We start from the raw sequence: 57,671 nt of genomic DNA, 5'->3' as shown, positions 1-57,671 counted from the left end.
CCTCGATCTGGTTGTAGGCGATGAAGAGCTCCTGCGCATCCCGCACCCCTCGCCGCCGGGTGGAATCGGGATCCAGGGTATAGATCTGTACCTGACCGGGAAAGAGCTGCCGCAAGCCCTTGACGGTGCTGGCGTGTTTGTCTTCGCTGGCCGCCTCCCAGCCGTACTCGGAGTGCATGTCAAAGATCAAGTTCACCGCTGCCCGTTTGCGGATGATGCCGGCCAGGATCAGGCGGGCTAGAAAGGACTTGCCGGTGCCCGATTTGCCGAAAATGCCGTTGCTGCGCTCCACCCAGCGATCCAAGTCCAAACAGATGGGCACAGCCATGTCGAGGGGCTGGCCGATAGCAAAGTTGCGCCGCTCCGGGTCGTCTTCCCAGCCGAAGACGGTGCGAAAGTCCAGTTCCCGTGCCTCATACACTTGCGAAAAATGGGCGGGCACTGTTTTCACGGGCAGCAGCTCCATGGCGCCAGCGGAAGGGGGTTCTTGGCCGAGGGGAGCTGCCAACGCTTCTGGCCGTTCGGGATTGACCAGGGGATACAGCCTTTCCCCTTCCGTTTGCCGCGGCACCAACATCAGCATCGGGGTGAGGGCAATAATGCCGTAGGTGCCGGTACCTGCCAGCACCTCCTGCAGCAAGGTCTCTTCCGGGCGGGGGGGATTGACCAGAATTTGGGAGTTGCTGGTTTCTAGGGTAACGTCAGTAAGCAGGCCAAAGAAGCGGTTGCGCTGCCCCTGGATCACCACGAATTTGCCCACCCGCAAGTCTTCTACCGAGACACCGGGATTGAGGCGAGCTTCCAGCCCTCGACTCAGGGATCCCTGAATCACGGTGGCCAAAGGTTGAGGAGGGGTCATGGCAGTGGGGGTTGGGTTCCAGATGCCTTATTCAGTTGCCCATCTGTAAGCGGGCGCTGGTGCGGGGGGCGCCATCCTGCACAATCCAGGTGCGGACGATCTCCACTTCCTCCGGCGTCCAAAAGCCCAGACGGGACAGGGGCAGCCCGCGGGCCTGAATGTAGGCAATCTCAGGAGATCCGCCGCGAGCTTGGGGGCGGTTGGGGTTAATGGCGTTGAGGATGTAGGCGTGGCGGCTCGTCCACCGGGGATTGATCAACTCGCTATTGGGATCCCCGGGCCTGACATAGGCCATCGTGGCCTCATAACTGTCCAGCAACTGGGTGCGCTGCCGTCCTGCCGGCTGATGGCAACCCACACAACTGGCTTCTAGCAGCGGTTTGACATCCCGTTCGTAGGTAAATTGCGGTTCGGTGCGAAAACTCAGCTGAATGGCCTGCTCGAGGGGCAGCCCCTCTTGGGGAGAAAGCGTGAGGGTGTAACGGGTGCTAAAGCGCAAGGGATCCCGAGGCTTAAGCAACAACTCGTCTCCCTGCACATCAAAAATAACCGCTGCCGGCGGATCCAACTGAACCGCCAGACGTTGTAGATTGGGATCCAGTGGCCGATTGAATTGCAGCCGAATGACTCCATCCACAAAAACATCCTGCTGTTCGGGGGTAGGCTGGGAAGACACCCACTCCAAAAATGCCTGACTTTGAGAAGCATTCGACTGAGGCCAAACTTGCCGATGAGACTCGATGACAAAGAACGCTGCTGCCAACAACAACAGCCCCGCCCAAGTTCGCCACCGCCGCCAATGGCGAAAGACATTTTGTACGGTCGGAGTGTTCATTGCCGCAGACCCAATTTAACTGTTGTCAGAATAGCGAACTTACCCACACTTCAGCCATTGATGAGGTACAAACTGCCAGGGATCCCCAGCGGATCATGAGGATCCCTTGTTCTGAAAAGTAGAAAGACAATGAGCACTGGAGCGAAGGGAAGAGGTCGCTGCTCCCAAGCCCCTAGAGGCCGAAAGGAATACCAAAGGCTTTACCCAAGCTGAGATGAACTCACCAGCAGGGAAAAGCATCCAGGGAGACAGCAAATCAGTTGACCCGCTCCAGCTTGATGTTATGGTGGCCCAGCTTGATCTCGAACTCATCTCCGGGCTTGAGGCCCATCTTCTTGGTGTAGGCAGCTCCAATCAGGAGGTTGCCATTCTTATGAACCGAAACCCGGAAGGTAGGAGCGCGGCCACGGGATCCATTTTCGTCACTAGCGCCGAGATCCACGCCAACGGCCTTCAACAGGGCGTTGTTAAACTGCATCAGATTCACTCGCTCCTGACCATTCTTGGTGTAGGTGACATAACCACAGGCGCGAGCTTTTTCCTTGCGATCCGCATTTCCCATTGAAGTTACCTTGTCGAGGAGCTCTTGGCCAGTGAGTGGTTTTGGTTTACTGGTTGTAGCCATATCGAGATGGTTTTAGGGACAACTGTTAGTGTAGCCAGAAACAAACAGCGATTGCAATAGAGTTTGATCCAACTCTTCTTAATTAGAGGGAATGAGTGCGCGACTGCAATGGGATCTGAGGGCTGGTTGCGCAAAACAGCAGTGGGGAATTCCCTCTGAAGGCCAGAACCTATGGGGGAGACTTTGGCTGAAATGGGGAATGATAGGCTCTCAGGCCCTATTCTCGACAGGGTCAAAAGTATCTTTGGGCGAGGGATCCCCGCTTTGCCGCCGGAATTGAGCAAAAGCAGGGAAACTGGAAACAAGGCTGTTTGCGTGTCACTCAATATGGATCCCTTTTGGTCAGGGCGGCGTCTCCTCATTGGGGTGAGTGGGGGGATTGCTGCCTACAAAACGGCAGCTTTGGTGTCTGCTCTGGCGCAGCAGGGAGCAGAGATCAAGGTGGTTTTGACAAAAGCTGCGGAACATTTTATTTCTCCTTTGGCTTTTGCCACCTTGTCTCGCCAACCGGCTTTCACCGATGCCGCCTTTTGGCAAGCAACACGAGGACGACCGCTGCACATCGAGTTGGGGGAATGGGCGGAGGCTCTCCTCATTGCACCCTTGTCGGCCAACACCTTGGGCAAGTTGGCTCATGGGCTGGCGGATAACTTGCTCACCAATGTGGTTTTGGCTTCCCGGTGTCCGGTGGCGGTGGCACCGGCTATGAATACGCAGATGTGGAAGGCAGAGAAGGTAGCCGAGAATTGGCAGCGGCTACACCAGGATCCCCGTTTTTGGGCCTTGCCGACGGCCAGTGGCCGCCTGGCCTGTGATGCGGTGGGGGAAGGGCGCATGTTGGAGCCGGAGGCGCTGCAGGAGTATGTGCGGGCTTTGCTCTGGACAGCGGGGAAAAAAGATTGGCAAGGCAAGCGGGTGTTGGTGACGGCGGGGGGGACACGGGAGCCCATCGACGCGGTGCGTTTTATCGGCAACCCGGCCAGTGGTCGGATGGGAGTGGCGCTGGCGGTGGCGGCAGCCTGCCGGGGGGCGACAGTGACGCTGGTCCATGGGCCGTTGGGGATCCCCTTTGATCCAGCGCCCTTCGCCATTCGGGCCATTCCGGTGGAGACGGCAGCCCAACTGGAGGCGGCTTTGCAGGCGGAATTTCCCCAGGCGGATCTCTTGTGGATGGCTGCTGCTGTGGGGGATGTGCGCCCCTCTCAGGTTTACGCGGGGAAGCTGCCCAAAGCCGATCTACCCCAGATGTTGCCGTTGGAGCCGATCCCTGACCTGCTGGCAGCTCTGGCCCGCCACAAACGCCCTGGCCAACGCCTCATCGGCTTTGCCGCCCAAAGTGGGGATCCCTTGCCACCGGCCAGAGAGAAGCTCCGCCAGAAGGGCCTGGATGCTATTGTGGCCAACCCCATCGACCAACCGGATAGCGGCTTTGGCAGCAGCCACAACCAAGGCTATTGGATCCCCCAGCAGGGAAACCCAGAACGGATCCCATTGGCGACCAAGTCAACCCTGGCCCACCGACTGCTGGATCTGGCCCTGCACTTGGAGTTGGGCTGACTTCGACACCAAGACTAACGATCTTGCCAAAGATCAGGTACCTTTGAGGCTAAGCGCAGAGGGATCCCATGGCGATCATCGTCCTGAAAGCCTGGTATTTGGATTCGGTGTTGTCTGCTTCTCAAGTCCAACAGAGGGCCCCCGACCTGCGCCTAAGCCGTACCGGCCTCTTGAAAACGGCGATGCGGGCCGACTTTCTCGACGATGTGGAGCAGGTGAAGGCTTCCGTATGGTGGCAGCGCTACCTGGAAGGAGAGCTGGTGGAGTTTTACATCGAAGGCAGCGGCGCCTACAGCATCTCCAACCTCGATTTAATTAGCCGCGAGATCTACTTTAATAAGCGGGCCACTCTGAACATGACCGAGCCCGTCATCTACTTCTGCGGCCAATCGGATTACCCCAACTCCAGCGCCACTCTGTACCGGGCATTGCAAGCCGTGGTGGAGGCTCTCAATCGCGACCACAGACCGGTCGTGCCCCTGCAGCTGCAGGGATCCCTTCCCGCTGAGGCTGAGACCCCGCTCATCGATGCGGCCTTGATTCGCAAGCTCAAGCACGCGCTGCTGGTGGTGGCCGATGTAACCCCTGTGCAGGTGAATGGCCGGGGGCGTCCCCTACCCAGCCCTCAGGTCTGTCTGGAGTTGGGCTATGCCCTGCAATCGAAGCGCCCCGAACAATTGCTGCTGGTACAACTCCCCCGCGACGGCATCGAGGGATCCTTTCCCTTTGAGGTAGAGGGCAGCAGTTTTTTGAAAATCGCCGATCCCCAGCATCTGTCCGATCAATTGGGAGCCGAGATCGCCCGGCAGTTGCAGCGCAACCGGGTTATCTCCCTCTAGCCAGCAGCACCTATCCAACCTCCCCTCGCAGCCGTTAGACTTTTGGAGATGGTCACTCCTGGCCATGGGGGATCTGGCTCCCCGAAACCCAAACAGCCTCCATCGTCGCTACCTTTTCTCCCCTTGTGAACCATGACCCTGGTTAACGCAAATCCTTTGGTTTCGCCGGATCGCTCTGCGGCAGGTTGGCAGAGAGGTCTGAACAGCATAATGTTCCTGCTGCTGTTGGGGGTTCCCCTATCTTGGGTGGGGCACTTCCGGGGCTGGGATCCCAACCTGGTTTTCCTCTGTGCGGCTTTGGCGGTGGTGGCCTTGGCGAAGTTTATGGGTCAGGCCACGGAAGAGATCGCGGCCTTGACAGGGCCGACAGTCGGGGGGCTGATCAACGCCACCTTTGGCAATGCAGCGGAGTTGATCATCGGCTTGGTGGCACTGCGGGCGGGGTTGGTGGATGTGGTGAAAGCCTCCATCACCGGCGCGATCATCAGTAACCTGCTCCTGGTGGCCGGCTTGGCCATGTTTTTGGGCGGGATCAAGTTTCGGGAGCAGAGCTTTCGACCCGAGGTGGCCCGCATGAATGCCTCGGTGATGAACCTGGCGGTGGTGGCCTTGATCTTGCCCAGCGTGGTCACCTATGCCGATGCCAACTTGGGGGAGATCTCCATCCAAGAGCTATCCACGGCGGTAGCCCTGGTGCTGATCGGGGTTTACGGTCTTACTTTGCTGTTTTCCCTCAAAACCCACAGCTACCTCTACACCCTTCACGAAGCGGAAGCCGCAGAAGATGAGGCGGCCAGTCGCCTGGCCCTCAATCCGGTTTTGCAGGCGGAGGGATCCATTCCCCAAGTGCTGACGGCTCCACCTGAGCGGGCCGGTTTGGGGTTTTGGGTGCTGATCCTCTTGGGGTTGACGGTGCTGGTGGCGCTGGAGTCGGAACTGTTGGTGAGCACTCTAGAGGATACGCTGGAACACTTTCACATGACGCCGCTGTTTATGGGGGTGATTTTGTTGCCGATCATCGGCAACGCGGCAGAGCATGCGACGGCGATCACGGTGGCCATGAAAGACAAGATGGATCTCTCCTTCTCGGTGGCGCTGGGCTCGACGATGCAAATTGCCCTGTTTGTGGCACCTCTGCTGGTGCTGGCCGGGGATGTGCTGCATCAGCCCATGAACTTCAACTTCGGCATGGTAGAGTTGGTGGCCATTGCCGTCTCGGTGCTGCTGATCAATTCCGTTAGCAGCGATGGGCGATCCAACTGGCTGGAAGGGCTACTGCTCTTGGCCACCTACGCCATCCTTGGGATTGCCTTCTTCTTTCTGGAGTGAGGTTGTTCAAGTGCTTCGCACCGCTGACGCGAACGGCTCATGCTGCACAAACTGCGATCGGTAGACAAGCCGAAGCCGGGGAAAACGGGATCCCTGTTTTGGCCTCTCCTTTTCAGTGCATCTCTTGCCCTATCCCCCATAAGCGGGCCCGCATGGGGGCAGGAAACTGCTGAAAACAACGGCACCGCCCCCAACCTGCCTTTGCTCAACCGTTTGGATGCCCTAGAAGAGCTGCGGCAAGCGCTTAGCCTCCCCACCTCTTCTATCCAGGCGGAGGCCGTGACGCTGGATGGGCGGCGTTTGTTCGTGGTTACCGCACCGCAGGGGGATCCCGGCAGCCTGCCTCCGGTGTCGCAGCGGGTGCGCTCCATTGAACAAACCCTGCACCAGTTGGCCAGCGCCGGATTCGATCCAGAGGCGCTGCAGGTTGAAGTCACCCTGGACGGCCAGACCAACCAGCCTGTTATCCGGGTGAATGGGCGACATTTGCTAACCATCACCTCCCTCGATGCTCAATTCCAGGGCGCCCAACCCATGGACTGGGCTGAGCAGGTAGCCGGCATTGTTGAGGAAGCGCTGCGCACTTCGCAACGGGAGCGGCAGCCTCAATTTTTGCGCCGCCAAGCGGTGATTGCCCTCGGCATCCTGGCTGTGGTAGGGAGCCTGAGCCAGCTCTGCCAGCGAAAACGGCGACGGCTGCAGCAAAAACGCGATGCCCTGCAGACGGAATACCAGGCCATCCAAGCAGAGATTCAGGAGCGCCTAGCGGGGGAAGAGCAGCCGGGCGTGGATCCCGTCTTGGTCGAACAACAGGCCGGACGCAAACGGCAGGAATCCTACTTGGAGCTGCAAATTCGCCTGCTACGCCTGGTGCAAATTAGCCTGTGGGTGGGCGGAGTCGGGGTGAGCTTGGGCCTTTTCCCGCAAACGCGACCCCTGCAAAGGTTTTTCCTGGTTTCCCTGCGCGGCCCTCTGTTGCGGTTGGTAGGGGTGGGTCTGGCCACCTATGGCAGTGTCTGGCTGAGTGGACTGGTACTGGATAACCTCTTTGCTGCCCTGCGCCAAGAGCAAAATGCCCCCACCTATCGCCTCAGCAAACGCCTCAGCACCTTTGCCAGCGTCTCTAAAGGAGCTGCAGCCACTACCCTGGTTTTGCTTGGATCCCTGGCTGGCCTGGCCTCGGTGGGGGTCAATATTGGCCCCTTAGTGGCCAGCCTAGGCTTTATTGGGCTGGGGATTTCCCTGGCTGCTCAGGATCTGATTAAGGACGTGATCAATGGGCTGTTGATTTTGATCGAAGATCAATTTGCCGAAGGGGATGTGATCGTGGTGGACGGGCGGGGCGGCCTTGTGGAACACATGGATCTGCGGCTAACCCAGTTGCGCAACACCGAAGGCAGCTTGATCTCTATCCCCAACAGTGCCATCCGGGTGGTGGAGAACCTCTCCAACGGCTGGTCACGGGTGGATCTGGGGATTGTGATCGCCTATGAAAACGATCTGGAACAGGCAATACGCATCACCGAGCAGGTGGCTCTGCAGATGTACCGGGAGCCAGCTTGGCGGGAAAAAATCCTCGAGCCCCCCGAAATGCACGGTGTCGATGATCTGGGGGAGCGGGGGATCACGCTGCGCATTTGGATCAAGGTGCAGCCTCTGCAGCAGTGGAGGGTGGCGCGGGAATACCGCCGTCGCCTCAAGCACGCCTTCGACCAAGCAGGGATCCAGATTCCTTTCCCGCAGCAGACCCTCTGGTTCCACAGCCCCTTGGAGATGCGCATCCAGGGTCTCAGCCCAGAGGAGACCCACCGCTTGCTGCACCTGATGGAATCGCGGCTCGAGGCTCGCCTGCGGGAAAGGGATCCCGTTGCAAACGACTTGACAAATTGACAAAATAGGCGGCTGCCGAAAGCTTCTACCCTTAGCCGCTCAGCCGGCTAGCAGTTTCAACAGGGCGGTCGCGCCAGCAGGCCGCAAGTCTAGTGACTACTCATCGCCGATGATTTCCGGCTCAGTCAGTTCATCCGACATTTCGATGACAGCGCGGCGGATTGGCTTCATCCAGCCATCTTCTATATCATCCGGATCCTCGTAGCGGCGGCGCTTGGCGCGGTTGGCCACCTGTACCGTGATGCGATAGCGATTTTTGGAAGCGTTGATCAGAGCCTCTACCCGACGCATCAGCTCGTCATTGTCAATAGCCAGTTGATTCTTGCGGGAAGCCATAATCGCAGTCTTAAATCTTGATATCTTGTTGCCACCAGGATCCCAACGAGACTCCGTCCCGCTAACGCGAAAGGACTCCGTCCCGCTACCGCGATCGTAGCAGAGAACCTTCCAGTTCTTGCATTCCTGTAGCGTTGCATGGCAATAGGGTGGGACTTTTGCCAAGAACTCATTTGTCAAGATTTGTCAAGAACTCATTTGTAGAGCAGCTTGCTCTGCTCTTGTACAACTCACAGGGGCTGCTAATCCAGCAAAAACTGTACCCACTTCGGCGGGGGTGGCAGCGGGCAACGAAAGTGCTCCATCACCAGGGCGGCCGCCAAATGCACCGTGAATACGTAGATGAGGGAATTGAAGGCAATAAATCCCACCACCACCACCTGAACCATCCAGGGTTCTGCCACCCAGTAGACGCCCCATCGGCTGAGGGACACATCCAGGAGCCAGTTGGTTAGGCCGGTGAGTTGAATCGTCACGTAGGTCCAGAGGTTTTCCCCCACCAGTAGGGAGGAAAGCACCAACTGAAAGATCAAGCCCAGGGCGCTGAGCACAGCCCCGCTCACCACCGAGACGTACCAGGAAAGACGCTGCTGCCACAGGCGGGCACACCAATAGCCCAGCAGACCATAGGGAATGACATAGAGAATGCTGCGCGTGGGCCCTATCAGCACCGTCAGCAACAGGCCGGAGACTGCCAGGGCCATTGCCCCTGTGCGGGGATCCCAGCGCATCACCGCCAGCGCCACCGGAATGGGGAAAAACAGACGTATAAAGGGGGCCAGCGGCGTGTAGCTCAGGATCCAGATCAAGGCCGCGGTACTGGCCAAAAAAGCCGTTTCCACCACCCTCAAGGCCGGAGAACGGGAAGGGGGGGGAGGCAAGGGAGGAAAGTCATCCTGCACAGAAGGCTGAGGCGGCGGGGGCACATCCAGAAAAGCACAACTTTTCCCAGCTTAGCTTGTCGGGGTGTGGGGGTAGCTAAGCCCCGCACTGTACTCGTAGAGTCAGTGTCGAGATACAGATACCCCCACATGGTGTATGATGGGAGTACTTGCACAAAACGGCTTTTGCCGGAATCTGGTGCAACTACGCGGTAGGGCATTCCGTGTCTGCTCGTGGAGGGTTCTTGCGTAGGCTCCCCGATGAAGCGAGAAGCCCACGCTTTACCCGTAGGGTCAGCGATGGGAGTATGTCACGCCACCGGTTGCCGGGTTGGGCGAATTGTTGCCCAGAGGTGTAGATCTGGACTGCAAATCGGCTACAGGATAGGCCCTGTTGTCGATTGGGGCTGCCTCAGCGGATCCCTTTTGGATTTCAGGACATTCGGCAACATTTCCCAAGGCCAACCGTGAACCGACCCCCATCGGCCAGTCTCTCCTGACCCTACCCATCAACTTGTCTTGAAACGACTAGGGCGTTCTGATAAAGTCGAGGCGGGATTTGCCCTGAGAGAGCGGGATCCCTTCTGGACAAGTCTAGGGTCAATGCTATGGCAGTGCGGGTGGGCATCAACGGTTTTGGCCGCATCGGACGGCTGGTTTTGCGGGCTGCTTGGGGCTGGGAAGAGCTGGAATTCGCCCACATCAACGAGATCAAAGGGGGAGCTGCGACGGCGGCCCACCTGTTGAAGTTTGACTCGGTGCAGGGCCGCTGGGCTATCGACATTGAGGGATCCGATAACCGGCTGCGCATCCAAGAGAAAACCCTCACCTTCAGCGAACACAAATCCCCCGGTGAAGTGCCCTGGGCAGAGTTGGGGATCGAGCTAGTGCTGGAATGCTCGGGCAAATTTGTCAAGGCAGCGGAGCTGGATGCCTACTTCAAAGCGGGGGTGCGCAAGGTGATTGTGGCTGCCCCTGTCAAGGACGAAGAGGCCCTCAACATTGTTATGGGCGTCAACGATCACCTGTACGACCCGGCCCGGCACCATTTGCTCACGGCGGCTTCCTGCACCACCAACTGTCTGGCTCCCTTGGTGAAGGTCATCCACGAGGGAATCGGCATTGTTCACGGGGTGATCACCACCATCCATGACGTCACCAATACCCAAACCATGGTGGATGCCCCCCACAAAGATCTGCGGCGGGCCCGCTCCGCTCTGCTGTCTTTGGTGCCCACCACCACCGGCTCTGCTACGGCCATTGGTCTGATTTACCCCGAACTCAACGGCAAATTAAACGGCATTGCGGTGCGTGTTCCTCTCTTGAACGCTTCCCTAACCGATGCCGTGTTCGAAGTCAGGCGGCCCACCACCGTGGAAGAAGTCAATCACCTCTTAAAAACTGCAGCCGAGGGCGAACTCAAGGGGATCCTCGGCTACGAGGAGCTGCCCCTGGTCTCGGTGGATTTCAAAGGGGATCCCCGTTCCAGCATTGTGGATGCGCCCTCGACGATGGTGGTGGATGGTACCCAGGTGAAGATCCTGGCCTGGTACGACAACGAATGGGGCTACGCCAACCGCATGGCGGAACTGGCCCGCAAAGTGGCCCGCAGTCTATAGAAACATCTCCCTTGGAGACCTGCCCATGACTTCTGTTTCGACAGCTCAAGCCTCTGCGGTTCGCAACTATGCCCTGGTTACAGCCGCCTACTGGGGATTCACCATCACCGATGGCGCCATCCGCATGTTGGTGCTGCTGCACTTCCACAAGTTGGGCTTTACCCCGATCCAAATTGCCATGCTGTTTCTCTTCTACGAGATCTTCGGGGTGATTACCAACTTCCTGGGCGGGTGGATTGGATCCCTGTTTGGCCTGAGGCTGACCCTCTATGGCGGCATTGCCATCCAGATCTTCGGTTTGGTGATGCTGGGCGTGTTGAACATGCAGTGGCCGGTCTGGGGTCAGGTGGCCTACGTGATGACCGCCCAAGCTCTGGCCGGGATCGCCAAAGATCTCACCAAGATGAGCTCCAAAAGCGCCATCCGCCTGGTGGTGCCCAAAGAAGCGGAATCCCGCCTGTTTCGTTGGGTGGCTATGCTCACGGGATCCAAAAACGCCCTCAAGGGGGTGGGGTTCTTTGTGGGAGCGGCCCTGCTGCAGATCTTCACCGAAATCTACGGGGATCCCATGGGCTTCCGCATGGCCAACTTTGTCCAGGCGGGGGCGTTGGCTTTGATCTTCTGTTCGGGGGCGCTGCTGCCGGCAGACATGGGCAAAATCAAGGCCAAGATCCCCTTCAAGCGGCTGTTTTCCAAGAGCAGAGAGATCAACATCCTCTCGGCGGCCCGCTTTTTCCTGTTTGGGTCGCGGGATGTGTGGTTTGTGGTGGCCCTGCCGGTGTTTCTCTACGACGAGCTGGGCTGGACTTTTATGCAGGTGGGCAGTTACATGGCCATCTGGGTGATTGGCTATGGGTTCATTCAGTTTGTAGCGCCGCAACTGCTGGGTGGGGGTCGCCCTGGCCGTGCTCCCAAGGCCCGCACCATCCAGATTTGGACCTTCGTGCTGACGGCGGTGCCGGCGATCATTGCCACAGCCTTCATGGCCGGGCTGGCACCGGAGCTGGTGATCACCGGCGGCTTGATCCTGTTCGGGATCGTCTTTGCCTTCAATTCGGCGGTGCATTCCTACCTGGTGCTGGCCTACACGGAAGACGACGACGTAGCCCTCAATGTGGGCTTTTATTACATGGCTAATTCCGGCGGGCGGCTGTTGGGGACGGTAACTTCTGGCATCCTCTTCCAGTTCTACGGGTTGGAGGGCTGCCTTTGGTTTTCCACCCTTTTGATCTTGGCGGCGGGGCTGTTCTCGTTGAAATTGCCGGATCCCAGCAAAACCCCGGTGGAGTGGGTGGTTAAGCCAGGGGATTGAGGATGGAGGGCTACCAGCGGAGATCGATGCATCCATTCAACCCATCCACAAATGGGTGGAGGGGAAAGAACTCTGCTCAGCACAAACGAGAGGCCCAACGATGAGATAGTAGAGGAGCAAGCAGCTTTTCCGGCAGACTATGAGCCTGCGCATCGTTCCCACGACGCCCTTTCCCGGCCAAAGACCCGGCACTTCTGGCCTGCGCAAGCCGGTGTCCGTGTTTCAGCAGCCCCACTACCTGGAAAACTTCGTCCAATCCATTTTTGATGTCCTAGAGGGATCCGCCGGCCAAACCCTGGTGGTGGGGGGAGATGGCCGCTACTACAACCGCGAGGCCATTCAGATCCTGCTCAAGATGGCGGCGGCCAACGGCATCGGGCGAGTCCTGGTGGGCCAAGGAGGGATCCTCTCCACGCCGGCGGTCTCCTGTCTCATCCGCAAGTACGGCGCCTACGGGGGGATCATCTTCTCTGCCAGCCACAACCCCGGTGGCCCCCAGGGGGATTTTGGCATTAAGTACAACATCGGCAACGGCGGCCCTGCCCCGGAGAAGGTGACTGAGGCCATTTACGCCCGCACCCAGCGGATCCAGGAGTACCGCATCTGGGAAGCTCCCGATGTCGATCTGGATCGCTTGGGCGAGCAACGGCTGGGGTCCCTCACGGTGTCCGTCATCGACCCGGTGGCCGATTACTTGAGCCTGATGCAGCGTCTGTTCGATTTCGAGGCCATCCGCGACTACCTGGCCTCTGGGATCCGCATTGCCTTCGACGCCATGCACGCCGTCACCGGCCCCTATGCCCACGCCATTTTCCAGGGATCCCTGGGAGCGCCAGAGGGCAGTGTGCTCAACGGGCAGCCCCTGCCGGATTTTGGCGGCGGACACCCGGATCCTAACCTGGTGCATGCCCGCTCGTTGGTGGAACTGTTGTTTCGGGAAGATGGGCCGGACTTTGGTGCCGCTTCCGATGGGGATGGGGATCGCAATCTGATCCTGGGCCGCCAATTTTACGTGACCCCCAGCGACAGCTTGGCAGTCTTGGCTGCCAATGCCCACCTGGTACCCGGCTACCGAGAAGGTCTGGCGGGAATTGCCCGCTCCATGCCCACCAGCCAGGCAGCGGATCGGGTGGCGGCCAAGCTGGGGATCCCTTGCTACGAGACCCCCACCGGCTGGAAATTCTTCGGCAACCTGCTGGATGCCGGCAAGGTCACCCTCTGCGGGGAAGAGAGCTTCGGCACCGGATCTCACCACATCCGGGAAAAAGACGGGCTCTGGGCCGTCCTGTTTTGGCTGAACATTTTGGCCGCTCGACGGCAGCCGGTGCGGCAGATCGTGGAAGAACACTGGCGCACTTATGGGCGCAACGTCTACTCCCGTCACGACTACGAGGGACTGCCGGTGGAGGTGGCCGAGGCGCTGATGGAAGACTTGCGACGCTCCCTGCCTGGGTGGGTGGGCCAGCGCTTGGGATCCCACACAGTGGCTTATGCCGATGACTTCAGCTACACCGATCCCGTGGACGGCAGCACCACCAGCCACCAAGGGATCCGCATTGGCTTTGAGGATGGATCCCGCATCATCTACCGGCTTTCGGGAACCGGCACCCACGGAGCCACCCTGCGGGTGTACCTGGAGCGATTGGAGCTGGATCCCGCCCGGCATGGCCTGGATCCCCAAGTGGCCTTGGCCGAACAGATTCAACTGGCCGATCACCTTGCCCAGATTCGCGCCCGCACCGGTCGGCAGCAGCCAGACGTCATCACCTAGCCCGTCGCAACAGTGGACAGGGAGCCTTCCCAGGGAAGCGGGGATCAGGGCCTGAGGCCATCCCAGCCGGTCGCGTCGGCGTCGCGGAGCAAAAAGGTGCCGATAGGAGAGGTGATGGGAGAGGTCAGTTGAAAATCTCCCCGCTCTTGGGTGAGGCCCACCGGGCGACTGGGAAAGGCCACCAGAATCCCTTCCAGGCGCAGCGACTCGGCTACCGGATCGTAGGCCAGGCGCAGCTCAAAATCCCGCAGGTCGCGGCGGACTTCCACGCGGCGGATCCCTTCTTCCGTCAGGCCCAAGCGCAGCCGCCAGTGATTTTGCCATCGCGTGCCGAGGGTGGCATCCAGCTCCAGACCATAGGTAGAGATCTGGCCCAACCGGGGATCGTAAACCGCCTGCAGCGCATAGCTGATCCCTGGTTCATACACCTCCAGGCCGGAGCGTTGATCCCGGTTAAACGTGGTGCTGCTGCGCCCCCAATATTCCAGACGGATCGGTTGCAACTGCCCTTCGTTGAGGTCGTAGGCCGTCTGCAACTGAATGTTGAACAGATCGGGAGCGGTGTTCCAGGTGAAGTTGGCGTTGAGGGTATCCCACTTCTGGGTGATGAAGTCGTAGCCAAGGCTGGTGTCCAGGCGCACCAGGTTTTTCACCTCTGCCTGCAGCTCCTGCAAGTTGCGGGAGGCAATCGCTGCCAAATCCTCCGGGGTATCGTCGGGGAAGGTCAGGGCTATCGGCAGCTCGCCGGGCAGGTCATCTTCAAAGGCAATGTAGCCTGGGGGCACATCGGGTAGGGGATCGCGGGGCGTAAAGAAGCTGATGTTGGCATTGATGCGATCCACATCTTTAGGGCTGGTGGAGAGGGTTTGGAAGGGCACAGAATTGTTGCCGTAGAAGGTGCGGCTGTAGCGCAGGTCGATGGTATTCCAGTCGGCAGGTCTGAGACTGAGGCGAGGGTTGAGGCTGACGGTAGACTCCTGGTCAGGAGTGGAGTAGAGGACTTGGGTGTAATCGATAGAACCCGGCATGAAGGTTATCCAGGGAGCCGGTTGAATATCGTTGAACTGGAGGCTGGAGCGCAGCTCGTAGCGATTGAAAAAGTGGAGACCTGCCCCCACCTCTTGATCCGGCTGTTGCTCTTGAGTCAGGGTGAGGGCGCTGCTGAGGGCAATATCGGGCGTGATGCGAATGAGGTCGGGGTTAAAGGCCAGCTCGAAGTTGCGACGCGGCTCGTTGTCGCCATTGGAACTGCTGTAGGCACGGTAGGCCAGGCGATAGGTACCTCCCCAACCGGGTGGGGTCAGTTGAGTGCCCAGCGTCAACCGCGCATCGGCAAAGTCGGGGCCATCTTTGACGCTCACCCGCTGGTTGTAGTCCAAGCGCAGATCCGATTGCAGCCAGTGCACGCCCCCGTAGCGCTGAGTGTGGCTGAGGGTGAGGGGGAAGCTGTAGATGCCCCGCTCCTGGGATCCGGTGCGGCTGATGTTGAGGGTGGTGGTGGAGAGATCCCCCTGAAAGGTGGCGTTGAGACGCAGATCGGCGTTGTCGTTGCGCCCGCCGGCAGGACGGTAGGTGTTGTCCAGGTTGAGGTTGAGCTGCCCCCGCAGTTGGCCTTCCTGCCCAAAGAGGTTGGCAGCGTAAAAGTCGAAGTTGTGGTCGATGCGGAAACGGCTGGAGAAGCGCTGTTGGTCGGCTTCGGTAACCAAGTAAAACTGGGCTCGCCCGTAGTTGACGCTGTCCGGGATGGGCAGGATGTAGTCATGCAAGAAACCAATGCCCACCCCTTTTTTCTGGATGGCATCCAGCCGCAGGCCGCCGAAGTTGTATTCGTCGAAGCGGTAGGCCCAACTGGATTTGACAAACACCCCCTCTGTCTCGCTGCGCCCCGGCAGCACCCATTGGTGATCTCGCAGGCTGTAGATGAACAGGGGGAAATAGGCGATCTGAAGGCCCGCCCGCAGATCCCCTGCTTCTGTCAGCTCGCCGCCGGCAAACACGCGGGCGTCGTAGACGATCACCCGGTCATCGGGAAACACCTCCACCCGATCCCCTTGCACGTAGTGGGTGATGGGTGGCTCTGGCGAGGTGGTGACGGTGGCTTTCTCGAAAAAGATCTGATCCCCCAAAATGGCGGTGGTCTCTTGGCTGCGCACAAAAACCTTGGTGCCCGGCTCCTCCCCCGGCAGAATGACCAGCGAGCTCTCAAATTGGGCGGTGCGACCGGGGATATCCAGATCCAAATTTCGCCCTTCGATTTGCCGGATCCCGCGCCCTTGGGGGCCAGGGGGCTGCTCCATGCGAAAAGGGCCCTCGCTGCGCAGGCGTCGCTCCCGCCGATAAAACAGCAGCCGGTCGCCGGTGATGCGGGTGCCGTCAGCCAGTTGGATCAAGGCGTTCCCCTCGGCAATGCCCAGGTCTTGTTCGGCGATGTAGCTGAGCACATCCCCACTCACGTTGATTTGATCCGGGTCAAGGGGAATTTGCCGCTGCGCGGTGGCCGAGAGCTGCTGGCGGATTTGGGATCCCTGGCTAACGTTCCCTGTCGCCGAGACGGCATCTGCCCCGGTGCCCAGATCCCGCAAAAGGGGGAACTGCTCCAGCAGTTGAGGAGCCAGGGGTGAGCCCGCAGTGGGGACAAAGGCTTCCCTGCCCCTTTGAGTGGCCATGGGGGATCCCGTCAGCCCCGACCCAGGGGTGGCCTCTGCCAACAGGACACCGCCCAAATCCAAGCTCCCACCGGCTTGGGAGATCAAGGGAGGAACCGTCGAAGCTGGGATCCGATTTAACCTTGCCTCTGAACCGGCTCCACCTTGCAGTTGGGCCATAGCCCGGTTTTCGCCATTGGATTCCGATCGCGTTAGCGGGACGGAGTCCTTGGTGGGGCGCAGCCAGGGTTGCTCTTCCACCTGCAGGGCTTCAGCCTGAGAAGTCATGGGCTGGGAAAGCCGAAGGGAGTTCAGGCTGGGAACTGCCGCGGTGGGCGTCGCCGGTGAAGGGGGTTGGGGAGAAGGTGTTGCCTGGGCCTGCTGCGCCTGTCGCCGAGCATGGGCTGCTGCCCCTTCGGCCAACAGCCGTTGTAGCCGCTGTCGGTTCAGTTCTTCTGGCGTGAGGGGCTTTTCAGGAGAGTTGGCAAGGGGAGGGGATCCAAAGTCTGAAACCGGGGCCGTAGGGGGTGGGGTTGCCGCAGTCAAGGCTGTAGCAGGCAGAGAAGATTGCGCCTCGGCCAAGGTGATGGGCTCCTCATCGGCGGCAGCCATCGGTTCTGGGCTGGAAGCCCGGCGGGCCAGTTGCAGGCGCTGAGCAAGTGTTTGCGCTGACCGAAAGCGCTGGTAGCCCTCCAGAGAGAACTCCGTCCCGCCGACGCCAACAGTGGGCAGGGGGTCCAACTGGGCGAAGACGGCCTCCCCCGTCCCCAACCACAGGGAGCCGCCCCAGCAAAGAGCCAACCACTTTGCCCAAGGGCTGAAGTCAGGGGGGAAGTTGCAGGATTTCACCGTAAAAACCGCCACAGTAAAGAAAGGCCTACCCCACCGAAAATCATATTCGGCAACCAGGCAGCCAGCCAGGGATCGATGTGCTCAACTCGACCCATCGCTCGTCCCAGGCTCATCAGTACATAGTAAATAAACACCAGAACAATCGCTAGCGCCACGCCGCCGTAGCGCCCCGTTTGCCGCACCGTTTGCAGGCCCAAGGGGGCAGCCACCAAGATGGCGAAAAAGCTGGCCAAAGGAATGGCGAACTTGAGGTGGTATTCCGTCAGGCAGCGAGCCACATCGGCAGAAGGACGTTGCTCCGCTCGATATCGCTGGCACTGCTCCCACAGCTCCCCCGCCCGTTGCTCTTGGGGCACTTTTTCCGCGTACACCAGGCCCACCAGTTTGTTGACGATGTTTAACTCCATTTCTTCTACCTGGCCTTCATAGTAGGTGCGCCCCTGCTCGTCATAACGGCGGATCACCACATCTCGCAGTTGCCACGATTGGCCCACCTGCTGCGCGGTTTGAGCGGAGATCACCTGCGGATAGCGCAGGTGGCCGGTCTCAGCTTTGCGATCCAGGATCAACAAATCCTGCATCAAGCCGGTCTTCGGGTCAATCGATCCGACATGAAACCAGAGATCATCATCCACCCGCACGATCTCTTCTGGATTAAACAAAAGAGCATCTTGAGCCAAGATGAGGTTCTTGTTCAGGATTTTCACCTTTTGGTTGGTTTCCGGCACAATCACTTCATTGGTCAACAGCGCCAAGCCGCTGATCAGCAGGCCAATACAGAGCACGGGGATAAACACCTTGCGGTAAGGGATCCCGGCAGCACGCAGGGCGGTGATCTCGCTGTCGGCTCCCATTTTGCCCAGGGTGAGCAAGGTGGCAAAGAGGCCGGCAATGGGAAAGGTGACCACCAAAATGGCGGGCAAATTGAGGAGGAGAATGTGCAAAATGGTCAGGGGAGGGGCGCCCTTTTTCACCAGCAGATCGGCGTAGATAAAGAGCTGGTTGCCCAGCATCAGCACCGTCCCCCCGGCCACTCCCAGAAAGAAGGGGCGAATCATCTCTTTGAAGAGATAAAACTCCAAAAAGGCAGCTCCCAATCTCAGGGATCCCCAAAAGCTGCCCGCTTGAGCAGGGGTTCTGCGCAGTTTGCCCTCGGCGAGTGGAGCCGTCATGACATCACCTCGGATCACAACCTCAGCCAAACCTGGACGATCAAAAACCACAGATGGCTCCCCGAGGGGGGATCCCATCAGAGGGCGTCGGTGATGCGAAACTGAAACATGCCCTGCTGTTGCCCGTCCCCTTCGACGGTGTATTCATCTTGTTTTATGTTCAGGGTGACCAGCTTGCCACTGAGGCGATTGGCGCCCCGGCACATCTGATCCAGCGCGTTGCGGCCCGGCAGAGCTTGGGTGCTCTCCCCGGGAAGGCGGCCGACCTCTCCCCGATCGCAGAGCACCACAGGAGCCTGTTCGGCGCTGATTTTGAAAATTTGTTCTCGGTCAAAGTAATCGGCGCGATCCCCTTCGATGGCGCGGTTGGCCTGCACAATAACCACATTGCCAAAGAAGCGGGCATCGCCGCTGGCTTGGTCGATCTCCACCCGGTCGGCGTAGATCACCGTCGGCTGATCCACATCGGCCTGGGTCTCCGGGTTTTGTAGCCGCCGCGCCAGCCACTCCCCCTCGATCTGCTCGATCACCACCTCTCCCCGCAGCTCCACTTTCTCAGGGGTGATGGTGGCCTGGTTGGCCTTGGCCCTGCGCCCCCGCTGGATGAACTGGACGGCATCGCTAAACTCGGAAGTACCGGTGCGGGAGTTGTAAACCAGGCGGGCAGCCCGCACTTCGGTTTCGGCTTGGCGCAGTTCTTCCGTCAGGGATCCCCCGCCGGGCGTGGGGGTAGAGGCAGCCATCTGCCGGTAAAGGACGTTCTCTTCAAAGAAGAAGATCTTGTCGCGGTGGTTGCCCTCTAGGCGGGCTGAGGTGAGCACCCGTCCGGGCTCTTCCAGGGTGACCCCTCCGGTCAACAAACTTTGGGATTCGCGGCGGCGGTAGGTGCCCTGGGCCGACCGGATGATGGTTTCCCCCTGCTGGATCTCCAGGTTGCCTTCCCCTTGGGCAATTTGCGTGTTGCGGTCGTAGGTGAGGCGGTCGGCAATGATGGTGACTTCTTGATCCTGTTGGTCTGGGGTCGCCTCCGGGCCGGGGGAAGCCTGGGCCAAGCGCAGATCGGCCAACAAGGGATCCCGGCTGCTGTCGCCGGCCACCTCCTGTAACACCACGCCGCCGGAGAGAATGCTTTGGGCCTGTTGCCGCAGGTAGGTGCCCTGGGGAGCGCGAATTTCGATGCCACGTTCGCGAATGCGCAGGTTCCCTTTCCCCTGAGCCACTTGTTGGGTGCGGTCGTAGGTGATCTGGTCGGCGGTGATGGTGATGGAAGCGGGATCCGCTGCAGCACTGGCCACCCACTGGGAAGCGCTGGCGGGATCGGTCGGGGGGGCGGCTGCCGGGCTGTCGGTGCGCAGCACCACCAGCTTGCCCTGCTGAGCGCTGAGAAGGGCAAATTGAAAGTTAAACGAGCCAGAGCGGCCCTGCAACACCATTTCCCGGCCTTTGAGGGTGAACTCCGCGGGCACCTCGATGCGTTCTTCGGGGGTGACTCTCAGGGCGCTGGTCAAGAGCAAGCTGCCATCGTCGCTCCTCACCTCCACCTCGCCATCCAAATACAGCTCGTCGGCGGTGGCATTGTAGCGGGCTCGCTTGGCCCGCCAAGTCATCTGCTCGCTGCTATCAAAAAAGGGATCCGGCACCCCTTCCTGTCGGTCGGCGCTTTCTCCGTAGAAGTAGCCGTGCGCCCCCTGCTCAAATACCTGTTGCCCGGCTGCCAGATCCACCTGCTCGGCAATCAACCGCCAACGCTGATGGCCTCCCCGACGACCCAAGATGTCTACCCTGCGGCTGACCGAGAGGGGCTGATCGGGGGAAGGAGACTCCACCTTCACTTCCTCGATGTCGATCGACAAGGCCCAGCCCACCAAAGCAGCCAAGATGCTGCTCCCCAACAGCGCCACCCCCAGGTTGGAATTGAAGAATCGCCGCATCCTGTTTTCGCTGCCGCCTCACCTCGACCCGAACTGACCACTCCCCTTGGAGCCAACGCTCTGAGCTAGCACTCTAGGCTGTAGCTTATCCCATTTTGCCGGCTGCACCGGAGGGATCCCGCGCACACCTAGCCTTAAGCCGACTTTTCAGCCTTCAGCCATAGCGGCTGAGGATGAACCCTAGCCCCAGAAACAGCCCCAGCCAAAAGTGGAGGCCGACGGCAATGAACTTGGAATGGCTAATCCGCTGCGGCTGGTCATGGTAAGCCCCCAGCAGGCGGGAGAGCCGCACCGCAAACGGGATCCCCGCCAAACTCAGCAGGGTCCAAGCCGGAAAGATCCCCAGCCCCACAAACAGCAGCATCAGGCCAAAAAGGCTGCCGCAGAGCCAGGGGATGAGGCGAGCCGAGCGCAAAGTCCCCAGGCGGGCCACCGGCGAGCGCTTGCCGCAGGCTAGGTCATCCTGCACTTGATGGAAATGGGAACAAAACAAGATCAAGCTGGTCGCCATCCCCACCACCAGTGAGGCTGCCAACCCCGGCAGCGACCAGGCCTGGCTTTGGCTGTAGTGGGCAGCCGAGACCGCCAGCGGCCCAAAGCTGAAAAAGCAGAGGATCTCCCCCAGGCCCTGATAGCCCAGGCGCAGGGGCGGCCCCTGGTAGGCATAGCCCAGCCCACAGGCCACCAGCACCAACAGCAGCACCGTGGGATCCGATTGCCGCCAGCTCAGCCACAGGATCCCCAGCAGACCCAGGGCCAAAAAGGCATTCCCCACCCAAAACACCTGCCCCGGCTTGCCCGTCAGGTTAACCAGGGAGTGGAGTTTGTTTTTGTCCACCCCTGTCTGGGCATCGAACACGTCGTTGCTGATGTTGACCCAGGCCAAGATGCAGATGGCAGCTCCCCAAAACACCCCCAAAACCCCCAAATCCAGTACCCCTGACTGGGCATAGGCAATGGCGGATCCCACCCAGATGGGCATGATCGCCACGCTGTACATGGGGGGCTTAAGGGCAGCCATCCACAATTGCCGGCGAGAGCGGCTGCTCCATGCGGCCTCTGCTGCTGGCTGCACTTGGCTGACATCTGGATGCATGCGAATTCTCCTTGGGGAGCAAGCCTGCTCTGGGGCCTGTCTCTGGATCTGTCTACAACCATCTGCTCTGTAGGGTAGAGCGCCTGAGAAAGCATCCCCCAGGATGCTAAGAAACTTTGCAGTCCGTGAAGAAGCTCCTCAGATCTGGCCCCCAGAAGCTCAGGCTGCCGGCCCTTCTCCTAATCTCTTATCCTAAAGTCATCTTCTGCCGGTCTCCATCGACAGGTGTCCTGTTTTCGGCCAAGGTGGGATCGTCTTCTTTTTCTTGCGCATGACCTCTTCTCTTTCCCCTTGGAATGCCCACGGTACGCTTGAGTGCCTGGAGTGGCCGAGAGCATGGCCGCCGACTCGCACTTCTACCTGGACGGACGAGGCGAGGGATCGGCGCCACTGGGATCCCTTCCTAACCGCCTGCCAACAGATGGCGCGGGCGCGGGGCGTGCCCCAAATCCTCAGCTTGTCCCAGCCCATCCCAGAGCTGGATCCGCTGGCGGTGCTGGCCCAGAAGCTGGGTTCTCTCCCCACGAACCGATTCCCGAGCTACTGTTATTTCTCCCACAAGGCCCGCGGGGAAAGGGTGCGGGTGCTGGGGTGGGGATCCCTGCGGCGGGTCGATCTCTCGGGAGAAGGGGGCTTGCAGGCGGCGCGGATTTTTGTGGAAGAGCTGCAGCCCCATGTCCATACCGCTTGCGTCGGCAGAATGGAGCCCTCTGAGGTGGGGGGATCCCCAGGCAGCCGGCAGGAACGCCCTCTGTGTTTCTGTCGCCTCAGTTTCAGCCCCAGGAGCAAAGGGGGGGCAGCGCTGGTGCTGCCACGTTGGCAACTGTTGCAGGTGCCAGACTCCTGGGGATCCCTGACGGTAGCGCGGCTCAATCTGGAAATTGCTCCCGAAAGTGACCTAGCAGCTTTGGCCGGGCAGATCACCGCCTTTTTTGCCCAAATGGAGCGCCTTTCTCGATCCCCCTTGCCCTTGTGGGAATTGCAAGCTCCCGTGCCGGTGGAGGTGGAGGAAGCTGCCCTCTTGGGGCGCATCCAAAAAGCCCTGCAGGCGATTCGGGCGGGATTCTTAGAAAAGGTGGTGCTGGCAGAGGCTGTGGATCTGCACTTGCCTGCCTCGCCATCGATCCCGCCTCTGCTGGCTTATCTGGAAAAGCATCATCCCGATTGCAGCATCTTTGCCTTCGCCGCTCGCGCTACTCGGACGGAGTCCCTGGGGGCAGACAGGCGGGGGAGTTCGCCGGCCAGTCCTCTCCCTCTGACCCAAGAGGGGATCTCTCCCCAGGTTTTCTTGGGGGCCACTCCGGAGCGCCTGCTCTCTGTGTGGCAAGGTCGGGCACAGATCGATGCCTTAGCCGGCTCTGCAGCCCGTGGAGCCACCAGCCACCAGGATCAGGTGCTGGCCGAGAGGTTGCTTTGCAGCGCCAAAGACCGCCGAGAACATGAGTGGGTGGTGCGCTCGATCCAGGAGGCTCTGGGTCGGTTGGGGATGGATCCCTGCATTTCCCCTCAGCCTCGGCTGCTCCGTTTGGCCAACATCCAGCATCTGCAAACTTTGATCGAGGCCGAGCTCCCCGCCGATGTGCATCTGTTCGACCTGCTGGCCCAGCTCCACCCGACGGCGGCAGTGGGAGGGTATCCCCAGCAGGCGGCGCTGCAGTGGCTGGAGCGGTTGGAACCCTTTGATCGCTCTAGCTATGCTGCTCCTTTGGGCTGGGTAGATTTACAGGGCAATGGCGAGTTTGTGGTGGGGATCCGCTCCGCCCTGATTCGGGGGGATCGAGCCCGTCTGTATGCCGGTGCCGGGATTGTGGCCGACTCCAACCCAGAGCAGGAGCTGGCCGAGATTCGTCTGAAGCTGCGCTCTCTGGTGCAGGCTCTGGCCCTACGCCCTGCGGCTCTCCCGCTCCCAAGCCTCTGAGAGAGGGGATCGAGAGGGTGTTTCTGCCGCCACTGCGCGAGGTTGATACGAACCGCTCCACGAACCGCTACAGTGAGAAAGCTGGTCTTTAGATTGGCCTCGGTGTTCTCTGCGGCATGGCGACCCTAAATCCCACCCATCCCCCTCGTATGGCCGGATCCCGCGCGCAAGTGGGGCTTTGGCCCGGCCTGATCCAGCACTATCGGGAATGGCTCCCCGTCAGCGCTAGCACGCCTGTGGTCACGCTACATGAGGGCAACACGCCCCTGGTGCCTTCCCCGGCTTTGAGCCAACGGCTGGGGCGAGACTGCCAAGTTTACCTGAAGCTGGAGGGCCTCAACCCCACCGGTAGTTTTAAGGATCGGGGTATGACGATGGCGGTGTCCAAGGCCAAAGAGGCCGGAGCAGAGGCCGTGATCTGCGCCAGTACCGGCAACACCTCGGCGGCTGCCGCTGCCTTTGCAGCCAAAGGGGGTCTGCGGGCCTATGTGCTGATCCCAGATGGCTATGTGGCCAAGGGCAAACTGGCCCAAACCCTGATGTATGGGGCGGAGATCATCGCCATTCAGGGCAACTTCGACCAAGCGCTGGCCATGGTGCGGCAACTGGCGGAAACCTACCCAGTGGCTTTGGTGAACTCGGTTAACCGCTTCCGCTTAGAAGGGCAAAAAACCGCCGCCTTCGAGGTGGTGGATGCTTTGGGGGATGCCCCCGATTGGCTCTGTATCCCGGTGGGCAACGCGGGCAACATCACCGCCTACTGGATGGGGTTTTGCCAGTATCGCCAGCAGGGCAAGGCTACCCGTCGCCCTCGTCTCTACGGCTTCGAGGCTGCCGGTGCTGCTCCCATGGTGTTAAACCGGGTGGTGGAACACCCAGAGACGGTGGCCACAGCCATTCGCATCGGCAACCCTGCCAGTTGGGTGAAGGCCAAGGCGGCAGTGCAGGTGAGCGGCGGCCAGGTGGATAGCGTCACCGATGAGGAAATTCTGGCGGCCTATCGTCTCCTGGCCGCAGAGGAAGGGATCTTTTGCGAGCCGGCCAGTGCAGCCTCGGTGGCAGGATTGCTGAAATGGCGAGAGCAGGTGCCTGCCGGGGCACAGGTGGTGTGTGTGCTGACGGGCCATGGCCTCAAGGATCCCGACACGGCTACCCACCAGGGATCCACCCCCATCCACACCGGCGTTGTCCCTGAGCTGTCCGCTGTTGCCCGTCTGATGGGTTTTTAGGAGAGTCGATAAGTCGATACCGGTCAGGCAGCCTGCGACTTCATGGGCTCCGAGCAGGCCAAAATGAACTGGTCGATCTCCAGCAGGATGCGTTCTGCCTCGGCCAGAGAGGCCGGTACGCTTGCCAGCACCTGGGCATCTACTTCCGCAGCCTGCTCCGCTTCTTGCAAGAGGTTCATCGAGTCATGGCCGAGCAGGAGCTCCAGCTCGTTCAGGGTTACCATGGCCAGTTGCTGTTCGGCTTGATGGAGCTTATTTCGTAAAGTCTGAACTTGTTCGGTTTGCGCCTTCAGCCCGACTTCCGCCTGCTCCGCGCGAGACATAGCCAGTTGTGCAGCCTGCTGGGCCTCATCCCGCTGAGCTTTCAAGAAGGCCATCTCTTGCTCCAATTGGGCCAATCGCTCCTGCAGGCTGTAAATGTGCTGATCCCGGTCTCCCAAAGCTCGCTCTAGCTCGCGATTTCGAACTTCCATCTGCTGACGAGCTTCGTTCGCTTGGGCTAGCTGTTCCGCCAAGTTTGCCATTTCCTCTTCCACGTTGGTAAGCCGACTCAAGCGTTCCAAAACCTGAGCATTTTCCGCTTCAAGTTTCTCAATCAGCGCTTGAGCGCTCAACAGTTCTGCTTTGGTGGAGTCCAGCTCGCCACAGACTTGATCGTAGTTGGCGATTAGCTCGCCAAGCCGGGCTTCTTTGGCTTGCAGTTCTTCTCGCAAGGAGTTCATCCAGCGGTCGCTCTGCTCAATCCGCTGTTGCAAGAGCGGCAGTTGAACCAGAGCTTGTTGGGCAGCACTGAAATAGCCAAGGAGTCGTTTGAAGTGGCGCTGTAGGTGGCTGTGGGACTGATCCAATTTGTCGAAGGCTTCGTTGAGAGAGAGATAGGCCTCGCACAGTTTCATGTAGCGCCGAGCCACAGAATCAGGATGATCCATAGGGTTATAGAGTCCAGGTGGGGGTGCCGTGTCTATTTTATGCTGTTCATTCTATTGGCCAAGCCTGGAGAAGGAGGCATTTGATACAACAACTGGGGGCTTAATTTTACTTTAATATCCGGTGCCCCAATCTCTCTTGCGAGCCAAGGCCAAAGATTCTGCCCCAATACAGCTTCAGACGTTACCCACAGGCTACACAGAGACTAAAGCAGCTCCTCAAAAGCAATTGAAATCTTGTCTTGACCACACAACCGGTTCATCTACATATTTAGTGTTCATGAGAAGATGCCCACGAGCTCTAGCGCTAGATGTGCTGCAAAAGTAGGGCTCTTCATGGCTCAAACCGGCTGCGCATTGGGGATCCCTAGCTTCTCCAAATAGGCGGCTGCCCGCAGCAGTTTGGCTTCTTGATAGGGGGCGGCCACCAGTTGTACGCCAAAGGGCAGGGATCCGCTCTCGCGCAACGGCACTGAAAGCACCGGCAGGCCGATAAACGAGAGGGGCTGAGTGTAGAGGCCGAGGTTGGGCCGAGTGAGAACCTCTACCCCATCGATCACCATCTTCTCTTGGCCGAGCAAGGGGGCAAAGCAGGGGGTGGCGGGGGCGATGAACAGATCGATCTCCTGAAAAATGGCCTGCACCTGCTGGCGGTACCAGCGGCGAAAGCGCTGCGCCTGCAAGATCCAACTGGCAGGCAACAGGGCTCCGGCCAAAAAGCGATCCCGGGTGGCCGGATCGAAGTCGTGGGGGCGAGTTCGCAGGTTGGGCAAGTGCAGGTTGGCTCCCTCAGCAGCCGTGATCAGGAAGGCGGCGGCACGGGCGCGCTGGGCTTCCGGGATCCGCACAGTCTGGCCGACCCCCAAGGCTTGGGCCACCTTTTCTACCCCGGCCAAGATGGGGGGCTCTGCCCCTCGGGCAAAGTAATCATCCGCCACCGCGATGCGCAAGCCCTCGATCCCCTGCCCCAACTGCCCAAAGGTGGGATCCACAGGACGCCGGGTACAGACGGGATCTTGGGGATCCGGCCCTTGCATAACATCGAAGCTGAGGGCAATATCGGCCACCGAACGGGCCAAGGGGCCCACGTGGTCGAAGCTGGCGGCAAACAGAGCCACCCCTGCCCGCGACAGACGGCCATAGGTGGGCTTGAGGCCGTAGACGCCACACAAAGAGGCCGGTACCCGAATCGAGCCGTTGGTGTCGCTGCCCAGGGCAAGGGGCACCAAACCTCCTGCCACCGCTGCTGCCGAGCCGCCAGAGGATCCCCCCGCACTGCGGTTGAGATCGTGGGGGTTGTGGGTGGGGCCGTAGTGGCTGTTTTCGGTGACGAAGCCATAGGCATACTCGTCCATATTGAGGGTGCCCACCAAGATCGCCCCTGCCTGCTTGAGACGAGCCACCACTGTTGCATCTTGGATGGCCGGGGGGTTCTCGCGGTTGATTACAGAGCCAGCTAGGGTGGTGAGGCCGGCCACGTCAAACAAGTTCTTGACGGCAAAGGGCACCCCTGCCAGCGGGCCCACCGGGATCCCTTGAGCCACCTGTCGATCCACCTGCTCCGCTGCTTGCAGAGCCGATTCCTCCAGCACGGCTGTGAAGGCATTGAGCTGGGGATCCCGCCGGCGAATCCGCTCCAGACAGGCGGCCACCACCGCTTGGGCACTCACGGATCCCTGGCGGACAGCCCTGGCAATGGAGACCGCGTCGGCGCTGCCGAGAAGATGGGGATCGCCGGTCATACTTGCGAGTCAAAGGTGGGAGCTGGCTCAACCGTCGGCGGCAGTGGGAACTCCAGCACCTGCTGAGCAATGGGCAAAAAGCGGGCAAAGTTTTCGATCACCCCTGCTCGGTGGTCGGGATGCAGGGGCAGTTGCAGCAGTTGGGCCATCTGGTCGACGTAGGTTTCCGGATCCCAGGGTTGCATGGTTCTAGGGTCAGCAGGCCGGTTGCGGCAAAGATACCACAAGCTCGCCTGCGAACACCACCAGGCAGCCTCCAACAACAAGACCGTCGTTGGCTAGGGAGCGGCCATCTGCACAGCGTTGCCCTGCAGCGACCAGAAGCGCTCGTTGGGCAAGACAGGACGGGTTACCGCTTGCCGTTCCAGCTCCTCCAGAGCGACGCGGCGGCTACTTGCAGAGCTATTGGCGGCAGCGCTGGCCTGTAGGCGTTTTCGGAATAGGCGCAACTGCTGCTGCTCCGCGGCGGGAGAGACATGCTGGGCAAAGAGGGGATGCAAGACCTTCTCTTCCTGCTCAAACTGGGCCCGCAGTTTCCGATAGAAGTGAAGGGCAGCAGAGGGATCCACCTGCTGGGGAGTGCGCTCTGATTGGTGCAAAAAGCGCGTCAGCTCCGGGATCTGATCCCGCAGATGTTGCTCCAGCCGCTCAATTTGGTCGCTAAGGTGGGGATCCGCCTGGAGAGCCGACCTGAGCAGGGGGTAGAGAACATGGCGCTCCAGTTGAATGTGGCGGGAGAGGCGCTGTCGCAACCTTTGTACACAGAGGCGTCGCTGCTCCAGATCCAACTCCGGCGCTCGAGACAGGCGAGTCAAAAACTGCAGGATGACGCGGTGCTGTTCAGCACAAAGGGCAACCAGCGTACCGGCAGAGGCTGAAGAGGACATGGCATTCACAGCAGAAAAGTTTCATCCTAGCTTAACTTTGTCAAGAAATGGTGGCTTGCGTAAGGGTACGGGAATAGCGCAGGTGTCTTGGATACACTCGGGCAGCAATCCTGGGAAAAGTTGTCCAGATCTAAACTCCGGCAACGCCACTCTCTAGGCTTGCACAGGCCAGCGGCGTTTCCAAGCAGAAGTGGGCTCCAAAGGGGATCCCTGCTGTTCCCGTTGGCGTTGCAGACGGATTTGCGCTCTATCTCCTTTCAAGGTGGGATCCCGGTAGGGCACGGCAGCGCGAGTTTTCAGGTGCTCCCACTCCATGGGGGAAAGAGGCGGCAGGTGGTCAGGTTGGGGCGAGGCCACTGTCCCCGGCCAAGGACGACCTACCGGGGGAGTAGAGCCGATGAAAAGCCCTGCTTCCAACAGAGCCGCTCGCACCGCCGCTGCACAGGAATAGGTGGCCAAAATGCCGGTTGGTCGCATCCGTTCAGCCACGGCCCGCAGGAAATCCACCGTCCACAGCTCTGGGCAAACAGAAGGCGAGAAGGGATCCAAAAACACCGCATCTGCCCACCCCAGCGGCACCTGCAACACCGTTTGCCGGGCATCGCCCCACAGCAGCGTTCCGCGCCAGCGCTCCGATTGCCAGGATCCCTGTTCAATCCAGTGTTGCCATTCTTGCCCAAAGCTCCAGGTGGATCCCACCCCCGCCTGCCAAGCCTGGCGAGGCACTTCCGGGGATCGCTCTAGGCCGATTACTTCTACAGAACAGTGGGGCCGGATTTGCCAAATGGTTTCTAGGGCAAGGCCGGAGTTGTAGCCCAAGCCAAAGCAAATATCCAAAAGGCGAATGGGCTGGGCGGGATCCCGCTCCAAAGGCAGCCGATCCAGCCGGCAAGGGCGGACAAACTTCTCCAGAGCCTCCTGAGCGGCACCACTGACGTTGTGAAAAGCCTGTCCAAACTCTTCCGAGAAAAAGGTCAGGGATCCATCCCCTGTGGTCAGCACCTGCCACCGAGTCTCCATTGCCTGCTGTTGTCTCTATTTTCAGTTGGGCGATTCTTTGATAGCTTGAGAACGTTGAGATGTGTTTCGCAGCTCACCGGCAGGGCTCTCGACATCCCTGAGTAGGGAGGATATTTCAACAGCTATGTCTCTACTGGATTGGTTTGCGGAACGGCGCAGACAAACCTCTCTAAACCTGACAGGTAGCAGCCCCTTCGACAAAGAGCGTCAGGTGAGAGAAATTGCCGATGGCCTCTGGCAAAAGTGTCCTGCCTGTGACACCCTGACCTACACCAAGGATCTGCAGCAAAACTGGCAAGTTTGCCCCAGCTGTGGGCATCACCACCGCATTACAGCCCCAGAGCGTCTGGAACAGCTTTTGGATCCCGGATCCTGGCAGCCCCTGGACGAACACCTGGCTCCCACGGATCCCCTGCACTTTTTCGACCAAAAGCCCTACTCCGAGCGCTTGGCCACCTACCAGGAGCGCACCCAGCTCAAGGATGCCGTCCTGACAGGGTTGGGAAGCCTGGAAGGGATCCCGGTGGCGATTGGGGTGATGGACTTTCGCTTTATGGGCGGCAGCATGGGCTCGGTGGTGGGAGAGAAGATCGCCCGCCTCACGGAACGGGCCACCTGCGATCACCTGCCCTTGATCCTCTTTTCGGCTTCGGGGGGGGCCCGCATGCAGGAAGGGATCCTCAGCCTGATGCAGATGGCCAAGACCTCAGCCGCCCTACAAAGGCACCGCGACGCCAGACAATTGTTCATCTCCGTGCTCACCCATCCCACCTATGGCGGGGTAACCGCCAGCTTTGCCATGCTGGGAGATTTGATCCTGGCCGAGCCGGGCGCGCAGGTGGGGTTTGCCGGGCCCAACGTAATCGAGCAAACCATCGGCAAGGGCAAGCTGCCAGAAGGCTTCCAAACCGCCGAGTACCTGCTGGCCCAAGGGCTCATCGACGCGATTGTGCCCCGTACTGAGCTGCGCAAGCGGCTGGCCCAGTTGCTCTCTATGCACCGTCCCCGTTTGCACATGTCCCTTCCCTCCATAGACTCGGAGGCTTTAACCCTGCAACCTATGCTGTAGGTAGATCCGCCTAAGATGCGGAATTTGTGGCCGAGGCCGGATCCCTTCCCTGCGGAGGGTGTAGTCATTAGTGGAGAGATATTGGGTTCCATCAGACTTCTCTCCGGCTCCTGGGGTGGGGGGGCAGGTGTTCTGGGATGGAGCCGTACTGTCCCCTGCGGATCTTCCAAGATTTCCTGGTGCGAGGCAGCGGATGGTGTTAAGGTGGGGCATGAGGTCTTGACCGGAAACGATGAATTTTAAGCCGCGCATCCGTACTGCTGAGACTCCACAAGGGCAAAAACTGGCGATTGTGCCGCTGGAGGGTCGTTTTGATGCCAAGGCTGCTTCAGAAGCTCGGCAGTTGCTCCAGCAAGTTATAGATTTCGGTTACACCAATATGTTGATCGATATGTCGTCGGTCACTTTTATGGACAGCTCTGGGCTGGGGGTGTTGATCTCTGCTTTGCGCAAGTGCCGTGCTGCTGGGGGCAACCTCAGCCTCTGTTGCGTGCCGGAAAATGTGGCCCTCGTCCTCAACCTCACCTCTATGGAAAAGGTATTGACCTGCTTTAGCGACCTGGAGACCGGCATTGCCAACTTTTCCAGCGCTCCCACTGCTCGTTAGGCCGACATTAGGCCTTACTTTTGGGGATCCCCCGATGCTCTTTTCAGCCCATCAGCGAATTCTGGTGATCCCTCTAGCAATTTTCTCAACAATCTTCAGCCATGCCCCAGACCGGCCTCGATACCTTTCAGCTTCTCTACCAGCACCACCGTGGCCCCAGCTTCTGCGAGCGCATGCTGGCAACAGCTCCTGGGCGCTTTAACGAGGCGTTTTGGCAGTTCTGGCAGATGCACATCGAGCCCTGTCTGCCTCCTGCACCGCGCTTGTTGGATCTGGGAACCGGGCCGGGGTTTGCTCTGGGTCAGTGGGCGCAACGCTATCCCGGAGGACACTTCATCGGGGTGGATGTGATGCCCTACATGTTGGAGCGAGCGGCGGCAGATTTGAAGGGGATCCCTGGAGTCCATTTGCTGCAGGCCGACCTGCACGACCCTCACTTGCCGCTTGAGGCCAACAGCGTCGATGCGGCTCAGGCAGTGGTGGTGTTGCACGAGATGGTTCAGCCCTTGCGCCTGTTGCAGGAGGTGCTGCGTCTGCTCAAGCCGGGGGGGCGATTTTTGCTGGTGGATTGGGTGCGCGCTCCTCTCAGCCTCTACTTCGACGCCGATACAGAGGCCCAACTCTTCCAGCCCGATACCCCTTTGGAAACACTGCTGGATCAGTTCACCCACTTCTGCGAGCACAATCGCTTTAGCGCCGAAGACCTGGCGTGGTTGTTGGAGAGGGTGGGTTTTGCGGTGGTGGCTCAGCAGCTCTACAACCAAGATCGCTTTGTGCGACTTGTGGCCGAAAAGCCTATCTCCTGAATGTCTGTGCTGACATTTTCCCCACCGCTAAAGCCGGGAGATTCTTTCTTGCCGCTCCACGCTCCTCGCGCTTCATTGCAACTTGCTTTCACTATTTTCGCTCATGGCTGCAGGGATCCGATGGTCAGGCTGCGCCTGGGCAAACACCTGCACTTCAGTGCTCATTTTGCGCAGTTGGCGGGCCAACTTGATCGCCTTGTCACGGGGAAGGGGCGGGCTCACCACCGCCGGCAGACAGCGCAATAGGGGTTTCAGGGCCGTCTTGGGCAGGCGTGCGTAGAACGATAAAGCTGAAAGGATCTCATCTTCAAAATAGGGGTTGCGACACTCCAAAAGGCGCACTTGATACAACTCTGGGGGCAGAGGGCGTCCTTGGGTCAGGCGAATCAGGGATCCCACCGTTCCCATCACATAGAGTTGATCGCCTTCTTTCAACGGGGTCTTGCCCTCTTTTTGCCAGATCTTGGGAAAAACACAGGGCTTACCCGGTCGGGAGCGATGCAGCAAGATCACCAGGTCATAATCCTGGGCCAGTTGGTGCAAGGATAGCCCCAGGTAGTGGCAATGGGCAGAGACCTCCAGCAGCGTCACCAGCAGAGTTTCCCCCTGCCAAGCCAGAGTGCCGTAGACGGATCCCACCAGTGCTGCTGTGGCAAAAGCCCGTGCCCCCAACCCGGTAGCACTGTAGCTGATCCCCAGCGTCTGCATGTGGCGCTGCATCCGAGCGGCCAATTCGGGATCGGTAACCCGCAAAATGGTGCGGATCCCCGGTTGCAGGCTGTGGGCCGTCAGGGCCGTCTCCAGGTTGGTGAGATCGTCAGGGGTGGTGCAGATTAGGCAGCGGCTGCCCTGAATGCGAGCCTGTTGCAGCGTGCTTGCCAGGGCGTAATCCCCACGAATCACCACTGCCCCCTCCCGTTCCGCCGCCTCCAGCAGAGGGTTCTCGGTATGAGGATCCACAGCCACCACCTCATAGCCCATCTGCCGCAACAACTGCAGCACCAAATAGCTCAGCCGCCCCAACCCCGCTATCACCACATGGTCTTGTTTGGGCATGCGGGCAGCCTGGCCCAAGCCAAAGCGACTGCTCACCAATTTGTCGGTCACCAAGCCGTAAATCAACCCCACCAGGGCGGCCCCCACCAAGGTCATCATCACCGCCAGCACCTTCGCCCCCAGCGGCGTTTCCGGCTGTTGAAAAGCCTCGATATCCCCGTAGCCCCCTGTCAGCACCACAATCGTCAGCAACAGCCCATCGAAGACGGGTTTGCCGATCATCCTGAAATTGATCACCCCCAGCACCAACATGGCCCCCAGGGTGAAGGTGAGGGTGCGCACGATGGGCTTGACCTGCAGGAGTCCCTGCACTCCCCTGTGCAGCCAAGACACGAGGGATCCCTGCCCCAGCAACCTGCCTTGCCGTTGTTGTCGCTTATCCTGCACCTGTTCGCTGGCCCAGCGCTGCGCCCGTGAGGAGCCCCGTCGCCCGTTGCGTTCCAGCAGTTGCAGGTAGGCTCTGGGGTTGCAAATGACCAAAATGCGATCCCCCTCCAGCAGCTCTGCCTCGTGGTCAAAGTCGTCGAAAACTCGCTGCTTGGAAAAGTCGGAAAGCCCATCCACCGGGTAATGAAACAGCACCCGCGCCCCAAAAGTTTCCTCCAGCTCCGAGAGGGACATATGCAGCAGGCGGGAGTTGTATCCGATGGTCAGCTCCACCACGTTCCAGAGGCTGGTCTCTTGGTCTGAGACGAAATAAGCCGGATCTGCCAGCTCTGGCGGGAGTGTGGCCGGCTGGGCTTCCAACTGGGGCAGCTCAAAGTAGCCAACAAATTCGTCGGAAACGGCCTTGAGGGCAAAAGCCGGGGCAGCCAAAGCCGCCACCGATAGGGAAAAATGCTGCGGCAAAACCGAGTCGAGATAGCGGGCAAGGCTGTGGTTGAACAGACGCGAGACGACGCGCACCTGTGGGTTGAGATCTCGAATCAGCAAAGCCAGCTCAAAGTTGGCTTGGTCATCGTCCTCCAGCAGCAGCGCCACCCTAATCCGCTCGATCCCAGCCCGCTGCAACACCCCCGGTTGGCGGGGATCCGCCTGTAGGTATTGCCACTGTTCTTCCAAATGAGGGGGCAGATCGGGAGCAACTACTACAGCGCGATGTCCAAAAGCTTCTAGGGCTTGGAGAGTGAGCTCCACCAAATCGTTGTAGCCGCAGACCAGGATAGAGACACCTGGATCCCTGCCGTTCTCTTGCACCTGTGCATGAGGCGATCTCGAAAGGGAGCTCACCATAGCTCTGTCATCTACCCTGCTCCCTTTATACCCGAAGCCTCTTCAGCTTTCGCGAGTGCTGTCAATACCGCTGACCGCAAAGCCCTGGGTAGAGACCCGTTGCTCAACAAGACCGGCTGCGTTGCTGGCCATCTCAGGCGCTGTCGAGGACAAGGGGAAGCCACCCAGTTTCATCCCAAAGGGTGAGAAGTGAGAACAACTCCCAAGAGCTTGACCTGGTACTTGAGATCTCCTATCATTGCCTCAAGGCAAAGTTCTTGAATAAAAGTCTCAATAAGGTTGGCCCAAGATAAGAGCCAACAGAGTGAGGCTTGCGGGGACTGTCTTTGTCCTTTGGGCTTGGCTTTCCGGTGCTTTCTCAGAGAGAGCCTGGCCGGTGGAGCTGTGTCTCTTGAGATGTTTTTGAACTTAGGAGTTGGGTATGCGCTTATCGCGACGGCAATTTGTCAGTGGAGCCACGCTAGGTTCTGCGGCTCTGGCAGCAGGGTCTCTTCTGCGTCCGGCCCATGGCGCCAATCGGGAAGTGAACCTCTACACCTCGCGGCACTACGGCACAGACGAGAAATTGTACGAACTTTTCAAGCAGAAAACGGGCATTACCGTGAATTGGGTGCAGGGCAACGCCGATGAGATCGTCCAGCGCATCCGCAGCGAGGGATCCAACAGCCCCGCCGACATCTTCATGACGGTGGATGTTGCCCGGTTGTGGCGCGCTCAGAACGAGGGCTTGTTTCAACCCATCCAGTCGGAGACGCTCTCCAAAAATATTCCCGAGTCTCTGCGGGATCCAGAGGGGTACTGGTTTGGCCTCACCAAGCGGGCGCGGGTGATCATGTACAACAAAGACAAGGTGGATCCCAAGGAGTTGTCCACCTATGAGGACTTGGCAAACCCCAAATGGCGGGGCAAGGTGCTCACCCGCTCCTCCAGCAACGTCTACAGCCAATCCTTGACGGCCTCGATCATCTTGGCCCACGGGATCCCGGAAACAGAGCAATGGGCACGGGGTTTAGTAGCCAATTTTGCTCGTCCGCCGGAAGGGGGAGACACGGATCAGATCAAGGCCGTGGCCGCCGGAGTGGGAGATGTGGCTCTGGCCAACACCTACTATTTGCCCCGTTTGATCAAATCCGACAATCCAGAAGATCGCGCCGTAGCCGAGAAAATCGGCGTCTTCTTCCCCAACCAAGAGGATCGCGGCACCCACGTCAACATCAGCGGGGCCGGCATTCTGAAAACAGCTCCCAACAAAGAAGCGGCCATCCAATTTTTGGAGTTTCTCTCCGGGCCAGAGGCGCAGGCCATTTTTGCCCAGAGCAACAACGAGTATCCAGTGCTGCCAGGGGCCGAGATCGACTCGGTGGTGGCCAGCTTTGGCACCTTTAAGGAAGACACGATCAACGCTGCCAGCATTGGCCGTGTCACCCCTGATGCGTTAAGAGTCATGGATCGGGCAGGTTGGCGATAGGGGTTGGGATCGCCCAGAGCGCCGGGGTGGCCGAGAGTCTTCTTCATTGGCTCCCCGGCATGGCTTATGGCTCGGCCATAGATCAAAGCCAAGCCTCAGATTTTGGTCTTGAGACGTGACATACTCCCGCACTCATGCTGACGTATAGATAGAGAGCGGGCTTTCGGTAGCCCTGTAGTTGGCAAGCCAACCACGTTCGCGAAGCCAGCCGTAGGCTTAGCCTCTGGGCTGGTTTACAGCAGCCCCCAAAAGCGCGATCATATTTGCCCCATTCAAGTCCGCATTCCCTTCCCATCCACAATGCTCACACTCAAACTTCTTCTCACTGCGATAGGATCGCGCAGGGTCGGGATGGATGTGCAGACACCGGTGGCAAGTTTGGGATGTATAGGCAGGCGGAACAAGAATCAGAGAAACCCCTGCACGCAGAGCCTTGTACTCTAGAAACTGTCTCAGTTCTCCTTGCCAGACAGCCGTTGCAGCAGTTCTCTGCATCTGCGCCGCCAACTGCGTGTGCCCTTACCGGCTTTGCGTTGGAGTACCGCCCTCAACCGCAAGTAGTGGTCTCGGACTCTGTTCAACTGCTGTCCATTCCAGTTGTCCCCCTCTGACGTATGGGCAATATCCGTCCTGCCCAAATCCACCCCCAGCACCCTATCCGTGCGTTGCGGTGGGGACGGCTCCGTTTCCACACAGATTTGAATGGAGTAGGAACCGTCTTTGCGCTTGACCAGAGTGGCCGATTTGGGATTGGAGCCTGCCAACTGTTCTCTCTGGTAATGACCAATTGCCAGCTCAAAGCGTTCTCGACCCTCCACCGTGGTCAGCGACACCGTCCAGTCTTTCTCGCGGAACGAAAAGAGACGAGCATCATAGGTAGCAAAGCCGCCCTTGAACGCTTTGACCGGGCGGTTTTTCTGTTGTGCCACCTTGCGGGCAGACGCTGTCTGTCTGCAGACCTGTTGAGCCAAATTACTGGACAAGCCGAAACAGGCACGGATTTCGTGGTAGCACAGAGATTGGAGTTTGACTGCGTTAACTACCTTCTCGGGTGTGTTTTGGTTACCCAGTTCAACGCCTGGAGGAAAGCATCCAAGGTCGCATCCAATTTTGCGGCTTGCGACTCAGACACCTTGAGCTTGCAGGAAACGGTCAGGACTTGGGTCATGGCCTTGTTATATTGTATTGATATTGATTATTGTATTCTCCTCGGATTCTTCCCGGCCCTCGACCTGCGGGCAGAAGGCGGGGCTCCTGCGGCTTCTAGCTGAAGAGACGAGGTAGACTCATGCCTTGGGATCTGGGGCGGTTCTGGAACACACTCACCTACTATGAGGCCCTGCCTTTGGCGGAGGTGTGGCGTTGGGTTCAGAATGGGTTCCAGGCCGTGGAGGATGATTTTGTGCCACCTTCTCTTTCCGAGCCGGTCGCTATCCAGATAGGGGTGGTGGGGGAAGGTTTGCCTGACGGGTTGGCGGAGGCCCTGCGGCAGCAGGGCGTGGAGGTGAGCCATACGCCAGATTGGGCGACAGCAACCGTGATCCTAGGTTTGGGGGATCCACCAACGGCCAAGGCTTATCTGGAGCAATTGCGCAGCAGTGGGCAAACGGAGCGGATGCTGTTCGACTTTCGCCGGCCCAACCCGGATTTGCATCGGTTTTGGGGCATTTTGGACGATGTGGTGATGGGCGGGGCGAGCCAAAGCCAACTGCTCTGGGGAAAGGAGGAGCTGCTGTTCGCAGGCCAGGTTTCCACGGCCAACTTTGGGGGGTTTGTTTCCACGCGCACCCGCAATTGGCAGCCGCCGCTGGACTTGTCGGGGTTTGCCGGTCTGGAGCTGCGCCTGCGAGGGGATGGGCAGCGGTATAAGGTCTTACTGCGGGATCAAGGCGGCTGGGACAGCCCCGCCTACGGCTATGCGTTCGACACTGCGCCGGGAGAAGAGCAGACCGTTCAGATCCCCTTTGCGGAGATGGTTGCCACGTTCCGCGCCCGCCGGGTTTCTGCTCCCCCTCTCAATAGTCGCCAGATCTACTCGCTGCAACTGATGCTAAGCAAGTTCGAGGCCGATGGCAGCCCAAACCCCCGCTTCCGGCCTGGGCCCTTTCAGCTGGCCGTGCGCTGGATTGGGCTGTATCGTCGGGAGCCTCTGCCGCAATTGATCGGGGTGGCGCGGGGATCCCTTGCCCCGGAGTGGATAGCTGCCCTGCAGGGTAGCTCCAGCCGTTGGTGTGGGGTGGAGATTCCGGCGGAGATGGAGGGATCCGCTCTGGCAGCCCAGTTGCTGCGGCTGATGCGGTCGCCTCAAAATGTGGGCCGGGTGGTGTCTTCAGAAGCTTTCCATGCCTAGCTTTCTGGGCCGCCTCAAGGGATCCCTGGGGATGGGGCTTTTGGCCGGCCTGTGGCTGTGGGTAGGTCAGGGGATCCCCTACCTGTTCGACTGGGATGAGCTGATCTACGCCAGCTTGGCGCGGCAGATGCTGGCCAGCGGGGATCCTTTCTCGTTGGCCATCAACGGGGAGCCTTTTTTCGAGAAGCCCCCTCTCTTTTTTTGGCTGCAGACCCTGTCCATGGCTGTTTTAGGGATGAACGAAGGGGCAGCGCGCTTGCCCAATGCTTTTGCTGGCGGGATCACGGTGGCGCTGCTGGTGGGGTGGGGATCCCATCTGCGTGGGGTGGGGTTTGGCTGCCTGTGGGGGATCCTACTGCTGACGGGCTACCTGCCCTTGTTTTTTTACAAAACTGGTCTCATCGACCCGCTACTCAACCTGGGCATGGGTGTGGGGCTGGGATCCCTTTGGGCCGCCGAGGAGGCCTGGCGGGCCGGGTACTCTGGACGCAGGTGGAGAGCGGTGGGGGCGCTGGCCCTGGGCTTGGCGGTGTTGGCCAAAGGGCCAGTGGGGTTGGTGTTGCCGCTGCTCATCTGGGTTGGCTACAAGGTCTGGCACCGGGATCCCCAGACCGGCTGGGGAGACACTCTGGCTTTTCTGGGCTTGGCGGCGGCTATTCCCCTCACTTGGCTGGCGCTGGAAGGGGTGCAACGGGGGCCGCAATGGGTGGAAGAGTTTGGGCGCTACCAATGGCGCATCCTCACCAGCTCAGATGGGCATCCCGGCCCGGTTTATTTTCATCTGTTGGCCTTTGCCCTGGGGTGCTTTCCCTGGGGTTCTTTGGCTTTGGCCGAGATCCTGCAGCCCATCCCCAGGAGCGTGGGCTCGGTGGATTTGACTCGGCGGGCAGAATCTCTGCTGTTGGTGGCTTTTGGGGTGGTGCTGGCCCTGTTTTCGCTGCTGGTGCAAACCAAGCTGGTTCACTACACCTCGCTGCTGTACCCCATTGGGGCCTACTTTGCTGCCCTGCGCTTGCAGCGCCTGGTTGCTGAGAAAAGAGGGCCCAGTTTTTGGGAAAGTGCCTGGATCCTGCTCAGTGGCTTGTTTTGGCTGGCCCTGTGGCTATTGCTGCCTTGGCTGGGATTCCAGGATCCCGCTGGGCTAGTCCAAGCATGGGTCTTTGCCGGCATCCCTGACGACTTTTCCAGCAGCTTGGTGCTGGGATACCTGCAGGCTGAGGTGGAGTGGCCGGTGTTGACCTACGTCCCCGCCGCGATCCTGCTGCTGGGAATTCTCCTTTGGAGTCGAGGACGGCGGCGGGCTTGGGGCTGGACAGTTTTGCTCTTGGCCACGGGACTGAGCGCCCAACTGGCCTGGTGCTGGGTCTTCCCCCGCCTGCTGCAACACACCCAGGGAGGAGCCGTCCACTTTTTCCGGCAGTTTGCCACTTCCGAAAACAACGCCCAGCCGGCTCTCTCTGGAACGGTGGGCCTGTACGGCTTTCGCTCTTTTGTACCCTATTTTTATGGCCCGCTGCAGGTTCCCTACGCCGCCAGCCCAGAAGAGCTGGCCGACTGGCAAGCCCAGGGGCAGGCGCCCGACTACCTGGTTACCTGGGATCCCTTTGTAGCTGAACTTACAGCTCCCGAGGGCGAACAGGCAGCCATTCTGGGATCTTGGCGGGTCGTCGAGCGCCGCAGTCCCTTTTGGCTGTTGAAAAAAACCTCTTCTCCTCCCTAGGCCCCAGATGAGCCAGTACGTGCTGCGCATCAGCGATATTCCTGCCCAAGATCGTCCCCGCGAGCGGCTGCTCAGCCAAGGGGCAAGGCACCTCTCCCACGCCGAGCTGCTGGCCATCTTGCTCAACACTGGCCAGGGGCCAGGCAAACTCTCAGCAGTCGGCCTAGCCCAGTTGCTCCTGAAAAAGTTAGAAGCCCAAGGGGATCCCTTGGCCCAGTTGCGCCAGGTGGAAGCCGGAGAGCTGATCCAGATCGAAGGCATTGGCCCGGCCAAGGCAGCCACAGTGTTGGCCGCCATCGAGCTGGGACGACGGGTGTTTTTGAGTCGTCCGCCAGACCGGACAGCCATTGAGTCGCCAGAACAAGCGGCTATGGCTCTGAGTGGTGACTTGATGTGGGAATCTCAAGAGCACTTTGCCGTCTTGCACTTGGATGTCAAGCACCGTCTGCTCAGCCAGCAGATTGTAACCCGGGGCACCGCCACCGAAACCCTGTCTCATCCGCGGGAAACCTTCCGCAGCGCCATCAAGCAAGGAGCCAGCCGCATCCTGGTGGCCCACAACCACCCTTCCGGCAGCTTGGATCCCAGCCCAGAAGATCTTGCCCTTACCCGGCAACTCTTGCAGGCGGGGCAGCTGCTGCAGATCCCGGTTTTGGACCACCTCATCTTGGGCGGCGGACAGTTCCTCAGCTTGCGCCAGCGCACCAACCTTTGGCAGGAGTTTCCCCAGCCGGAGTAGTCTTCACCCCCAGCCTTTCTCCCAGAGAGAGAGAGTAGAATCAAGGCAACGGACAGGTTCGCCGTCTTTGGGTTGGCCGCGCCCAAGGGATCCCTGTGTGTGGGCTCTCAAGAATTGGGCAGCGGCTCAAAGCGCATTCCCACCTTGAGCTGGCCGCCATTGACCAGGTCCCAAGCGGACTGTTCTTTTTTGCCAGGCAGCTGCGCCCGCCGGATCAACAGGGATCCCTCTCCGGTGGCTACATAGACTCCTTCTCCCCTGTCCAATCCCACCACCTCGCCAGGGCTGCCTTGGGGGAGATCGCCAGGGGGTGGGTGCAACTGAGGAGAGGCAGAGCGGACAATTTTGATCCGCTGCCCCCTCAAACTGGTGAAACAGTCGGGAGAAAAGGCGCGGATTTGGTTGTGCAAGGCCTGGGCAGGGCGCTGCCAGTCGAGGTGAAAGTCTTGTTTTTTGAGCAAAGGGGCGTAGGTTGCCCGGGATCCATCCTGAGGAATAGGGGTGAGTTCCCCTTTCTCCAATTTCAAGAGCGTTTCCACCAAGAGTTCTGCCCCCAGTTGAGCCAGTTGGAGTGCCAATTCTAGGCTGGTTTGCTCTGGCCCAATGGGTAGCTTGGCCTGGAGCAGGATGGCTCCTGTATCCATTCCCTCATCCATGAGCATCGTGGTTACGCCGGTCTCGGTTTCGCCGTTGGCAATAGCCCACTGGATGGGGGCAGCGCCACGATAGGCGGGCAGGAGGGATCCATGCACATTCACACAGCCCAGCTTGGGCATCTGCAACACCGTCAGGGGCAAGATCTGGCCGTAGGCCACCACCACAAACACATCGGCAGCCAGCGCCTCCAGAGCCGCCAGCACTTGGGGATCCCGCCGCAGGCGGACAGGCTGCCACACCGGGATCCCGTGGGCTTGAGCCAACACTTTGGTAGCGGGCGGGAGCACCTTTTGCCCTCGCCCCTGGGGCCGATCCGGCTGGCAGACCAATCCCACCACTTCAAAGGGGGACTGCGGCTGCAACAGGATCCGCAGCGAAGGCAGAGCAAACTCTGGCGTGCCGAAAAAAACAACCCGCATGCCAACCCCGACGAGCACTGTTCTTCAGTCTAGGACGGCAGGGGAAGGGGGTGGCGGCTCGGCAACCCTTTCCTTCTCGGCGATGGGAGAGCGCCCGGTCAAGGGCACTTGGGGGGCCTGCCAAAAGGCGGGCTGTTTGAGATCGAACTCCTGGCTCCAGGCCGGGAAAAAGGAGCCCAGTTTTTGCCCGGAAAGCCGCAGCCTTTGCAAGAAAGTCCATTCCAGACGGGTTAAGGCTCGCCGCAGAAAATCCTTAGCCCAAGCCGGATCCGGAGCTTCTGCCGCCTGCAAGTTCACCTGCAAGAGGCCCAGCTTGGGATGGAAATGAACCCGTGCTTGGATCCCTTCTGGACGCAACAGGTAATTCAGTACCTGCTGGATGGCTACCCCATCCCCCCGCTGAGCGCGATACAGAGGGCTGTTGGGGTTGGGCTGGGGCTGATAGCGCCACTCGCGGTGCCATTCCGGGATCCCTTCATTGGCCAGAAAGCCAAACAGCTCCACCTGACGCTGCCTGTGGGTCAGCGCCATTTGCTCCAAGGCCGGCGAGAGGCTCTCCAGCAAAGCATTCGGCTCAGGCAAGGGATCCCCCTCTAGGCGCAGCAACAGGCGGTGGCCGGAAAGCCGCGCTTGTACCTGGAGATGGCCCAACCCCAGGGATCCCAGGGCTTTTTGCAGATCGGCCAAGATAGCGGGCAGAGGAGCCTGGACATCCAAAGAATCGCTCACCGACAAAAGATCTCCAACAAGCCCTAACCCAACCTAGCCAATTTCCTAGGTTGCTTGGATCCCTGGGATCGTCGGCCAAGATGGGCAGATCCATTCACCTCAGTTGCTAGACCCCCAGGATCAGGCGAGCTGCAGCGAACTGAGTTAACCTCAGCAACGGCTACAGCCCATAGAAATCCGGCCCGGATCCCTCGTAGCTGGGGTTGACCCGCAAGTTTAAGTGGGGACAGATGATCTCGCAGGTGCGGCACTGGATGCAGTTTTCCAAAGACATGGCATGGGAGCGGATGCCATTTTGGTCGCGGATGTGGTGTACCTCGGCTGTGCAGTCGGCCACGCAGGGGGTGGGGCGATTCAGCTTGTCGTAGGCGGCGATGCACCGGCGGCAGGTTTCGGCGTCGAACTCCAGGATGTGACGGTTACCCTCGGGGTAGCGGGGATCCGCGAAAAAAACCGCATCGGGCCGCGAGAAATAGCCCGGTCGAGAGGCCAATTCCTGGGGAGCCAAGGTTGTGGGGGCCACAAAATCCGCTTGAATGGCAGCGTGGGGGGCCACATAGCCTCGCGGGGGTGGCTCGCTGGGGCTGACCCGCCCGGTGAGCAGGGTGTAGGCGCGCAGAGTTTCTCGTCCGCGGCGAACGGGATCCTGTAAACCCCAGCGCAGGGATCCCAGCCAGGGATGGCCGGCATCGACGCTGCGGCACACCTGAGGCAAGTATTCTTCCAGCAGGCGGGAGTTTTCCAAAAAAGCCTCGCGGAAGTAGCGGCTGCGGTAGAGGTTTTGCCCCACTGCACTTTCCATCACCGCCCTTTGGTAGTCGGCCTGGATGCGCAGATCCCCTTTCAAGAAGCCATCGTGAATGAGGCCCGCCGCCAGATAGCCGGTTTCCATCGCGTTATCCACCCCGGCCAAGCTGCCCACATCCAACACCCCCAGCGCATCCCCCAACAGCAGGACTCCCTCAACGCCAAACCGGGTGGGCAGGCTGTGGTAGCCCCCTTCGGGAATCACGGCAGCCCCGTACTTGAGCAACTTGCCGCCGGCAATCAGGGACTGGATCCAGGGGTGAGCTTTGAACTCCTGCAGACGCTGCTGGGGGTTAAGGTTGGGGTTCTTGCTGTCTAGGCCGATGATCAGACCTAAGGCCAGGCGATTGTCTTTGAGGCCATAGACAAAGCCCCCGCTGAAGCTGCCATCCAAAACCGGGTAGCCCAAGGTATGCCACACCTGCCCCTGCAGGGACTGGGGGATCTGCCACACCTCTTTGACCCCCACCGACCACAATTGCGGGTTGGGGCGCAGTTGAAACTTCTCGATGAGATCTTTGGAAATGAAGCCTTTGTCGCCAAAGCAGGTGAGTTCGGCAAAGATGCAATCTTCGTAAACTTGGCCAGAATCGCTTGCCCGTACCCCGATCACCCGCTCCCCGTCGTAGAGGATTTCATGGGCGGCAAAGCCAGGGAACACATCCAGGGTAACGTTCGGGATCCCTTTGGCTTTTTCCTGCAGGGTTTCGGCCAGCCAACGGATGACGTGGCTGAGGGTGAGAATGAACTGCCCCTGCTTGCGAAATCCGGGTGGGATCACCGCTTCCGGCAGATCCCAGCGCTGTTGGGATCCCAGCACGCTCAGATGATTGGCTTCCACCCGCCCTTCATGGGGAAATCCTTGGCTTTCAAAATCGGGGAAGAGCTTGGCGATCACCTGAGGATTGCAGATGGCGCCACTGACGATGTGACCGCCGAATTGGCGGGCTTTTTCCAAAATGGCGATGGAGATTCTTAGCCCGGATAGCTTGGCCAAATCCAAAAGGCGATGGGCCAAGATCAAGTTGGAGGAACTCCCCCCCACCAACAGAAGGTCGTAGCGGATGGCTTCACTCATAGTCCCCCACACGGTAGCTCTGGATACCCTGCCTGTATCCTAAAAAGGGGAAGGGGAAAGGGGGCAAAACTTTAGACCTTCTCAAGCCTCTGGTTGAGCCGCCAGCAAAATGATTGTCATTGGCTTAATGTCGGGCACCTCTGTAGACGGGATCGATGTAGCCATCGTCGGCATCGAGGGCGACGATTCCCTACAGTGGGAGTTGATACATTTCCAAACAATCCCCTATTCCCCGACGCTGCGGGCGGAGATTTTGCGGGCTGCGGATCCCAAAACCGGCACGGTAGATCGCATCTGCGCCTTGAACTTTCGTTTGGGCCGAGCTTTTGCCGAAGCGGCCTTGCAAGGGATCCAGGCGGCCCATCTTACCCCCCAACAGATCGATCTCATCGGCAGCCATGGCCAAACCCTTTGGCATAACCCCAGTGGGCCAGAAGCTTCGACTTTGCAAATCGGTGAAGCTGCGGTGATTGCCGAGCTGACCGGGATCCCGGTGGTGAGCAATTTTCGGGCGCGGGACATGGCGGCAGGAGGTCAAGGCGCACCTTTGGTAGCTTTTGTGGATTGGCTGCTGTTGAGGCATCCCCACCTTCATCGTGTGGCCCAAAACATCGGCGGCATTGCCAACCTCACCTATCTCCCCAGCCTCTGCAGTGGGGGATCCCCCTTGGCCTTCGACACTGGCCCCGGCAACATTTTGATCGATCTGGCGGTGATGCGGGCCAGCCAAGGACAACAAGCCTTTGATCGCGATGGAAAATGGGCTGCCCAAGGCCAAGTCCACTGGGAAAAAGTTGCAGAATGGATGCGGGATCCCTATTTTCAAAAGGCACCGCCCAAAACCACTGGCCGAGAGTATTTTGGATCCCTTTATTTGGAGCAAATTTGGACCCAATTTATATCCGCCCACGACTGTATTGCCACCCTCACAGGGTTTACGGCCTGCTCCATTGCCCAAGCCTATAGGGACTTTTTGCCCGCGACCCCAGATCAAGTTATTCTCAGCGGTGGCGGCACCCAAAACCCTGTTCTCATGCAACTGCTGCAGGAGCAACTGCCGACCACAACCCTGTTGACTTCCGACCAAGTGGGGATCCCTTCTAAGACCAAAGAGGCCCTTGCCTTCGCGGTATTGGCCTATAAAACCTGGCAAGGTAAGACCAACAATTTACCGGAAGCAACTGGGGCAAGACATGCTGCCATCTTGGGCCAAATCACACCCTCTTGTCGTAACCAGTCCTAACTCATCCGTATCGTTATCTCCAACAAGCTTGAGCCATTCCTCATACTCCCGAGGAAAGAGAAATGTCCGGAATTGCGGCGGAGCCTCTGCCGAATCCAGATCTCGCTAGGATGTCACGCAAGGCTGAGAAAAGCGATAAAGTTACCTTGCCAAGATCTATCAAGATCTATAAATCAAAAGCCCTAGTTCTTATGAAGGATCGTCCTCTGCCTCCACTTCTGCTGGCAATCATGATTTTTAATTTCTTCATTCTCTTTGGCTGTAGTGTTGTCCGGCATCACCTGTTTCAGTCTGGAGGATATGATCTTGGCATCTTCGACCAATCCATCTATCTAATCAGTCGGGGAGAGGTTCCGTTTTCGACCATTCGAGGGATCCACATCTTGGGAGACCACGCAGCCTTTATTCTCTATCCCATCAGCTTTTTGTACCGCATTGTCCCCTCGGTCTATTGGCTGTTTGGGCTCCAATCCCTGGCGTTAACCTTGGGAGCATTGGCTATTTATCACCTTGCACTTCAGGCCAAGGTCGATCCCAGCCAAGCAATGGTGATTGCCGGGGCCTATCTTCTCTACCCGGCCATTTTTAACGCCAACCTTTTTGATTTTCATCCAGAGGTCATAGCTGTTCCTCTTTTCTTGGCGGCTGTGCTCTGCATTCGCTCTGGAAAATTGAGGGGGTTCCTTCTCTGTTTGAGCGGCATTCTTGGCTGTAAGGCGGTGTTATCTCTCAATGTTGTTGCTCTGGGAGTCTGGCTGTTGTTTTGGGAAAAAGGACGAATTCAAGAACGCTGGCAACAGCGCTGCCAAGTGGGCGGCTGGACGGCAATTGCAGCAGGATCAGCTTGGTTTGGGATAGCCACTTTTGGGGTCATTCCTCACTTCAGCGGCAGCGAGCCGGCAGCCGTTTCTCATTACGACTATCTAGGGAATTCTGTTGCGGAAATTGTTCAAGGTTTAATCTTGAGACCGATGCTGGTTTTGAGCAAAGTCTTCTCTCTGGACACCCTGTTTTATGGATTTTTATTGGTTGCGCCTTTGGCTTGGGGCCTCTCTTGGCGACACTGGGATCCCTGGATCCCTGCCCTGCCTACCCTGGGCTTGAATATACTCTCCAGCAATCCTGCCTATCGGGATCTGGTACATCAATACGCTTTGCCTATCGTTCCTTTCTTGTTCTTGGCCGTCATCGAGAATGTGAAAAACCATCCCTTGCAGAGCCATTTTATAAAAGATAGAAAATTGCCCCTGATCTGGTCTGCGCTGGCCTTTTTGGCCTTGGGGAAATACACCTTTTTTGGCTCAATTTATCTCAGCTCCCTGGACACTTGGCAGGCAACCCGACAGGCTCTTGCCCAGATCACCACCCAAGGGGGCGTCCTCACCACCCACGAGATCAGCCCTCACCTCACCCATCGACTTGTAATCTACTTTACAGATGAGAGACGCTTCAATGGATCCCCGCCCTCTCAGTGGGATCCCTTTGATTATGTGTTGCTCAACACCCGTCATCCGGGGTGGCGCAGCAGTCCAGAGTTTTCCCGTGTCCTGATTGAAGCTTTACAGAAGGAAACTCAATTCCAGCTTCTGTACCACCAAGATGGGGTGTATTTGTTCTCTAGGTTACGAAAAGACCTCTAAGAATCGCATAAGAATCGCAATTCTAAGGACTGCAGACTACTTTATTGGCACTTGATCTAATTGACTTAAACCAAGTCTTCTTCTCGTTGCAACAAATGATTAAGAAACTGCTGCTTCAGTCTAAAGAAATTGTTTACACTTGCAAGGCTTAATCTGAGCTTAGTCTTCTCTTAACTTCAAGCCACTAACTTTGTAGTGCCTATCCTCATGCGCAAATAGAGTAGCGCAGGGGTTAGGTGCTGTTTTATAAGACTCGCCAAGTTTCTAAACAAAACTTGTCAAGACAAGAGGAGAAGTCAACGTGAGTATCCATTCGCATGGCCCTAAGCTTCGTCCTGGGGACGAGCCTATGTGTAACCACTCTTCCAACCCCACCTTCAGCAGCATCCTGGAGAGCCGTTTGCAGCGGCGTCAAGTGTTGCAGGGGGGAATTGCTGCGGCGGTGGCCACCTTTTTTGGCTTGCCTGCGCTGGACGGTGCTTCCAAATCGGCAAAAGCCGCCAGTGGCAGTGCTTTGCTGGGCTTCAAGGCAATTCCTGTGAGCGCGGAAGACAAACTGGTGGTGCCCGAAGGCTACACTGCCCGACCGCTGCTGGCTTGGGGTACTCCCATCACCGGCACCTATCCACAGTTCAAGCTGGAAAACACCGGTGCCGAGCAGGGAATGCAGGTGGGCAGCCACCACGATGGCATGCACTTCTTCCCCATCGAAGGGAAGGATCCCTGGCAGGGCAGCTCCACCGAGGGTTTGCTGGTGTTTAACCACGAGTACGTTGAGCCTCGGTTTATGCATGCTGCGGCTGTGGGCCAAAAGCTGGATTCCGACCTGTATCCCACCAATCCTGACGGCACCCGCGATCCCGATCAGGTGCTGAAAGAGCTGAATGGCCACGGGGTGAGCATTGTCCACATCAAGCAGCAGGGAGACGGCAGTTGGGAAGTGGTGCGGGATCGCCTCAACCGCCGCATCACCGGTCTTACCCTCATGGAGATCCACGGCCCGGTGCGGGGATCCGACTTCGTGAAAACCAAGTTCAGCCCTGAAGGCACAATGACCCGGGGTACTTTGAACAACTGCGCCCACGGCGTCACTCCCTGGAATACCTACCTCACCTGTGAGGAGAACTGGGCTGGCTACTTCAGCAACACCAGCAAAGGCCCCGACCAAAAGCCCAACCTGCCCCGGGAGCACAAGCGCTACGGCGTGAGCACCGAGACTTCTCGCTACGGCTGGGAGCTGGCCAGCAACAAGGCAGACGAGTTCATCCGCTTCAATGCCACCCCCACCGCTGCGGATGCCACTCAAGACTACCGCAATGAGCCCAACACTTTTGGCTGGGTGGTGGAGATCGATCCCTTTGATCCCAGCAGCACTCCCAAGAAGCGCACCGCTCTGGGCCGCTTCGCCCACGAAGGCGTGGTGTTCCAGCCGCCGGTGGAAGGCCAGCCGATTGTGGCCTACATGGGGGATGATGCCCGCTTTGAGTACATCTACAAGTACGTCTCTGCCGAGCCCTACCGCAAGGAAACGGCGGGTGGACATCTGTTGGACAATGGCACCCTGTATGTGGCCAAGTTCAACGAAGATGGCACGGGCGAGTGGCTGCCGCTGGTGTTTGGGAAAAACGGCCTGACCCCGGAAAACGGCTTCACCAGCCAAGCAGACGTGTTGGTGAATACCCGCACGGCGGCGGATTTTGTCGGCGCCACCAAGATGGATCGGCCCGAGTGGGGAGCGGTGGATCCGCAAACCCGCATGGTCTACTTCACCCTGACCAACAACAGCCGTCGGGAACAAGACCAGGTGAACGCTGCCAACCCCCGTCCCAAAAACAAGTGGGGCCACATCATCCGCTGGAAGGAAGCCAACGACCGGCCTCAAGCCACCCGCTTTGAGTGGGATCTCTTTGTCTTGGCCGGGCCGCCGGAAGATAGCCGCAAGCTATCGGGCCAGCCCCTCAATGAAGACAACATCTTCAACTCTCCCGATGGTCTGTGGTTCGATGCCAGCCGTCGCCTCTGGATCCAGACCGACACCAGCGAAAGCAATCTCAACAAAGAGGAGTTTGCGCCTTTTGGCAACAACCAAATGTTGGCTGCCGATCCGGATACAGGGGAAATTCGCCGCTTTTTAACCGGGCCGATTGGGCAGGAGATCACCGGTGTGGTCACCACTCCCGATCAGCGCACCATGTTCATCAACGTGCAGCACCCAGGCGCCAGCACCAGCGAGGACGACTTTGCTGCCGGCAAGGTCGATTCCCGCTGGCCAGACTACGACCCCAATCTCTACCCCCGCTCGGCGGTGGTGGTGATCACCAAAAATGACGGCGGGATCATCGGCACTTAATCGGCGCTGAATCCTCATTATCAACCGCATCACGCAATCAGGCGGCAGGGATCCTTCATCTCTGCCGCTTTCTTGCACTTAACCCAGCAAGGCTGATCCCTGCAGGGTCAGGAATCTGGAGCTATCTCTCAAGTACCAATTCTCCCTCTGGGAGACGAGCCGGGGGTGAGGGAAATTAATCCCACAGGTTTAAATCCGTCACTGCCCCCAGGCTGCTGCTGGAGACCAGCTTGGCGTACTTGGCTAGGGTGCCCCGTTTGTAGCGAGGCTCAGGAGGAGACCAGCGGGCGCGGCGGCGGGCCAGCTCTTCTTCGCTCACATGCAAGTGCAACTGGCGAGCCGGGGCATCAATGGTGATGAGATCCCCTTCCTCCACCAGGGCAATCGTGCCCCCCACATAGGCTTCGGGAGCCACATGGCCCACCACCATGCCGTAGGTGCCGCCGGAGAAGCGGCCATCGGTGATCAGGCCAACGCTATCCCCCAAGCCGGCGCCGATGATGGCCGAAGTGGGCGAGAGCATCTCCCGCATGCCGGGGCCACCTTTGGGGCCTTCGTAGCGGATCACCACCACATCCCCTGCTCGGATCTGGCCGGAGAGGATGGCCTGCAGGCAGGACTCCTCTGAATCGAAGACCCGCGCCGGCCCGGTAATTTTCGGGTTCTTGACGCCGGTAATCTTGGCTACTGCTCCTTCGGGAGCCAGATTCCCCTTGAGGATGGCCAGATGCCCTTGGGGATACAGGGGGCTGTGCCAAGGGCGGATCACCTCCTGATCCGGGCTAGGCTCGTCCGGCACATCCCGCAGGACTTCGACGATGGTCTGGCCGGAGATGGTGAGGCAGTCCCCGTGCAGCAGGCCGTGGTTGAGCAGCATTTTCATCACCTGGGGGATCCCGCCGGCTCGGTGCAGATCGGTGGCCACAAACCGTCCTGAAGGCTTGAGATCGCAGAGGACAGGCACGCGAGCACGAATGGTCTCGAAATCATCTAGCGTCAGGGGCACTTCTGCCGCATGGGCAATGGCCAGAAAGTGGAGCACGGCGTTGGTGGATCCCCCTACGGCCATGATCACCGAGATGGCATTTTCAATGCTTTTGCGGGTGATGATATCTCGCGGGCGGATGTTGGCTTTGATGGCCTCTGCCAAGACCTTGGCCGATTGGGCGGCACTTTCGGCTTTCTCTTCGTCTTCTGCAGCCATGGTGGAGGAGTAGGGCAGACTCATCCCCATAGCCTCAAACGCGCTGGACATGGTGTTGGCCGTGTACATGCCGCCGCAGGATCCGGCACCGGGACAGGCATGGCGCTCCACCGCCAGCAGCTCTTCCTCGGAGATGCGCCCGGCACTGAACTCCCCTACGGCTTCAAAAGCGCTCACGATGGTGAGGTCGCGGCCATTGTAGTGACCCGGCTTGATGGTGCCGCCGTAGACGAAGATCGAGGGCACATTGAGGCGGGCCATGGCAATCATCGCCCCCGGCATATTCTTGTCGCAGCCGCCGATGGCCAAGAGGCCATCCATGCTCTGGCCGTTGACCACCGTCTCGATGGAATCGGCAATCACTTCCCGCGACACCAGGGAGTATTTCATCCCCTCCGTGCCCATCGAGATGCCGTCGCTAATGGTGATGGTGCCGAACACCTGGGGCATACAGCCCGCCGTTCTCAAAGCCGCCTCCGCCCGCTCCGCCAGAGTTTGGATCCCGATGTTGCAGGGGGTGAGGGTGCTGTGGGCGTTGGCAATGCCGACGATGGGCTTGCCGAAATCTTCGTCGCGAAAGCCCACGGCTCTGAGCATGGCGCGGTTGGGGGAGCGCTGTACCCCTTGGGTGACCACTTGGCTGCGCAGTGGGAGCGGAGAATTGGCCATCATTGCCAGAGGGAATCGAGAGGAAGTGGGCAAGGAAGAAAACGGCTAGAACTCATCCTACCGCCTCTCTTCGGGGGAACACTAGCTCTGCCGGCAAGAGGGATCCAAACCAAATCTGAAGCAACTCTGTAAGTTGTCTGCACCTGCGCCAGGAATCGGCCAGCCTACCTAATAGAAGGGATCCCAGGTTCCAATCGCGTTAGCGAGACCGAGTCAAGACATGGGGGCCAGGGATCCTGGGTGTTGGTGTTTCCCCTTCGTGTTGGCGAAGCCTCGTATGGTTCTCAGCTCTCCCCTCCCCTCGCCTGCAGTGCCCAGCAGTGCCGACCGCGTTAGCGGGACGGAGTCCTCACGGGAGATGTTGCGGGATGTGCTCACCCTCTCCCGTCATGTTTTACAGCAGTTTGGCAGTTTTACGGCAGAGGCCCAAGACTTCAGCGCCCTGATGAACCGCATTGCCCTGGCCGGCAAGATGATCGCCCGGCGGCTGAGTCAGGCAGGACTGATCGAAGGGGCGCTGGGGGTTACCGGCAGCCTCAATGTCCAAGGGGAAGAACAGCAACAGATGGATGACTATGCCAACCGGGCCTTCATTCGCGCTTTGGAGCAAACGGGCCTGGTGTGTCGGCTGGTCTCGGAAGAGATGAAAACCCCGGCTCGCCTGCCGGAAAACTGCTCCCTCAGCCGCCTGGCCCTGATGATCGATCCCCTGGATGGATCCTCCAACATTGACGCCAACCTCAGCGTCGGCTCCATCTTCTCCGTCCTTCACCCTCTTGAGGATCGCCCGGAAGCGGACAACCAAGACCTGCTGCAACCGGGCCGTCGCCAACTGGCTGCGGGATATATTCTCTACGGCCCCAGCACCCAACTGGTCTATTCCGTCGGCAAGGGGGTACACGGTTTTACGTTGGATCCCAGCTTGGGGGAATTTATCCTCTCCCGCAGCGACATCCGCATTCCTGAACGCGGCTCCGTCTACAGCCTCAACGAGGGCTATTTTTGCCAGTGGAGCGAAGGGATCCAGAACTATGTCCGGTATGTTCACCGCCGCGATGGCTACATCTCCCGTTACAGCGGCGCTCTGGTGGCGGATTTTCACCGCATTCTCCTGCAGGGCGGAGTTTACCTCTATCCCGGCACCCAGAAAAAACCGGAGGGCAAGCTGCGCCTGATGTACGAGGCCAACCCCCTGGCTTTTCTGGCCGAGCAGGCGGGCGGGGCGGCCACCACTGGCACCGAGGCCATCCTAGACATCGTCCCCCAATCTCTCCACCAACGGGTGCCCCTTATCATCGGCAGCCGCGAGAACGTGGAAGAAGTGCTGCGCTGCCTAGAGGGTTCTCTGGTGCCCTAGGTTCTTCCCAATCCTTCTCTTTGAGCCAAGCTGGCCTATGGTAACCCTGGCAGAAAACCCCCTTCGCGTTGGTCTCAACCAAGAACGCACCCCGGATCCCTGCATTGTGGTGCAGTTTGGCGCTTCTGGGGATCTGGCCGCCCGCAAGCTGATCCCGGCCTACTACCGGCTGTTTGGGCAGCGGCGGCTGCCGCCGGAGTTTACTTTGGTGGGGGTGGCCCGCCGCGATTGGACTCACGAGGTTTATCGGGAAAAGATGCGGGCTGCCGTGCAGGAGTTTGCCCCCCAAGACTTGGGGCCGGAGGCCCTCTGGCAGGACTTCGCCAGCCGCCTGTTCTATTGCCGCCTGGATATCGGGGATCCAGAAGGCTATCTTCGCCTGAAGCAACTGCTCAGCCAGTTGGATGAGGAGCGGGGCACCCGTGGCCACCGGGTGTTCTATCTGGCGGTGGCGCCGGACTTTTATGCTCAGGCCATCCAACAGTTGGGGGCAGCCGGTATGGTGGCCGATCCGACCAAAACGCGGGTGGTGATCGAAAAGCCCTTCGGCCACGATCTCACCTCGGCCCAGGAGCTCAACCGCATCCTGCAGCGGATTTGCCAGGAAGAGCAGGTCTACCGCATCGATCATTACTTGGGCAAAGAGACGGTGCAGAATTTGCTGGTCTTCCGCTTTGCCAACGCCATTTTTGAGCCCCTCTGGAACCGCAACTACATCGACCATGTGCAGATCACCGTAGCGGAAACCGTGGGGGTGGAGGATCGAGCCGGCTACTACGATGCTGCCGGCGCCCTGCGGGACATGGTGCAGAACCACCTGATGCAGGTCTATTGCCTCACAGCCATGGAGCCGCCCGTCTCTTTGCGCAGCGATGGGGTGCGCAACGAAAAAACCAAGGTGCTGCAGGCCACCCGCCTAGCCGATACCCGCAATGTGGCAGCCGCAGCGGTGCGGGCGCAGTACGGCCCTGGCTGGATCGCCGGCAAGCCGGTGCTGGGCTATCGGCAGGAGCCCAATGTCAATCCCCAGTCCAAAACCCCCACCTACGTCGCTCTGAGACTGGAGTGTGACACCTGGCGGTGGAAGGGGGTGCCCTTCTACTTGCGCACTGGGAAACGCCTGCCCAAGAAGGTTTCGGAGGTGGCCATTCACTTTAAGCAGGTGCCCCTTTCCCTGTTCCAATCGGCAGCTCGGGAGGTGAGTCCCAACATCCTGGTACTGCGCATCCAACCCAATGAGGGCATCTCGTTGCGCTTTGAGGCCAAGATGCCGGGGCCAGAGATCCGCACCCGCTCGGTGGATATGGATTTCCGCTATGGGACTGCCTTTGGAGCGAGTACACCGGATGCTTATGATCGCCTGCTCCTGGATTGTCTGTTGGGAGATCCAACGCTGTTTACCCGTGCCGATGAGGTTGAAGCGGCCTGGCGGGTGGTGACGCCGGTGTTATCGGCCTGGGAGTCTGAGCCCGGCAGCGGCAATGGCGGCGGTGCTGCACCGCCTCTGTTCACCTATGAGGCCGGCACTTGGGGGCCAAAGGCTGCCGAAGATCTGCTCACCCAATCGGGGCGGCGGTGGCGGCGCCTCTGATTTGGCTGCTCTCGGCTGGTAAACCATGGCCTATCCACCTCTGTGTAAGCCGGGGCACCCTCAGCAACAGGCAGAAGAGCATGAGCAGCTCAAGAGCCCTTTCAAATGGCCGCTGCAGAAGAGAACACCAAGACGTAGGGATCCCCGGCTGTTGCAGCTAACATGGGCATGGCCTGTTTATCGCGTGGGTATCATGCCGCCACTGTTATTTCGGTTATCCATCCGGCCCTGGCAAGCCTTGTCGGTGGGCCTGGCAGTTGTGTTGGGGATGGGAGGGTGGAGCTCTGCCCAGGCCCAGGTGTTGCTGCACATCCCTTTGCCCAATGGGGGCTTGATGCAGGCCCAAGCGCTGCAACTGGCCACCGACTCGCTGCGGTTAGCCCAGTTTGGCCAGACGGAAGAAGCGCTGCGCCGCCTGCAACTGGCCGTGGCCATGGTGCCCAACTCCTCAGAGCTGCTCTATGTTTTGGGCAACGTCCACCTAGAACTGGGGGACTTGGAGCAGGCGATTGCCTCGTTGCAGAAGGCCCGCGCCCTGTCTCCTCAAGATGGGGCTGTTCTCTACTCGCTGGGATCGGCTTATTTGCGGCAGGGCAGCTACTTTGCCGCTGCTGAAACCCTGGAACGAGCTGTGGCCCTGCAACCGGATAACCCCAACGCTCGCTTCCAACTGGGCAATGCCTACCTCATGCTGGATCGGTGGGATGCGGCCCGGCAGGAATATGAGAAGACCTTGGAGTTGGATTCCGCCTATTGGCCGGCCATGAACAACATTGGCTTGGTGGACTATGAGCAGGGGGATCTCGACGCCGCCATCGATCGCTGGGAACGCACGATAGAGATGAACAATGCCGTAGCAGAGCCCTATTTGGCCCTGGCGACTGCCCTCTACATTCGGGGAGAAACCGAACGAGCTGAGGAACTGGGGGCAAAGGCCATGCGCTTGGATCCCAACTATGCCCGCCTGCAGGTGTTGCGGGAGAATCTGTGGCGGGAAAACCTGCTGCGGGATGTGCAGATCCTCCTGCGTACCAGACCTGTTGCAGAAGCTCTGCAGCAAGCCGCCATCGAGCAGTTCAACCGGCGGATGGGCCTTTCGGAATAGGCTCAGGAATTGACAGTGGGAACTTCCGCAGGGGATCCCTTGAGAACTCGTGCCTGAAACTTGGCCCGAATCCGCTCGGCAATCCCGGCACTGTTCAAGCCTAGTTCTGCCAAGGATTCCTCGGGGGTGGCGTGCTCCACCCACACATCCGGCACCCCCAAGCGCAACAAGGGCACTGCCAGGTCGGCGTCGAGCAGGGCTTCGGCCACTGCCGAGCCAAACCCACCCATGAGGCAACCTTCTTCCACCGTCACCACCAAGCGGCTCTGTTCGGCCAAAGGCAGGATCAGCTCAGTATCCAAAGGCTTGGCGAAGCGGGCATTGACCACTGTGGCTGAGATACCGTGTTCTTTCAAGATCTCCGCCGCCTGCAGGCTGGGATGCACCATCGACCCATAGGCCAGGATCAACACCTCGCCACCGCTGCGCAGCACCTCGGCTTTGCCGATGGGCAGGGGTTCCCACCCCTCTTCTGCCAGAGGCACCCCTACACCCGATCCGCGCGGGTAACGCATGGCGATGGGGCCCTTGGTGTACTGGATCCCGGTCACCACCATGCGCTGCAGCTCTGCTTCATCTTTGGGAGCCATCAGCACCATTTCCGGAATGCAGCGCAGATAGGCGATGTCGTACATGCCTTGGTGGGTGGGGCCATCGGCTCCCACAACTCCCGCCCGATCCAAGCAGAAGAAGACCGGCAACTTTTGGATGCAGACATCGTGGATGATTTGGTCGTAGGCTCGCTGCAGAAAGGTGGAGTAAATGGCTACCACCGGGCGCATCCCCTCACAGGCCATGCCGGCGGCCAACGTCACAGCGTGCTGCTCGGCGATCCCCACATCCACAAACTGATCTGGCAGCTTTTCCTTCAGTTTGTCCAGGCCGGTGCCTGTGTCCATGGCAGCGGTGATGCCGATGATGCGGGGATCCCGCTCGGCCAGCTTGCAGAGGGCATGGCCAAAGACCTTGCTGTAGCTGGGGGGCTTGGGCTTGGTGGGCGGGTAGGGCTTGCCGGTGGCCAGGTCGAAGCGGGATTGGGCATGATACCCCACCTGTTCCGCTTCGGCAGGCGGGTAGCCCTTGCCTTTGACGGTGGCCACATGCACCAGTACCGGGCCGGAGATGCCGTGGGCCAACTCAAAGGCATCCAACAACTCCGCCAGGTTGTGCCCGTCCACCGGCCCCACGTAGGTAAAGCCCAGCTCCTCAAAGATAATGCCGGCTTTGTTGTTTTGCACAGCGGTAACCAGCTTCACCGTTTCCTTGAGGCGGTCAATTTCTGGGCTGAGGCTGGATCCCAGTAGGGGCAGGTTCTTCAGTTGCTCTTCTAGGCTGTCGGCCAAAAACTGCACCGGCGGGCTGAGGCGCAGGCGGTTTAAATAGCGAGGGATCGCCCCCACATTGGGGGAAATAGACATGCCGTTGTCGTTGAGCACCACCATTAGGTTGGTCTTGGGCAGGTGCCCGGCGTGGTTGATGGCTTCATAGGCCATGCCTCCGGTCAGGGCACCATCCCCAATGATGGCCACCACCTTGAAGTTGTCTCCCCGCCGATCCCGAGCGATGGCCATGCCCAAAGCTGCCGAGATGCTGGTGGAAGCGTGCCCCGCCCCAAAGTGATCGAAGCGGCTCTCGCTGCGCTTCAGGTAGCCGGAAATCCCCCCCTTCTGGCGCAATGTGTGGAAATTGTGGTACCTGCCGGTGAGCATTTTGTGGGCATAAGCCTGGTGCCCCACATCCCAGATCACCTTGTCTCGATCCAGATCGAGGGTCTTGTAGAGGGCCAAGGTCAGCTCCACCACCCCCAGCCCTGGCCCCAGATGACAGCCGACCGGGGAATTGGCAGCCGTCTGCAGATGTTTGTCGCGAATCTGGCGGGCTAGGCTGCGCAACTGGCTCAGGTTCAGGTTTCGGAGCTGGTTGGGATGAGTGATGTCACTCAGGTGCATAATGGACTCGTCCTTCCGGTGTGATCTCACTCTAATTCATTTTCAGGAGGGGTTTTGTAGCCCTCCCTCTCAAAACTTCAAGGAATGCAGGGATCCCCTCAATGCTGGGCCAAGGGCAGTGAGATCGTAAACTACCCGCACTCATGTTGATGCAAAGCGCTCCGCGCCCCTAAAGCGAAAGAGTGCGGGCTTTCAGTAGCCCTGAGCCTGTTATGCTCTCCCAGAGAACAAAACAAACTCGAACCTCTGGGCTGGTTTACGGCAGCCCCCAAAAGCGCAATTACGTTTGCACCATTCCAGTCCGCATCCCCTTCCCATCCACAGTGCCCACACTTAAACTGCTTCCCACTGCGATAGGATTGCGCAGGGTCGGGATGGATGTGCAAACACTTGTGACAGGTCTGCGAGGTATAAGCAGGCGGAACAAGGATCAGAGAAACCCCTGCAACTCTCGCCTTGTATTCCAGAAACTGCCTCAGTTGGTAGAACGCCCAACTGTTGGCCCTGCGCCGCTCGGCTTTGCTGCGGGGTTGTTGGTTGATACGCTCCCGTAT

At 59.4% G+C, this 57,671-nt stretch carries 43 protein-coding genes and 1 pseudogene (1 of these 44 running past the window's edge); 22 read left to right on the top strand and 22 right to left on the bottom strand.

Going from position 1 to position 57,671, the window contains the following annotated elements; genetic code table 11:
• The 3 genes from NW849_RS00685 to NW849_RS00675 all read right to left on the bottom strand — a co-directional run.
• Window positions 1-859, bottom strand: the 5' end (the start) of a protein-coding gene (locus NW849_RS00685; protein ID WP_414355483.1) for a helicase HerA domain-containing protein. Its footprint begins 869 nt before the window's first position; 859 of the gene's 1,728 nt are visible here — the first part of the coding sequence; the start codon lies at window positions 857-859; its stop codon lies beyond the left edge, outside the window.
• Between the two features lie 31 nt (window positions 860-890).
• Window positions 891-1,694 carry an Ig-like domain-containing protein gene (locus NW849_RS00680; protein WP_414344649.1) on the bottom strand — a complete coding sequence of 268 codons (804 nt, stop codon included), beginning with the start codon at window positions 1,692-1,694 and terminating at the stop codon, window positions 891-893.
• A gap of 256 nt (window positions 1,695-1,950) precedes the next feature.
• Window positions 1,951-2,319 (bottom strand): AbrB family transcriptional regulator, encoded by a 369-nt coding sequence (locus NW849_RS00675; protein ID WP_011432615.1) that lies wholly within the window; start codon window positions 2,317-2,319, stop codon window positions 1,951-1,953.
• A gap of 327 nt (window positions 2,320-2,646) precedes the next feature.
• On the opposite strand from NW849_RS00675, the gene coaBC reads away from it, so the two are divergent.
• From coaBC to NW849_RS00655, 4 genes are all read left to right on the top strand, one after another.
• Window positions 2,647-3,876, top strand: coding sequence for a bifunctional phosphopantothenoylcysteine decarboxylase/phosphopantothenate--cysteine ligase CoaBC (gene coaBC / locus NW849_RS00670; RefSeq protein WP_414355510.1), 1,230 nt, complete (start codon window positions 2,647-2,649; stop codon window positions 3,874-3,876).
• Between the two features lie 68 nt (window positions 3,877-3,944).
• The gene (locus NW849_RS00665) at window positions 3,945-4,715 is read left to right on the top strand and encodes a hypothetical protein (protein ID WP_414355482.1); all 771 of its coding nucleotides are present in this window, start codon (window positions 3,945-3,947) and stop codon (window positions 4,713-4,715) included.
• A 210-nt stretch (window positions 4,716-4,925) separates the two neighbouring features.
• Window positions 4,926-6,044, top strand: a complete 1,119-nt coding sequence (cax, locus tag NW849_RS00660) for a calcium/proton exchanger (RefSeq protein ID WP_414355509.1) — start codon at window positions 4,926-4,928, stop codon at window positions 6,042-6,044.
• A 39-nt stretch (window positions 6,045-6,083) separates the two neighbouring features.
• Complete coding sequence (locus NW849_RS00655) at window positions 6,084-7,934, top strand: mechanosensitive ion channel family protein (protein WP_414355481.1); 1,851 nt, start codon at window positions 6,084-6,086, stop codon at window positions 7,932-7,934.
• Window positions 7,935-8,030: 96 nt separating this feature from the next.
• Here NW849_RS00655 and NW849_RS00650 read toward each other — a convergent pair whose 3' ends face one another.
• Both NW849_RS00650 and NW849_RS00645 read right to left on the bottom strand, forming a co-directional pair.
• Complete coding sequence (locus NW849_RS00650) at window positions 8,031-8,270, bottom strand: DNA-directed RNA polymerase subunit omega (RefSeq protein ID WP_011433877.1); 240 nt, start codon at window positions 8,268-8,270, stop codon at window positions 8,031-8,033.
• A gap of 242 nt (window positions 8,271-8,512) precedes the next feature.
• Window positions 8,513-9,151 carry a DUF2232 domain-containing protein gene (locus NW849_RS00645; RefSeq protein ID WP_414355480.1) on the bottom strand — a complete coding sequence of 213 codons (639 nt, stop codon included), beginning with the start codon at window positions 9,149-9,151 and terminating at the stop codon, window positions 8,513-8,515.
• 608 nt (window positions 9,152-9,759) lie between these two features.
• On the opposite strand from NW849_RS00645, the gene NW849_RS00640 reads away from it, so the two are divergent.
• From NW849_RS00640 to NW849_RS00630, 3 genes are all read left to right on the top strand, one after another.
• Window positions 9,760-10,770 (top strand): ArsJ-associated glyceraldehyde-3-phosphate dehydrogenase, encoded by a 1,011-nt coding sequence (locus NW849_RS00640; RefSeq protein WP_414355479.1) that lies wholly within the window; start codon window positions 9,760-9,762, stop codon window positions 10,768-10,770.
• Window positions 10,771-10,795: 25 nt separating this feature from the next.
• On the top strand, window positions 10,796-12,082 hold the full coding sequence (gene arsJ, locus NW849_RS00635; RefSeq protein WP_414355478.1) for an organoarsenical effux MFS transporter ArsJ: 1,287 nt from the start codon (window positions 10,796-10,798) through the stop codon (window positions 12,080-12,082).
• Window positions 12,083-12,221: 139 nt separating this feature from the next.
• Window positions 12,222-13,853, top strand: coding sequence for an alpha-D-glucose phosphate-specific phosphoglucomutase (locus NW849_RS00630; RefSeq protein ID WP_414355477.1), 1,632 nt, complete (start codon window positions 12,222-12,224; stop codon window positions 13,851-13,853).
• Between the two features lie 44 nt (window positions 13,854-13,897).
• Here NW849_RS00630 and NW849_RS00625 read toward each other — a convergent pair whose 3' ends face one another.
• The 4 genes from NW849_RS00625 to menA all read right to left on the bottom strand — a co-directional run bounded on the left by NW849_RS00625 (window position 13,898) and on the right by menA (window position 21,474).
• Window positions 13,898-17,299 (bottom strand): hypothetical protein, encoded by a 3,402-nt coding sequence (locus tag NW849_RS00625; protein ID WP_414355476.1) that lies wholly within the window; start codon window positions 17,297-17,299, stop codon window positions 13,898-13,900.
• A gap of 44 nt (window positions 17,300-17,343) precedes the next feature.
• On the bottom strand, window positions 17,344-18,522 hold the full coding sequence (locus NW849_RS00620; RefSeq protein ID WP_414355475.1) for an LptF/LptG family permease: 1,179 nt from the start codon (window positions 18,520-18,522) through the stop codon (window positions 17,344-17,346).
• A gap of 77 nt (window positions 18,523-18,599) precedes the next feature.
• A complete protein-coding gene (locus tag NW849_RS00615; RefSeq protein WP_414355474.1) occupies window positions 18,600-20,453 on the bottom strand; it encodes an LptA/OstA family protein in 1,854 nt (617 codons plus the stop codon).
• Between the two features lie 154 nt (window positions 20,454-20,607).
• Complete coding sequence (gene menA / locus NW849_RS00610; RefSeq protein WP_414355508.1) at window positions 20,608-21,474, bottom strand: 2-carboxy-1,4-naphthoquinone phytyltransferase; 867 nt, start codon at window positions 21,472-21,474, stop codon at window positions 20,608-20,610.
• Between the two features lie 346 nt (window positions 21,475-21,820).
• On the opposite strand from menA, the gene NW849_RS00605 reads away from it, so the two are divergent.
• Complete coding sequence (locus tag NW849_RS00605) at window positions 21,821-23,467, top strand: isochorismate synthase (RefSeq protein ID WP_414355473.1); 1,647 nt, start codon at window positions 21,821-21,823, stop codon at window positions 23,465-23,467.
• 149 nt (window positions 23,468-23,616) lie between these two features.
• The gene (gene thrC / locus NW849_RS00600) at window positions 23,617-24,696 is read left to right on the top strand and encodes a threonine synthase (RefSeq protein WP_414355507.1); all 1,080 of its coding nucleotides are present in this window, start codon (window positions 23,617-23,619) and stop codon (window positions 24,694-24,696) included.
• Window positions 24,697-24,719: 23 nt separating this feature from the next.
• Here the strand turns inward: thrC and NW849_RS00595 are convergent, their stop codons facing one another.
• The 5 genes from NW849_RS00595 to NW849_RS00575 form a co-directional block, all read right to left on the bottom strand.
• Window positions 24,720-25,625 carry a hypothetical protein gene (locus NW849_RS00595; protein WP_414355472.1) on the bottom strand — a complete coding sequence of 302 codons (906 nt, stop codon included), beginning with the start codon at window positions 25,623-25,625 and terminating at the stop codon, window positions 24,720-24,722.
• A gap of 338 nt (window positions 25,626-25,963) precedes the next feature.
• Complete coding sequence (locus NW849_RS00590; RefSeq protein WP_414355471.1) at window positions 25,964-27,364, bottom strand: AtzE family amidohydrolase; 1,401 nt, start codon at window positions 27,362-27,364, stop codon at window positions 25,964-25,966.
• Window positions 27,361-27,549, bottom strand: coding sequence for a DUF4089 domain-containing protein (locus tag NW849_RS00585; RefSeq protein ID WP_414355470.1), 189 nt, complete (start codon window positions 27,547-27,549; stop codon window positions 27,361-27,363). Before NW849_RS00585 ends, NW849_RS00590 begins: the two co-directional genes overlap by 4 nt.
• A gap of 93 nt (window positions 27,550-27,642) precedes the next feature.
• Window positions 27,643-28,251: a hemerythrin domain-containing protein gene (locus tag NW849_RS00580; protein ID WP_414355469.1), complete on the bottom strand. Its 609-nt coding sequence runs from the start codon at window positions 28,249-28,251 to the stop codon at window positions 27,643-27,645.
• A 153-nt stretch (window positions 28,252-28,404) separates the two neighbouring features.
• Window positions 28,405-29,271, bottom strand: coding sequence for a tRNA (5-methylaminomethyl-2-thiouridine)(34)-methyltransferase MnmD (locus NW849_RS00575; protein WP_414355468.1), 867 nt, complete (start codon window positions 29,269-29,271; stop codon window positions 28,405-28,407).
• 124 nt (window positions 29,272-29,395) lie between these two features.
• Between NW849_RS00575 and accD the strand changes: the two genes are divergently transcribed.
• The 3 genes from accD (at window position 29,396) to NW849_RS00560 (ending at window position 31,753) form a co-directional block, all read left to right on the top strand.
• Window positions 29,396-30,340 (top strand): acetyl-CoA carboxylase, carboxyltransferase subunit beta, encoded by a 945-nt coding sequence (accD, locus tag NW849_RS00570; RefSeq protein WP_414344447.1) that lies wholly within the window; start codon window positions 29,396-29,398, stop codon window positions 30,338-30,340.
• Window positions 30,341-30,572: 232 nt separating this feature from the next.
• Complete coding sequence (locus NW849_RS00565) at window positions 30,573-30,947, top strand: STAS domain-containing protein (RefSeq protein WP_414355467.1); 375 nt, start codon at window positions 30,573-30,575, stop codon at window positions 30,945-30,947.
• Between the two features lie 101 nt (window positions 30,948-31,048).
• A complete protein-coding gene (locus tag NW849_RS00560; RefSeq protein ID WP_414355466.1) occupies window positions 31,049-31,753 on the top strand; it encodes a class I SAM-dependent methyltransferase in 705 nt (234 codons plus the stop codon).
• A 72-nt stretch (window positions 31,754-31,825) separates the two neighbouring features.
• Here NW849_RS00560 and NW849_RS00555 read toward each other — a convergent pair whose 3' ends face one another.
• Window positions 31,826-34,006: an NAD-binding protein gene (locus NW849_RS00555; protein WP_414355465.1), complete on the bottom strand. Its 2,181-nt coding sequence runs from the start codon at window positions 34,004-34,006 to the stop codon at window positions 31,826-31,828.
• Window positions 34,007-34,457: 451 nt separating this feature from the next.
• Here NW849_RS00555 and NW849_RS00550 point away from each other — a divergent pair, with 451 nt between their 5' ends.
• The gene (locus tag NW849_RS00550) at window positions 34,458-35,510 is read left to right on the top strand and encodes a Fe(3+) ABC transporter substrate-binding protein (RefSeq protein WP_414355464.1); all 1,053 of its coding nucleotides are present in this window, start codon (window positions 34,458-34,460) and stop codon (window positions 35,508-35,510) included.
• 82 nt (window positions 35,511-35,592) lie between these two features.
• Here the strand turns inward: NW849_RS00550 and NW849_RS00545 are convergent.
• Window positions 35,593-36,678: pseudogene (locus tag NW849_RS00545) on the bottom strand (RNA-guided endonuclease InsQ/TnpB family protein).
• A 120-nt stretch (window positions 36,679-36,798) separates the two neighbouring features.
• Here NW849_RS00545 and NW849_RS00540 point away from each other — a divergent pair.
• From NW849_RS00540 to radC, 3 genes are read left to right on the top strand one after another with little or no spacing between them, the layout of a single operon-like run.
• Entirely contained in the window at window positions 36,799-37,860 is a 1,062-nt protein-coding gene (locus NW849_RS00540) for a CIA30 family protein (RefSeq protein WP_414355463.1), read from the top strand.
• Window positions 37,853-39,580, top strand: a complete 1,728-nt coding sequence (locus tag NW849_RS00535) for an ArnT family glycosyltransferase (protein WP_414355462.1) — start codon at window positions 37,853-37,855, stop codon at window positions 39,578-39,580. Before NW849_RS00540 ends, NW849_RS00535 begins: the two co-directional genes overlap by 8 nt.
• A gap of 7 nt (window positions 39,581-39,587) precedes the next feature.
• A complete protein-coding gene (gene radC / locus NW849_RS00530; RefSeq protein WP_414355461.1) occupies window positions 39,588-40,319 on the top strand; it encodes a RadC family protein in 732 nt (243 codons plus the stop codon).
• Between the two features lie 107 nt (window positions 40,320-40,426).
• Here the strand turns inward: radC and fmt are convergent, their stop codons facing one another.
• From fmt to NW849_RS00515, 3 genes are all read right to left on the bottom strand, one after another.
• Window positions 40,427-41,395, bottom strand: a complete 969-nt coding sequence (fmt, locus tag NW849_RS00525) for a methionyl-tRNA formyltransferase (protein WP_414355460.1) — start codon at window positions 41,393-41,395, stop codon at window positions 40,427-40,429.
• A gap of 24 nt (window positions 41,396-41,419) precedes the next feature.
• Window positions 41,420-42,124, bottom strand: a complete 705-nt coding sequence (locus tag NW849_RS00520; protein ID WP_414355459.1) for a hypothetical protein — start codon at window positions 42,122-42,124, stop codon at window positions 41,420-41,422.
• 160 nt (window positions 42,125-42,284) lie between these two features.
• Window positions 42,285-44,009 carry an electron transfer flavoprotein gene (locus NW849_RS00515; RefSeq protein WP_414355458.1) on the bottom strand — a complete coding sequence of 575 codons (1,725 nt, stop codon included), beginning with the start codon at window positions 44,007-44,009 and terminating at the stop codon, window positions 42,285-42,287.
• Window positions 44,010-44,118: 109 nt separating this feature from the next.
• On the opposite strand from NW849_RS00515, the gene NW849_RS00510 reads away from it, so the two are divergent.
• From NW849_RS00510 to NW849_RS00500, 3 genes are all read left to right on the top strand, one after another.
• Window positions 44,119-45,252 carry an anhydro-N-acetylmuramic acid kinase gene (locus NW849_RS00510; protein WP_414355457.1) on the top strand — a complete coding sequence of 378 codons (1,134 nt, stop codon included), beginning with the start codon at window positions 44,119-44,121 and terminating at the stop codon, window positions 45,250-45,252.
• A gap of 191 nt (window positions 45,253-45,443) precedes the next feature.
• Window positions 45,444-46,892 (top strand): DUF2079 domain-containing protein, encoded by a 1,449-nt coding sequence (locus tag NW849_RS00505; RefSeq protein WP_414355456.1) that lies wholly within the window; start codon window positions 45,444-45,446, stop codon window positions 46,890-46,892.
• A 349-nt stretch (window positions 46,893-47,241) separates the two neighbouring features.
• Window positions 47,242-49,242 carry a PhoX family protein gene (locus NW849_RS00500; RefSeq protein WP_414355455.1) on the top strand — a complete coding sequence of 667 codons (2,001 nt, stop codon included), beginning with the start codon at window positions 47,242-47,244 and terminating at the stop codon, window positions 49,240-49,242.
• 175 nt (window positions 49,243-49,417) lie between these two features.
• On the opposite strand, the gene ilvD is transcribed toward NW849_RS00500, so the two are convergent.
• A complete protein-coding gene (gene ilvD, locus NW849_RS00495) occupies window positions 49,418-51,115 on the bottom strand; it encodes a dihydroxy-acid dehydratase (RefSeq protein ID WP_414355454.1) in 1,698 nt (565 codons plus the stop codon).
• A gap of 358 nt (window positions 51,116-51,473) precedes the next feature.
• Between ilvD and fbp the strand changes: the two genes are divergently transcribed.
• The 3 genes from fbp to NW849_RS00480 all read left to right on the top strand — a co-directional run bounded on the left by fbp (window position 51,474) and on the right by NW849_RS00480 (window position 55,168).
• Window positions 51,474-52,472, top strand: a complete 999-nt coding sequence (gene fbp, locus NW849_RS00490; RefSeq protein ID WP_011433573.1) for a class 1 fructose-bisphosphatase — start codon at window positions 51,474-51,476, stop codon at window positions 52,470-52,472.
• A gap of 37 nt (window positions 52,473-52,509) precedes the next feature.
• Window positions 52,510-54,063 carry a glucose-6-phosphate dehydrogenase gene (gene zwf, locus NW849_RS00485; RefSeq protein ID WP_414355453.1) on the top strand — a complete coding sequence of 518 codons (1,554 nt, stop codon included), beginning with the start codon at window positions 52,510-52,512 and terminating at the stop codon, window positions 54,061-54,063.
• A 193-nt stretch (window positions 54,064-54,256) separates the two neighbouring features.
• A complete protein-coding gene (locus tag NW849_RS00480; protein WP_414355452.1) occupies window positions 54,257-55,168 on the top strand; it encodes a tetratricopeptide repeat protein in 912 nt (303 codons plus the stop codon).
• 2 nt (window positions 55,169-55,170) lie between these two features.
• Here the strand turns inward: NW849_RS00480 and dxs are convergent, their stop codons facing one another.
• Together dxs and NW849_RS00470 are read right to left on the bottom strand one after the other, a co-directional pair.
• On the bottom strand, window positions 55,171-57,117 hold the full coding sequence (gene dxs, locus NW849_RS00475) for a 1-deoxy-D-xylulose-5-phosphate synthase (protein ID WP_414355451.1): 1,947 nt from the start codon (window positions 57,115-57,117) through the stop codon (window positions 55,171-55,173).
• 131 nt (window positions 57,118-57,248) lie between these two features.
• The coding region (locus NW849_RS00470; RefSeq protein WP_414355449.1) for a zinc ribbon domain-containing protein at window positions 57,249-57,671 on the bottom strand (423 nt) is incomplete at its 5' end.

Origin of the sequence: Synechococcus sp. R55.3 (genome assembly GCF_047461975.1) — a bacterium.
Taxonomy (GTDB): domain Bacteria; phylum Cyanobacteriota; class Cyanobacteriia; order Thermostichales; family Thermostichaceae; genus Thermostichus.
This window is presented reverse-complemented; position numbering and strand designations above follow the sequence as displayed.

Excerpts from the sequence above, each read along its gene's own strand:
- NW849_RS00620 (WP_414355475.1), bottom strand. The coding sequence starts at position 18,522 with ATGACGGCTCCACTCGCCGAGGGCAAACTGCGCAGAACCCCTGCTCAA.
- zwf (WP_414355453.1), top strand. The coding sequence starts at position 52,510 with ATGGTAACCCTGGCAGAAAACCCCCTTCGCGTTGGTCTCAACCAAGAA.
- NW849_RS00515 (WP_414355458.1), bottom strand. The coding sequence starts at position 44,009 with ATGAGTGAAGCCATCCGCTACGACCTTCTGTTGGTGGGGGGGAGTTCC.
- thrC (WP_414355507.1), top strand. The coding sequence starts at position 23,617 with ATGGCCGGATCCCGCGCGCAAGTGGGGCTTTGGCCCGGCCTGATCCAG.
- NW849_RS00540 (WP_414355463.1), top strand. The coding sequence starts at position 36,799 with ATGCCTTGGGATCTGGGGCGGTTCTGGAACACACTCACCTACTATGAG.
- NW849_RS00565 (WP_414355467.1), top strand. The coding sequence starts at position 30,573 with ATGAATTTTAAGCCGCGCATCCGTACTGCTGAGACTCCACAAGGGCAA.
- NW849_RS00655 (WP_414355481.1), top strand. The coding sequence starts at position 6,084 with ATGCTGCACAAACTGCGATCGGTAGACAAGCCGAAGCCGGGGAAAACG.
- NW849_RS00585 (WP_414355470.1), bottom strand. The coding sequence starts at position 27,549 with ATGCAACCCTGGGATCCGGAAACCTACGTCGACCAGATGGCCCAACTG.
- menA (WP_414355508.1), bottom strand. The coding sequence starts at position 21,474 with ATGGCTGCCCTTAAGCCCCCCATGTACAGCGTGGCGATCATGCCCATC.
- NW849_RS00615 (WP_414355474.1), bottom strand. The coding sequence starts at position 20,453 with ATGCGGCGATTCTTCAATTCCAACCTGGGGGTGGCGCTGTTGGGGAGC.
- NW849_RS00535 (WP_414355462.1), top strand. The coding sequence starts at position 37,853 with ATGCCTAGCTTTCTGGGCCGCCTCAAGGGATCCCTGGGGATGGGGCTT.
- NW849_RS00500 (WP_414355455.1), top strand. The coding sequence starts at position 47,242 with ATGTGTAACCACTCTTCCAACCCCACCTTCAGCAGCATCCTGGAGAGC.
- NW849_RS00580 (WP_414355469.1), bottom strand. The coding sequence starts at position 28,251 with ATGTCCTCTTCAGCCTCTGCCGGTACGCTGGTTGCCCTTTGTGCTGAA.
- NW849_RS00505 (WP_414355456.1), top strand. The coding sequence starts at position 45,444 with ATGAAGGATCGTCCTCTGCCTCCACTTCTGCTGGCAATCATGATTTTT.
- NW849_RS00605 (WP_414355473.1), top strand. The coding sequence starts at position 21,821 with ATGACCTCTTCTCTTTCCCCTTGGAATGCCCACGGTACGCTTGAGTGC.
- fmt (WP_414355460.1), bottom strand. The coding sequence starts at position 41,395 with ATGCGGGTTGTTTTTTTCGGCACGCCAGAGTTTGCTCTGCCTTCGCTG.
- fbp (WP_011433573.1), top strand. The coding sequence starts at position 51,474 with ATGTTGCGGGATGTGCTCACCCTCTCCCGTCATGTTTTACAGCAGTTT.
- radC (WP_414355461.1), top strand. The coding sequence starts at position 39,588 with ATGAGCCAGTACGTGCTGCGCATCAGCGATATTCCTGCCCAAGATCGT.
- NW849_RS00630 (WP_414355477.1), top strand. The coding sequence starts at position 12,222 with ATGAGCCTGCGCATCGTTCCCACGACGCCCTTTCCCGGCCAAAGACCC.
- NW849_RS00680 (WP_414344649.1), bottom strand. The coding sequence starts at position 1,694 with ATGAACACTCCGACCGTACAAAATGTCTTTCGCCATTGGCGGCGGTGG.
- NW849_RS00665 (WP_414355482.1), top strand. The coding sequence starts at position 3,945 with ATGGCGATCATCGTCCTGAAAGCCTGGTATTTGGATTCGGTGTTGTCT.
- NW849_RS00510 (WP_414355457.1), top strand. The coding sequence starts at position 44,119 with ATGATTGTCATTGGCTTAATGTCGGGCACCTCTGTAGACGGGATCGAT.
- ilvD (WP_414355454.1), bottom strand. The coding sequence starts at position 51,115 with ATGGCCAATTCTCCGCTCCCACTGCGCAGCCAAGTGGTCACCCAAGGG.
- dxs (WP_414355451.1), bottom strand. The coding sequence starts at position 57,117 with ATGCACCTGAGTGACATCACTCATCCCAACCAGCTCCGAAACCTGAAC.
- NW849_RS00595 (WP_414355472.1), bottom strand. The coding sequence starts at position 25,625 with ATGGATCATCCTGATTCTGTGGCTCGGCGCTACATGAAACTGTGCGAG.
- NW849_RS00675 (WP_011432615.1), bottom strand. The coding sequence starts at position 2,319 with ATGGCTACAACCAGTAAACCAAAACCACTCACTGGCCAAGAGCTCCTC.
- NW849_RS00575 (WP_414355468.1), bottom strand. The coding sequence starts at position 29,271 with ATGGAGACTCGGTGGCAGGTGCTGACCACAGGGGATGGATCCCTGACC.
- coaBC (WP_414355510.1), top strand. The coding sequence starts at position 2,647 with ATGGATCCCTTTTGGTCAGGGCGGCGTCTCCTCATTGGGGTGAGTGGG.
- accD (WP_414344447.1), top strand. The coding sequence starts at position 29,396 with ATGTCTCTACTGGATTGGTTTGCGGAACGGCGCAGACAAACCTCTCTA.
- NW849_RS00590 (WP_414355471.1), bottom strand. The coding sequence starts at position 27,364 with ATGACCGGCGATCCCCATCTTCTCGGCAGCGCCGACGCGGTCTCCATT.
- NW849_RS00640 (WP_414355479.1), top strand. The coding sequence starts at position 9,760 with ATGGCAGTGCGGGTGGGCATCAACGGTTTTGGCCGCATCGGACGGCTG.
- cax (WP_414355509.1), top strand. The coding sequence starts at position 4,926 with ATGTTCCTGCTGCTGTTGGGGGTTCCCCTATCTTGGGTGGGGCACTTC.
- NW849_RS00650 (WP_011433877.1), bottom strand. The coding sequence starts at position 8,270 with ATGGCTTCCCGCAAGAATCAACTGGCTATTGACAATGACGAGCTGATG.
- NW849_RS00560 (WP_414355466.1), top strand. The coding sequence starts at position 31,049 with ATGCCCCAGACCGGCCTCGATACCTTTCAGCTTCTCTACCAGCACCAC.
- NW849_RS00480 (WP_414355452.1), top strand. The coding sequence starts at position 54,257 with ATGCCGCCACTGTTATTTCGGTTATCCATCCGGCCCTGGCAAGCCTTG.
- arsJ (WP_414355478.1), top strand. The coding sequence starts at position 10,796 with ATGACTTCTGTTTCGACAGCTCAAGCCTCTGCGGTTCGCAACTATGCC.